This is a genomic window from Neisseria sp. P0014.S009 (assembly GCF_051958155.1).
Classification (GTDB): domain Bacteria; phylum Pseudomonadota; class Gammaproteobacteria; order Burkholderiales; family Neisseriaceae; genus Neisseria; species Neisseria flavescens_C.
Map to the genome: position 1 here is coordinate 6353 of NZ_JBQCVS010000011.1, position 57671 is coordinate 64023.

The 57671-nt window shown below is 47.8% G+C and carries 63 protein-coding genes (1 of these 63 cut by a window edge); 16 read left to right on the forward strand and 47 right to left on the reverse strand.

The genetic code is table 11. The annotated features are described in order from the left end of the window. The first annotated feature begins 113 nt into the window (after positions 1-113). From ACTHS4_RS08575 to ACTHS4_RS08630, 12 genes are all read left to right on the forward strand, one after another. Entirely contained in the window at positions 114-1250 is a 1137-nt protein-coding gene (locus tag ACTHS4_RS08575) for an AcaB family transcriptional regulator (RefSeq protein ID WP_159068513.1), read from the forward strand. A 244-nt stretch (positions 1251-1494) separates the two neighbouring features. Then, complete coding sequence (locus ACTHS4_RS08580; protein WP_107697250.1) at positions 1495-2049, forward strand: hypothetical protein; 555 nt, start codon at positions 1495-1497, stop codon at positions 2047-2049. Positions 2050-2240: 191 nt separating this feature from the next. Further along, entirely contained in the window at positions 2241-2669 is a 429-nt protein-coding gene (locus ACTHS4_RS08585; RefSeq protein WP_159068514.1) for a single-stranded DNA-binding protein, read from the forward strand. Positions 2670-2726: 57 nt separating this feature from the next. Beyond that, positions 2727-5234, forward strand: a complete 2508-nt coding sequence (locus ACTHS4_RS08590; protein WP_440365726.1) for a TraC family protein — start codon at positions 2727-2729, stop codon at positions 5232-5234. A gap of 17 nt (positions 5235-5251) precedes the next feature. After that, positions 5252-5761: a hypothetical protein gene (locus tag ACTHS4_RS08595; RefSeq protein ID WP_440365727.1), complete on the forward strand. Its 510-nt coding sequence runs from the start codon at positions 5252-5254 to the stop codon at positions 5759-5761. After that, complete coding sequence (gene lepB, locus ACTHS4_RS08600; RefSeq protein ID WP_107697254.1) at positions 5761-6282, forward strand: signal peptidase I; 522 nt, start codon at positions 5761-5763, stop codon at positions 6280-6282. Before ACTHS4_RS08595 ends, lepB begins: the two co-directional genes overlap by 1 nt. After that, entirely contained in the window at positions 6269-7306 is a 1038-nt protein-coding gene (locus ACTHS4_RS08605) for a TrbC family F-type conjugative pilus assembly protein (RefSeq protein ID WP_159068516.1), read from the forward strand. The genes lepB and ACTHS4_RS08605 overlap by 14 nt, the downstream gene beginning before the upstream one ends. 9 nt (positions 7307-7315) lie before the next feature. Continuing rightward, positions 7316-8461, forward strand: coding sequence for a TraU family protein (locus ACTHS4_RS08610; protein WP_107697256.1), 1146 nt, complete (start codon positions 7316-7318; stop codon positions 8459-8461). 9 nt (positions 8462-8470) lie between these two features. Next, positions 8471-9505: a tetratricopeptide repeat protein gene (locus ACTHS4_RS08615; RefSeq protein ID WP_440365728.1), complete on the forward strand. Its 1035-nt coding sequence runs from the start codon at positions 8471-8473 to the stop codon at positions 9503-9505. A gap of 8 nt (positions 9506-9513) precedes the next feature. Then, the gene (locus ACTHS4_RS08620) at positions 9514-10509 is read left to right on the forward strand and encodes a conjugal transfer protein TraF (RefSeq protein ID WP_107697258.1); all 996 of its coding nucleotides are present in this window, start codon (positions 9514-9516) and stop codon (positions 10507-10509) included. A gap of 13 nt (positions 10510-10522) precedes the next feature. Next, the gene (locus tag ACTHS4_RS08625) at positions 10523-12073 is read left to right on the forward strand and encodes a conjugal transfer protein TraH (RefSeq protein WP_107697259.1); all 1551 of its coding nucleotides are present in this window, start codon (positions 10523-10525) and stop codon (positions 12071-12073) included. Between the two features lie 10 nt (positions 12074-12083). Beyond that, the gene (locus ACTHS4_RS08630; protein ID WP_440365729.1) at positions 12084-16487 is read left to right on the forward strand and encodes a conjugal transfer protein TraG N-terminal domain-containing protein; all 4404 of its coding nucleotides are present in this window, start codon (positions 12084-12086) and stop codon (positions 16485-16487) included. A gap of 84 nt (positions 16488-16571) precedes the next feature. Here ACTHS4_RS08630 and ACTHS4_RS08635 read toward each other — a convergent pair whose 3' ends face one another. Together ACTHS4_RS08635 and ACTHS4_RS08640 are read right to left on the reverse strand one after the other, a co-directional pair. Further along, positions 16572-16763 carry a hypothetical protein gene (locus tag ACTHS4_RS08635; RefSeq protein WP_440365730.1) on the reverse strand — a complete coding sequence of 64 codons (192 nt, stop codon included), beginning with the start codon at positions 16761-16763 and terminating at the stop codon, positions 16572-16574. A 49-nt stretch (positions 16764-16812) separates the two neighbouring features. After that, the gene (locus ACTHS4_RS08640; RefSeq protein ID WP_440365731.1) at positions 16813-17025 is read right to left on the reverse strand and encodes a hypothetical protein; all 213 of its coding nucleotides are present in this window, start codon (positions 17023-17025) and stop codon (positions 16813-16815) included. 38 nt (positions 17026-17063) lie between these two features. Between ACTHS4_RS08640 and ACTHS4_RS08645 the strand changes: the two genes are divergently transcribed. After that, the gene (locus ACTHS4_RS08645; RefSeq protein WP_440365732.1) at positions 17064-17888 is read left to right on the forward strand and encodes a lytic transglycosylase domain-containing protein; all 825 of its coding nucleotides are present in this window, start codon (positions 17064-17066) and stop codon (positions 17886-17888) included. Between the two features lie 23 nt (positions 17889-17911). On the opposite strand, the gene ACTHS4_RS08650 is transcribed toward ACTHS4_RS08645, so the two are convergent. The 45 genes from ACTHS4_RS08650 to ACTHS4_RS08870 form a co-directional block, all read right to left on the reverse strand. Next, positions 17912-18190 carry a type II toxin-antitoxin system RelE family toxin gene (locus ACTHS4_RS08650; protein WP_107697263.1) on the reverse strand — a complete coding sequence of 93 codons (279 nt, stop codon included), beginning with the start codon at positions 18188-18190 and terminating at the stop codon, positions 17912-17914. Then, entirely contained in the window at positions 18174-18398 is a 225-nt protein-coding gene (gene relB / locus ACTHS4_RS08655) for a type II toxin-antitoxin system RelB family antitoxin (protein WP_440365733.1), read from the reverse strand. The genes ACTHS4_RS08650 and relB overlap by 17 nt, the downstream gene beginning before the upstream one ends. A gap of 107 nt (positions 18399-18505) precedes the next feature. Next, a complete protein-coding gene (locus ACTHS4_RS08660) occupies positions 18506-19162 on the reverse strand; it encodes a recombinase family protein (protein ID WP_440365734.1) in 657 nt (218 codons plus the stop codon). Beyond that, on the reverse strand, positions 19135-19848 hold the full coding sequence (locus ACTHS4_RS08665; protein ID WP_107697266.1) for a hypothetical protein: 714 nt from the start codon (positions 19846-19848) through the stop codon (positions 19135-19137). Before ACTHS4_RS08665 ends, ACTHS4_RS08660 begins: the two co-directional genes overlap by 28 nt. Positions 19849-19884: 36 nt before the next feature. Continuing rightward, positions 19885-20874, reverse strand: a complete 990-nt coding sequence (locus tag ACTHS4_RS08670; protein WP_107697267.1) for a Fic family protein — start codon at positions 20872-20874, stop codon at positions 19885-19887. A 445-nt stretch (positions 20875-21319) separates the two neighbouring features. Next, positions 21320-21769 (reverse strand): type II toxin-antitoxin system YhaV family toxin, encoded by a 450-nt coding sequence (locus ACTHS4_RS08675; RefSeq protein WP_440365735.1) that lies wholly within the window; start codon positions 21767-21769, stop codon positions 21320-21322. Position 21770: 1 nt separating this feature from the next. After that, entirely contained in the window at positions 21771-22082 is a 312-nt protein-coding gene (locus ACTHS4_RS08680; protein ID WP_440361509.1) for a type II toxin-antitoxin system PrlF family antitoxin, read from the reverse strand. A 374-nt stretch (positions 22083-22456) separates the two neighbouring features. Next, positions 22457-23344 carry a SprT-like domain-containing protein gene (locus tag ACTHS4_RS08685; protein WP_440365737.1) on the reverse strand — a complete coding sequence of 296 codons (888 nt, stop codon included), beginning with the start codon at positions 23342-23344 and terminating at the stop codon, positions 22457-22459. Between the two features lie 309 nt (positions 23345-23653). Next, positions 23654-24133, reverse strand: coding sequence for a hypothetical protein (locus ACTHS4_RS08690; RefSeq protein ID WP_440365738.1), 480 nt, complete (start codon positions 24131-24133; stop codon positions 23654-23656). 88 nt (positions 24134-24221) lie between these two features. Further along, entirely contained in the window at positions 24222-25001 is a 780-nt protein-coding gene (locus ACTHS4_RS08695) for a hypothetical protein (RefSeq protein ID WP_440365739.1), read from the reverse strand. Between the two features lie 294 nt (positions 25002-25295). Then, positions 25296-25883, reverse strand: a complete 588-nt coding sequence (locus tag ACTHS4_RS08700; protein WP_440365740.1) for a hypothetical protein — start codon at positions 25881-25883, stop codon at positions 25296-25298. Positions 25884-26109: 226 nt separating this feature from the next. Beyond that, the gene (locus ACTHS4_RS08705; protein ID WP_440365742.1) at positions 26110-26727 is read right to left on the reverse strand and encodes a hypothetical protein; all 618 of its coding nucleotides are present in this window, start codon (positions 26725-26727) and stop codon (positions 26110-26112) included. A gap of 201 nt (positions 26728-26928) precedes the next feature. Continuing rightward, complete coding sequence (locus ACTHS4_RS08710) at positions 26929-27516, reverse strand: hypothetical protein (protein WP_440365744.1); 588 nt, start codon at positions 27514-27516, stop codon at positions 26929-26931. A 110-nt stretch (positions 27517-27626) separates the two neighbouring features. Continuing rightward, complete coding sequence (locus ACTHS4_RS08715) at positions 27627-28397, reverse strand: hypothetical protein (RefSeq protein WP_440365746.1); 771 nt, start codon at positions 28395-28397, stop codon at positions 27627-27629. 293 nt (positions 28398-28690) lie between these two features. After that, positions 28691-29029, reverse strand: a complete 339-nt coding sequence (locus tag ACTHS4_RS08720) for a hypothetical protein (RefSeq protein ID WP_107697275.1) — start codon at positions 29027-29029, stop codon at positions 28691-28693. Positions 29030-29109: 80 nt separating this feature from the next. After that, complete coding sequence (locus tag ACTHS4_RS08725; RefSeq protein WP_440365747.1) at positions 29110-30228, reverse strand: DUF6094 domain-containing protein; 1119 nt, start codon at positions 30226-30228, stop codon at positions 29110-29112. Positions 30229-30298: 70 nt separating this feature from the next. After that, positions 30299-30457, reverse strand: coding sequence for a hypothetical protein (locus ACTHS4_RS08730; protein WP_440365749.1), 159 nt, complete (start codon positions 30455-30457; stop codon positions 30299-30301). A gap of 418 nt (positions 30458-30875) precedes the next feature. Continuing rightward, on the reverse strand, positions 30876-31139 hold the full coding sequence (locus ACTHS4_RS08735; RefSeq protein WP_440365751.1) for a hypothetical protein: 264 nt from the start codon (positions 31137-31139) through the stop codon (positions 30876-30878). Positions 31140-31383: 244 nt separating this feature from the next. Next, positions 31384-31590, reverse strand: a complete 207-nt coding sequence (locus ACTHS4_RS08740) for a hypothetical protein (RefSeq protein WP_107697279.1) — start codon at positions 31588-31590, stop codon at positions 31384-31386. Positions 31591-31697: 107 nt separating this feature from the next. Beyond that, complete coding sequence (locus ACTHS4_RS08745; protein ID WP_440365761.1) at positions 31698-34178, reverse strand: DEAD/DEAH box helicase family protein; 2481 nt, start codon at positions 34176-34178, stop codon at positions 31698-31700. A 76-nt stretch (positions 34179-34254) separates the two neighbouring features. Next, positions 34255-34590: a hypothetical protein gene (locus tag ACTHS4_RS08750; RefSeq protein ID WP_440365752.1), complete on the reverse strand. Its 336-nt coding sequence runs from the start codon at positions 34588-34590 to the stop codon at positions 34255-34257. Positions 34591-34619: 29 nt separating this feature from the next. Further along, positions 34620-34946 (reverse strand): hypothetical protein, encoded by a 327-nt coding sequence (locus ACTHS4_RS08755; protein WP_107697282.1) that lies wholly within the window; start codon positions 34944-34946, stop codon positions 34620-34622. Between the two features lie 541 nt (positions 34947-35487). Next, a complete protein-coding gene (locus ACTHS4_RS08760; RefSeq protein WP_107697284.1) occupies positions 35488-35808 on the reverse strand; it encodes a hypothetical protein in 321 nt (106 codons plus the stop codon). A 15-nt stretch (positions 35809-35823) separates the two neighbouring features. Continuing rightward, on the reverse strand, positions 35824-36459 hold the full coding sequence (locus ACTHS4_RS08765) for a hypothetical protein (RefSeq protein ID WP_234394535.1): 636 nt from the start codon (positions 36457-36459) through the stop codon (positions 35824-35826). A gap of 156 nt (positions 36460-36615) precedes the next feature. Then, positions 36616-36957 carry a hypothetical protein gene (locus ACTHS4_RS08770; RefSeq protein WP_440365754.1) on the reverse strand — a complete coding sequence of 114 codons (342 nt, stop codon included), beginning with the start codon at positions 36955-36957 and terminating at the stop codon, positions 36616-36618. 244 nt (positions 36958-37201) lie between these two features. Next, entirely contained in the window at positions 37202-37795 is a 594-nt protein-coding gene (locus ACTHS4_RS08775) for a hypothetical protein (protein WP_440365755.1), read from the reverse strand. A 9-nt stretch (positions 37796-37804) separates the two neighbouring features. Then, a complete protein-coding gene (locus ACTHS4_RS08780; RefSeq protein WP_107697287.1) occupies positions 37805-38311 on the reverse strand; it encodes a DUF3275 family protein in 507 nt (168 codons plus the stop codon). An 80-nt stretch (positions 38312-38391) separates the two neighbouring features. After that, positions 38392-38739 (reverse strand): hypothetical protein, encoded by a 348-nt coding sequence (locus ACTHS4_RS08785; protein WP_107810878.1) that lies wholly within the window; start codon positions 38737-38739, stop codon positions 38392-38394. Positions 38740-39792: 1053 nt separating this feature from the next. Further along, positions 39793-39924 carry a hypothetical protein gene (locus ACTHS4_RS08790; RefSeq protein WP_283120754.1) on the reverse strand — a complete coding sequence of 44 codons (132 nt, stop codon included), beginning with the start codon at positions 39922-39924 and terminating at the stop codon, positions 39793-39795. Next, positions 39921-40199 (reverse strand): hypothetical protein, encoded by a 279-nt coding sequence (locus tag ACTHS4_RS08795; RefSeq protein WP_107697289.1) that lies wholly within the window; start codon positions 40197-40199, stop codon positions 39921-39923. The genes ACTHS4_RS08790 and ACTHS4_RS08795 overlap by 4 nt, the downstream gene beginning before the upstream one ends. 132 nt (positions 40200-40331) lie before the next feature. Further along, positions 40332-40832, reverse strand: a complete 501-nt coding sequence (locus ACTHS4_RS08800; RefSeq protein WP_107697290.1) for a DUF3577 domain-containing protein — start codon at positions 40830-40832, stop codon at positions 40332-40334. A gap of 220 nt (positions 40833-41052) precedes the next feature. Beyond that, on the reverse strand, positions 41053-42009 hold the full coding sequence (locus tag ACTHS4_RS08805) for a hypothetical protein (protein WP_440365756.1): 957 nt from the start codon (positions 42007-42009) through the stop codon (positions 41053-41055). A gap of 6 nt (positions 42010-42015) precedes the next feature. Beyond that, on the reverse strand, positions 42016-42624 hold the full coding sequence (locus ACTHS4_RS08810) for a YcbK family protein (RefSeq protein WP_234395606.1): 609 nt from the start codon (positions 42622-42624) through the stop codon (positions 42016-42018). Continuing rightward, entirely contained in the window at positions 42608-43000 is a 393-nt protein-coding gene (locus ACTHS4_RS08815; protein ID WP_107697293.1) for a hypothetical protein, read from the reverse strand. Before ACTHS4_RS08815 ends, ACTHS4_RS08810 begins: the two co-directional genes overlap by 17 nt. Before the next feature lie 78 nt (positions 43001-43078). Next, positions 43079-45112 carry a DNA topoisomerase 3 gene (locus tag ACTHS4_RS08820; RefSeq protein ID WP_107697294.1) on the reverse strand — a complete coding sequence of 678 codons (2034 nt, stop codon included), beginning with the start codon at positions 45110-45112 and terminating at the stop codon, positions 43079-43081. 27 nt (positions 45113-45139) lie between these two features. Further along, positions 45140-45466 (reverse strand): TrbC/VirB2 family protein, encoded by a 327-nt coding sequence (locus ACTHS4_RS08825; protein WP_107697295.1) that lies wholly within the window; start codon positions 45464-45466, stop codon positions 45140-45142. Positions 45467-45503: 37 nt separating this feature from the next. After that, positions 45504-46124: a TraV family lipoprotein gene (locus ACTHS4_RS08830; RefSeq protein WP_107697296.1), complete on the reverse strand. Its 621-nt coding sequence runs from the start codon at positions 46122-46124 to the stop codon at positions 45504-45506. Further along, positions 46121-47368, reverse strand: coding sequence for a TraB/VirB10 family protein (locus tag ACTHS4_RS08835; protein WP_107697297.1), 1248 nt, complete (start codon positions 47366-47368; stop codon positions 46121-46123). Before ACTHS4_RS08835 ends, ACTHS4_RS08830 begins: the two co-directional genes overlap by 4 nt. Beyond that, positions 47365-48330 (reverse strand): hypothetical protein, encoded by a 966-nt coding sequence (locus ACTHS4_RS08840; RefSeq protein ID WP_440365757.1) that lies wholly within the window; start codon positions 48328-48330, stop codon positions 47365-47367. Before ACTHS4_RS08840 ends, ACTHS4_RS08835 begins: the two co-directional genes overlap by 4 nt. Beyond that, positions 48327-49178 (reverse strand): TraE/TraK family type IV conjugative transfer system protein, encoded by an 852-nt coding sequence (locus ACTHS4_RS08845; RefSeq protein ID WP_440365758.1) that lies wholly within the window; start codon positions 49176-49178, stop codon positions 48327-48329. The genes ACTHS4_RS08840 and ACTHS4_RS08845 overlap by 4 nt, the downstream gene beginning before the upstream one ends. A gap of 5 nt (positions 49179-49183) precedes the next feature. Continuing rightward, positions 49184-49486 (reverse strand): type IV conjugative transfer system protein TraL, encoded by a 303-nt coding sequence (locus ACTHS4_RS08850; protein ID WP_107697300.1) that lies wholly within the window; start codon positions 49484-49486, stop codon positions 49184-49186. A 15-nt stretch (positions 49487-49501) separates the two neighbouring features. Further along, complete coding sequence (locus ACTHS4_RS08855) at positions 49502-50047, reverse strand: OmpA family protein (protein ID WP_107697301.1); 546 nt, start codon at positions 50045-50047, stop codon at positions 49502-49504. Beyond that, positions 50040-50426: a hypothetical protein gene (locus ACTHS4_RS08860; RefSeq protein ID WP_107697302.1), complete on the reverse strand. Its 387-nt coding sequence runs from the start codon at positions 50424-50426 to the stop codon at positions 50040-50042. The genes ACTHS4_RS08855 and ACTHS4_RS08860 overlap by 8 nt, the downstream gene beginning before the upstream one ends. After that, positions 50407-51060, reverse strand: a complete 654-nt coding sequence (locus tag ACTHS4_RS08865; RefSeq protein ID WP_107697303.1) for a DsbA family protein — start codon at positions 51058-51060, stop codon at positions 50407-50409. Before ACTHS4_RS08865 ends, ACTHS4_RS08860 begins: the two co-directional genes overlap by 20 nt. A 3-nt stretch (positions 51061-51063) precedes the next feature. Further along, positions 51064-52362, reverse strand: a complete 1299-nt coding sequence (locus ACTHS4_RS08870; protein ID WP_107697304.1) for a GspE/PulE family protein — start codon at positions 52360-52362, stop codon at positions 51064-51066. Between the two features lie 595 nt (positions 52363-52957). Between ACTHS4_RS08870 and ACTHS4_RS08875 the strand changes: the two genes are divergently transcribed. The 3 genes in view from ACTHS4_RS08875 to traD are tightly spaced (each overlapping or abutting the next) and all read left to right on the forward strand, a layout consistent with a single transcriptional unit that may run on beyond the window. Then, a complete protein-coding gene (locus ACTHS4_RS08875) occupies positions 52958-53383 on the forward strand; it encodes a hypothetical protein (protein ID WP_159068519.1) in 426 nt (141 codons plus the stop codon). After that, a complete protein-coding gene (mobH, locus tag ACTHS4_RS08880) occupies positions 53384-55816 on the forward strand; it encodes a MobH family relaxase (protein ID WP_440365759.1) in 2433 nt (810 codons plus the stop codon). Continuing rightward, on the forward strand, positions 55813-57671 hold the 5' portion of the coding sequence (traD, locus tag ACTHS4_RS08885; RefSeq protein WP_107697308.1) for a type IV conjugative transfer system coupling protein TraD. Its footprint extends 196 nt past the window's final position; 1859 of the gene's 2055 nt are visible here — the first part of the coding sequence; the start codon lies at positions 55813-55815; the stop codon falls past the right edge of the window. The genes mobH and traD overlap by 4 nt, the downstream gene beginning before the upstream one ends.

A 57671-nucleotide genomic window follows, 5' to 3' on the forward strand; every position in this document is an offset into this window, starting at 1 on the left:
GAAAACACAATGGGGACTGTATCCCCCGGATACACCCTGAAAACACAATGGGGACTGTATCCCCCGGATACACCCGAAAACATACTGACAAACTAACCCGAGGAGCTTTTCGAATGGCCGCAAAACACCGTATTGTTATTCCACCTTTCTCTATTCAGACTCCGCCGGAATGGTCTCAAAAAATACCGACTGCCAAACAGTCCTATTTTTCCAACGGCTATGATTATGATGGAGAAGAGCAACGTTTAGGTGCAATTCTTGGTGGGTCGCACATGATTAATATCTTCAACCTCCCAAAAGAAAACCCTGAATATGAGGCAGTTTTCAATTTTGCCAACCACAGAATTCTGCTGCAAAATTACATTCATCGAAAACGGCTTTATCGTGCGCCGAGTGTGATGTCGTCCGGCAGACCGGTACGTACTCAGACTGTCCCATTGGATGAGATTGATATCTTCTTAAGTGCCGATGCCAAATTTGACAGTATCGGTAAATTACGCGATACCGAGCAGGATTATGTTTTGCTTCATACGAAACAGGCTGTACGGGCTTGGGAGGGTAAAAACGATAAACAGCAACCGCATACCCGTTGGCCGGGGATTCGTTATGTTATGGCATTGACTGCCGAGTTGGCTCGACTGACTCAAAACGGCAACCCTTTTGCCCATGCTGCACTGCTTGATTTTGAAAAAGAACTGATGGAAACATCGTCTTTCCTAAAGCAGGAAACCGATAAGATGCAGTTGTTGATTGATCGTATCAATTCTTCGGGAATACATATCGGGGTGGTAGAAAATGAGAAGCCGGTCAGTGTGCCGATTGGGCATATCCGTGGTTACGGTTTCAATCTAATTCAGCTTCTGACGGCCTATGATCTGTATATCCGTATGGCTAAAACGCTTATGCTTAAAGGACTGCTGAAAAATTCGATGTGTAACGAAATCATCCGTGACGGCGGAACCAGAATACGGCGTCTCAATCAAAACCTGTATTTGGTTACTATGCGGATGCGTAAAATCAAAAATATTTCCAGAAAAGACTTTTTGCTGGATGAAAACGGTAGCCTGGGAAAACGGTTACAGATGGCAGTCCATGAAAACGCCCTTGCCCCAATTCCGCTTGAAGTGTTGAACTATCAGGTTATGCCGGAATTTGTTTTCATGAGGCCATCGTTTAGTCGGGAAGAAATGGATAAAATAACCGTGTATACACAGCAATATGGGTTATTGGTAAAAGAAGAATCCGAGTAATTGGACTTAATATACTAAAAGGCTTTTAAGGGTAAGGGGGTAACTGTATGCCCCCATACACCTGAAAACAAAACAGGACTGTATCCCCCGGATACACCTTGCAAACACAGTGGGGACTGTGCCCAGTGGACACACCCGGAACCGAACTAAAAATTGTATACCCCGTATACACCATGGAAACGAACAAATGACTGTATGCACTGCATACACCTTTTTGCAGGCAGATTTTGAGTAAGTGGATATTATGCAGAAACAGCAACCAAACTCTATTGAAGCAGTATACGACCTTTATCCGAGCTTACAGCGTCTCAAGGGTATTGAAGCCATTGACGGACAAATCAAACGTTTTGAAGAAGAATGGCGTATGCTGGTAGAGGACATGACGCTTTTTTTGGAAGATATCAGGGAAATGAAGCAGAAGAAGATTCTGCTTTTGGGAACCCGGGCCCATAAAAATTACGGTATCGGTAAAAACCTTCCTGATTATCCGAAAGATCAATACTACATCCCATCGTTCTGCTTTACCTACCGGAAAAAAAATCTGTATGATTGGGATAAGATTTATGCACTACTGCAACAGATGAATGCCTCGGCCGATGAAATCATGATTCATCTGCAGATATTTTTGGGGATGCGTGACTTTTTCCATCGTGCAGGCTTATTGGTCTTCAGACTGAGGCAATTGTACGATCTCAAGGTTGAGGCAGGGAATGCACTTTCTGTATCAGGGTTGGATACAAAAATGCTGCCGGATCGAATGAAATATAATCTCGACGAAGAGGATTTTCCGGGTTATTGATTGGGTAAACTGTAAGGCTGTCTGATTTCAGACGGCCTTGTTTTTATATGGTATTTTTTTGAAGTTTTTATTCGAAAAGTGTTGACAGCAGAAATTTCATAAGGTAAATTAACCCTACCCCCATCTTTATTAAGGGCATTTTAAATGCCCTATCCAAAATACAGGCAATCCTTATGAGAGGAATGCCTGCTATGTCTATTGATTTAACTATCCGTGGTAATCTCGGTCAAAACATTACCCTCAAAAAAATCAAACGTCCAAACGGCGAAGATGCCACCGTTCTGAATTTCTCTATTGCTTCTACCGAATACCGCCAAGATAATTCTTCCGGCGAACGTCGTTATGTTGCCGGTGCAACCGAATGGGTCGAATGCGAATACTGGGATCGTAAAGCAGAGCATTTGGCCAACCTGCTTGTCAAAGGTATGCCGGTCACCCTGACCGGTCGCGAAAGCATCGGTTCTTATGAAAAAGAAGGTGTGCTGCAGCGTACGCGTAAAATCCGTGTCGACAATGTTTACCTCAATTTGGACTCATCTCGTATCGAGTCCGTCTCATTACGCCCTCCGCGTACCAATGAAAATAATGCTTCTGAAACTGATGAAGACTCTCCGTTCTAATCATGTGCCATGACCGGGCGGCTGTAGCCGCCCCTGTATATTTCTTTTGGGGTAATTATGTCTAAACCCGATATTTTCGAAATCAACCGTAACCGCGATCAGGGTATTCGATACATCAGCCTGGTCGCCGGTGACGATCAGGACGGGATTTTCTATTACGAAAAAGAAAATGCCATTGCTGTCATGGCATTGTTCGAGCCTGCTCCGGGCTGGAATGAGGCCATGGGTAATGCTGTTGAAGAGTTGATGGAAGCCGGTTATCCGGCGGGAACCCTGATGTCGTTCTTCCAGTTTGGGATACCCGATATCGGTGAGACGATCCGTCACTATAAAGTCGGCCGTATCGGTACGGTCGGTGATGAATCGGTTACTTTAGCCAAATTGGCCGTCGAAAACCGTGCCGATTATCTGGAAACCGGTACCAAACGTCGTCTCCTTCGTTCCAGTACGGCAAAAATCCTTCATCCGCTTTGTGTATGGACGCTCAAAATCCCCGTCAAAACCAAAAAACCGCTGGACGGTTCCGAAGAAGATCACCGCAAGTTTCTCAAAGAATGCGAGGAATTTAAAAGACTGTACGGGCATTGTCTGACACAGCTTAAAACGGCGGGATTCAACCTTTCGGTTGCCGGCCGCAGTCAGGCCATGGCGGTATTGCGCCGTATTTTCGATATGGACGGCAAATGGGATGACAGTATCGATGAAGAATTGCCGCTCAATATGCAGCTGTTCCCGCCCGGAAGTACGGTCGACTGGAATGTGTTCCGCAACGGAATGTTGATGTTTAAGGGTTTCTCCCATGAGGGAAAAAATCAAAATGTCGGTATTCTGACCGTGGACCGTTATCCAAATGAAGAGAACCGCTGGCATATGTCGCGGATGATTGACCTTCTCGGACATCCGGGCGGCAGCGGCCCACAGCCGGGTATGCCCTATATCCTGCAAACCAGCATTCATTTCCCTAATCAGGATAAAAAAAGAACCAAAGCCGGTGCGGATCAGGTTGCAACCGAACGTGCCGCCCAAGTTCCGGGTGCATTGAAGTTTTCTCCGCGTCTGCGCCGCCGTCTGGCAGGTTTCCGCATGATACAGGAAGAGCTGACAAAAGGCGGTCAGCTTGTCGAAGCATGTACCACTTTTTCTTTATTCAACCATTCGCGGCGCGAATTACGCGAAGGACTGGCCAGAATGGCCTCTTATTTCCGCAGCAATGGATTCGTGATGCGGCAGGAGCGGCTGTTGCCTGCGGTCAGCTTTTTCAATTCACTGCCGATGAATGCTTCGCCCGAAAGTATTAAACGGACATTCCGCTTTAAAACCATGCCCACACGGCTGGCGGCACACCTGATTCCGGTTATGGACGAATGGAGCGGATTCGGGAGCCGCAACCTGTTTACCACCCGGCGCGGCAAACCTTTCCGGTTCGGTATATTCGAATCATCCAACTCCAATTATAACGGCTTGGTACTGGGGCAGCCCGGACAGGGTAAATCGGTACTGTCACAGCGAATGATCCAAGACGAGCTGTCTTTGGGTACCAAAGTCTGGACCATAGACCGGGGTATGAGTTATGTCGCTGCTGCACAGACGGCGGGTGCACAGATTATCGACTTTCATCCGGATGCCGACCTGTGCCTGAATCCGTTTACCAAAATCAGCGACATCGAACGTGAGATGGAAATCCTGTTGCCTATATTCGGCAAGATGGCCAAACCGACTGCCGGCTTGGATGACTTGGAGAATGCCCTGATACAGGAAGCCATTCAGTCGGTCTTTACTGCTAAAGCCAATGATGCGGAAATTACCGATGTCATCCAGTATCTGCAGGCTCAGAGCGGCCATATGAGCGGCAAACAGTACGAGCTGGCGATGCTGCTGATGCCGTTCGGTTCGACCGGCAGCATGGGGCGTTGGTTTCGCGGCCGCAACAATCTGCGCACCGAGGCGGATTGGACGGTATTGGAGATGTCGGGATTGGCCACCAACCGTCACCTGCATGATGTTGTGTTGATGATGACGGCCACAACCATCAGTCAGGAAATGTTCATGGTGCATGACGGCCGCAAACGTCTGCTGTGGTTGGAAGAATGCGGTGATTTGCTGAAAGATGCACCGTTTTCCCAATGGGTCGGTCAGTTATGCTCGAAAGTGCGTAAGGAAGACGGTGGCGTATGGGCGGTCGCACAGACCTTCAACCAATTGTTTGCCACCAAATTCGGTGCAGACATTATGGGGTCGACTTATTCGAAAATGATGTTCCGCCAAACCGGCGATACGCTGGAACAGGCAAAACGCGAGGGATGGTTCAATCCCTCCCCCTACATTGAATCCCTGTTGCACAAGATCCAAACCGTTAAAGGCGAATATGGCGAATTTGTTCTGGTTTCCGGAGACCATACTGCCGGTATCGTCCGTTTGATTGAAACCCCGTTCAACCGGGTTCTGTTCAGCACCGAGGGCGAGTTCTTTACCCAAATCAAAAACCGTATCCGTGCCGGAGAAAAAGTGGAAGACTTGGTTCGACAGGAAGCATGGAACCGCTATGGCGACGGCACGGTTGACTGACAACAGGAGGAAGCAAAATGAGCAATGAAAAACAACCGCAAACAACAGAAAACAAACAGCCGGCAGCCGATAACGGCTCCGGCATCCTGCTGGCATTGGGTTTGGCTGCCGGAGCAGTAATGCTGTCCGGATACAATTTTTACCAGTCGTCCCTCGGCCATGCAGCCAAACCTGCTGCCGGCTTCTATGTTGTGGACAGCGACCGTCTGGCGGCATCGTATCTGACACAGGCAATGAGTCAGACGCAAAACCAGGATCCGGATGCAGTTCGACAAATGCTGGAACAGAATCTCGCCCGCGTACAGTCGAAACTCAATCAGATGTCCGACGAGGGCATGATCATTATTCAGCGCTCCGCCGTGGTGACCTACCCTAAAGGAACCGACATTACCGAGCGTGTGGCACAGGAATTGGGTATTACTCTGGTACCTGCCGGACAAGCGCAGGCTTCAACGGTTGTTCCCCCTGCAACATTGCCTCATGACGGCAGTCCGGTATCGGTCGGCGGCGGCGCGGAGCTCGATTGATGAAGCTGTTTGGGCGGGATATACGCAAACAGGACTGGCTTCGCGCTTCTCTGGCTGTTCCCTTGGTTTTGGCAGCCAAATTGGGGGCGGGATATTTTGCGGAACGCTATGCCTTGATGCTGGAATCGACCGTTTCCGGCTGTCTGCCCTGGTCGGTTTATTTTTGGAACAAACAGGAACAGATCGGTACGCTCAAACGCTACGATTTGGTGCTGTTTCCGGCTAAAAAAATGATGCCCGTCCTCGCGGACGGAGCACCGGTCGGCAAACTGGTAGCGGGGTTGCCGGGTGATCAGATTACCGTTAAAAACGGCAGGCTCTACATTAATGGCCGATTTTTAGGTGATGTGTCCTATGTCGCCCGGAAATGGCACAAACCGATGGACAGCTGGGACACTTCTTACCGTTTGGGTAAAGACGAGATTTTTGTATATGGAACCGAAAAACACTCTTACGACTCGCGTTATTGGGGGCCGTATTCTATCGGCAGCGTGGTTGGCCGTATGCATGTACTGTTCTAACGCTTATGCTGATGATGCGGCATTTTTGCGTAATCTGATTCAGCAGCAGAAGCAGAACAGTATCCGGTTTACTGCCGAGGCAGAAAAACTGACGGCCGGTACGCGCAAGATGGCTGCCGGTCAGAATCCGACCATGGAAGAGCTGCAAAACACCAAAACCGTGGTTTTTTTAAGCCGGGCTATGCCGGAACAGATTGTATTGGGTCTGCTCGAGCAGGGAGCCGGTCGGCAAGATGTTGTTTTTGCTTATCGCGGCTGGGGCAGCGGTTCGGTAGAAGAAATGTTCTCTTATACCGACAAACTTTATAAAAAACTGTCGCAGCGTGCACAAAAGAACCCCCCGAATATTATTGTGCAACCGGCGGCATTTGCCGAATACCGGATTGCCTATGTGCCTGCACTGGTGCATATGGATACCGATAAAAAATGGTATCTGGTACAGGGCGTTCAGAGTATCAATGCTTCGGTCAATGCGGTCAAAGCCCGCCGTTTCAACCAACGGCTGAGCCAGCAATGGCGTGTCAGCGAACCGGATCAGGCCGAGGTGATGCGCCGTCAGGCGGCAGGCCGCAATTTGAAGCAGGAAGCGGAGCAGGCGCGGCGTGAAGTGCAAACCGCCGTTGCAGGCCGTCTGAACCTACCCTACGCGAAAGCCCGCAGCGTGACCCGGCTGATCCCTTATCAGGCTGCTGCTGCCGACATCCTCGATCCCAAAACCGGAAAAGTGCTGTATCCGCGCGGAACACGATTTAATGTTTTGGCTTTGGACGATACCCGCAGTCGCGGTTTGGTGGTTATTGACGGCCGCAGTCGTTTTCAGACGGCCTTTGCACGGGCAATCAAAAAATACCATCCCGATCTGGTGGTGCTGTATACCCGTTTGGGCAATCTGGAACAGGCCGGTCTGAATGCCGCTCCGCTGGATGAAAGAATGCGCGGCCTGCTCAAGGTCAAAGCTGTTCCAACCTACTACCGGCAGAACGGCCGCCATTTCGATGTGGTGGAAGTCGCCAATCCGCAATAGGGACACTCCATGCTGAAAAAACTGTTTACTGCCCTGCTCCTGTCTGCTGCTGTCTCTGCAACGGCCAACACCTGTTCGAATGCCGGTCTCTCTACCGTGATGAATTTCTGCTTCGATTCGGCTTTTCCGCTGAGGATTATGGGCAATACCGTCATCTCCGGTAACGATGTACCGAATCCGTCGCACGCGACAGGACAAAGTATCTGCAAATGCGGTAAAGAACCGTATGTGCGTTACGGCTACACGCGGGGGATGTGGCTGCCGACGCGTATGGTGGAGGTTGTACGCAATCCAAGCTGTTCGCCGGTTTACGGCAATGCCGTCGGTCAGGCGTTGAAACAGGCATCGCGTATTGGCGGTTTGTTCGGCACAACGACTTCCGCCGGTGGCGGCAGCGTCGGCCACAGCAACTACGATACCGGCTTTTATCATTACCACAGTTGGGTTTTTCCGCTGTACAACATCTATGGCTGGACACCGCGCTGCTTCCATCGCGGTTCGTTTGAAAGTTCTGTGATACAGCCGACCTGGTCGAGTCGTGATCCGGTTTGGGGCAATCTGCTGTACCCGGAGTGGATGGTCATCGGTAATGTGGTCAACAACCCATTGTTCGACATGGCCGCACACACGGCTTCCTGCGTGGCCAATACCACCGGACTGGGAGCGGGATACGCCGATGATACCGCCTACTGGTTAGGCGGCTGCATGGGGAATACGATGCCTGCAACAGGATCGATGTCTGCAGAGCGAGGCAGTGTCACAGCAAGTTCCACCATATTGAACCGTTCGATTATGGTATCCAACCGTACCGGCGGATTTGCCTCGGTTTCGACTGTCGGCGACAACGCGCTATGTTCCCCGATTGCGGCGCCGTTTCCACGCAAATCCGAATTTAAAGCCACCATGATGTTTCCCTACAGCGAAGCCTCTACTGCTTCTTCTTCATCAACTTCGGATTTGGATTTGAAATCGGCCGTCCAACAGGGAGCCGGAGAGGTAGCAAGCTTTTTGGGTATAACCAGCCGTTGCGCCCACCGTCTCGGTGCCAGCAGCCTGCGTTGGGGTCTGAACCGCAGCGAACGCGCCACCCGCACCGAAGACGAAGATGCCGTCTACCTGCTGTGGCGCTGGGTAGACTGCTGTGAATTTGATTGAGGAACAAAGATGAAAACGATTCGAACCACACTATCCTGTCTGTTGCTGATCGCCCTGCCCACTGTGGCGCAAACCGGGCAGCCCAATGTAGAAAAACAGGTGTTCGGCAGCAGCCAGCGCAATATCGGCACTCCGGCAAAAAATACTGCAGCACCGGCGGCTGACAAAAAGGCAGGTAAAGCACCTTGGACCTATCAGCGCAAACTGAGCGAACGCGAGTCTGCCAAACAGATGTTCGACCGCTTTACCTATGGAGACAGCCTGTACTCCGTCAAGCTGCGTGATGCAGCCAACAGCGGCAACCGCTGGGCGGCGTTTTATTACGGCTATTTGGCGGAAACCGGCAAATTGTCCGGAGCCAAGGATTACGAGCTGGCACGGCGTTCATACCAAAAAGCCGTCAAAAATACCGACGGCAGTCTTACCGCCAACCATCTGGCCGCCTACAACATCGGTCTGATGTATTACTACGGCAAAGGTAGCTCCCAAAATCCTGCTGAAGCACTGAAGTGGTTTTTGATTGCCATACAGGCTTACCGTGAAAGCAAAGGAAACAATGCGGTATTTTGGCCTGCCGAATACCATGTCGGCAGGATTAAAGAGGCAGCCGCCAAAAACGTACCGGCTCAATTGGCCGAAGCGCGGTCGCATTACGGCAATGCGGCCAGAATGCGCGATCCGGATTCGCTTTACCGCTACGGCCTGCTGATTGCGCTGGAGAATCCTCCGGCAGCCCTATCCTACTACACTCGTGCGGCAGACCGCTGGCACAGTGGAGCCATGGTCGCATTGGCACGCTATTACGCCAAAGGTGACAGCCTGCATAAGGCCGACCGGAGCGAAAATGCCCGCTGGCTGCAGCTTGCGGCCGTTGCCGACAAACGTTATGCCCCGTATGCCAAACGTGCCCAGGCGGGCCTCAATGCCGACGAACAGAAACGTGTTCAGGCTTCGGCCTCCGCCTGGTTGAAACGCCGGGGAATCCGCCCTGCTTCTTTTGATTACGCTGCTGCCTTGCAGGATGATCCTGCAGCTATCCGTTAAGAGGACGAATGATGAAATACAGACATACTGTGCCGTATGCGGCCGTTCTGCTGATGGCGGCTGTAACCGGCAGTTTTTGGAGCCTGAATGCCATTGCCGACGATTCGGCATTTGGCAGTGCAACCGCCGATGGCTACTTCTGGTACAAGGATAAACCCAAGGTTAAGCCGAAACCGAAGCCCAAAGTCGAGGAAAAACCGAAATCTGAGGCAAAGCCCGAAGAAAAAAAAGCGGAGCCCAAGGAAGAAAAAAAGCAGGATTTCGGTTCGGCCGCATGGATACGCGAAAAACAGAAAGAACTGCTCGAGCTGGCCATTTCCAATCCGACCGAAGAAAACGTCCGTGCCTATCTGTACGTCAACCGGTTGATGCTGGACCGGGCTGACGAATTTGCCCGCATCAGCAAAAAAGTTACCGATGCAGACCCAATGTTGTCCGAATCGGTACGGGTACCGATTTCCGCCCTGGCGCGTCAACAGGCATTGTGGCAAATCGACCAAGCCAAGGAAGGCATCATCAAAGATCTCAGTAAAAAAGCGGGGATATGGATGTTTTTTGACAGCAGCTGCAGTTTCTGCCAAAGCCAGTTTCAAGTCACACAGATGCTGGCGGAAAAATACGGTATGCAGGTCCGCTACGTCAGTACGGACGGCGGGACGATTCCCGGGATGAAACCTTCCCAAATCCGTTATGACCGTGGGGCGCAGCGTGCCCGCAGCATAGGCATTCAGCTGACCCCGGCAACGGTGCTGGTGGCTCCGCCCGACCGCATGGCGGTCGTGGCGCATGGGGCGATGAGTATGAGCGATTTGGAACAGAAAATCGTGACGGCTGCCATCGATATGAATCTGGCGGATCCCAACCTGACCAATATTGCCAAACTCAACGAGCGCGGGATGATTAACAGAAAAGACCTCGAGCGTGCCAAGCAAAAACTCAACAATCCGGAAAACATGGATGAAGTCGTCAAAATGTTGAACGGCATCATTAAAAACAATATGTAGGAGGTAACCGAAAATGCTGCATCTGAAAACCAAACGCCGCTACACCACCGTCAAAATCGGGGTCGTAGCCGCATCCCTTTTCTTTGCCATGCTGCCCGCCCCCGTGCAGGCTGATATTTCCTCAGGGATGGATGCCATGTGGACGGCTACCACTCCGGAGTTCGGTGCGGTCAACGGTAACTACGGAGGTTCGCTGGGCGGCATGAGTATGCGTGCACCAGTACGCTCATTCAACGTGCTGGCCTATGACCCTCCCCGTTTTTCGGCAGGTTGCGGCGGCATCGATGCCTACTTCGGCTCCTTTTCGATGATGTCGGTCGATAACATGCGTAATATCATCCGCGCGATTATGGCCAACGGTACCGGTTACGCACTCAAAATCGCCCTGGACAATATGTGCCCTGCCTGTCAAAACATCATGAGCGGTTTGCACGATATGACCAGCAAAATCAACGGTGCGGCCAAAAACACCTGCCAAATCAGCAGTGCGATGGTTGAAGCGGTTCGTGGCGATACCTCTCAAATGAGCAGTATGGTCGGTGAAACCAAAAGCAGTTTTGAAGGTGCATGGGCGGCGGCCAAGGGGGCGATGTCGGACTTTTCGGAAGCAATGCAGAAGCGCAGCTATGCCGGTAAAAACGCCAACCGCCCTGACGATGCTGCCGACCAGTCAACGGTGTACGGCAACAATATGATGAACACGCTGTCCAGCGCAGGCGTATTCGGCAAAGGCGGCCAAGACGGCGGCGGCATCGATACCGAACCTTACGGCGGCGATCAGAGTTATCTGCAGCTGGCGATGAACCTGTACGGCACCACTGTTGCCATGACCGGCAGCAATGCGTCATCAAGTACCTCCGGCGGCTCATTCGTCAAAGAATCGAAGGAAAAAGCAGACAAAGTGTACGAAGGTATCTGGAATTTCCGCGATTTGGCCTATGGCAAAGAAACCGGTTCCGTGCTGCAAGGCTACAAATGCAGTGAATTCAATATCAATAAAGCGGACAGCTGCCAGACAGTTACCTTGTCCGAAACCGAATTTCCGGGAGTCAAACGCTACATCATCAACATGATGGCCGGAAAACAGACGGCTTTCGGTGACAGCAACAGTATGGGGGATTCCGTGGTAACGACAATTGCAGCAGACTCCGTGATGGCGCATCTTGCCGACAACAGTATTGCCCAAAACAGCCGCCAACTGGCCTTTATCAATGCCATACCCGATGAAATCCGTACCAAACTGGCAGCGGCGGCCAAAGGCGGCAGCCGGCTGCAAACTTCGGCAGTATCGGCTTTTGCCGACGCTTGGGCAGAACAGATGGCCGCCGAACTGGTAACGGCCATGAACAAGAATATCACTTCGGCCTATTCAGTCAATGTATCTGCTTCAGGCAAGAATATCGCCCCCTTAAGCGATGCCCAAAAAGCCAAAATGGCGCAGCTGGAACAGGAAGCTGCCGCCCGCCTGAACTTTAATGCCCGCGCGCAGACCATGCAGAACCTGTCCACCATGCTGGATACCGCATTGGCTGTGAAAAACGGCCTGAACACAGCCTCCAAATAAGGAGCCGGATATGAATTTCCTGAAAACCCTACTGTTCCGACTGATTCTTCTGTCAGCCTTTATTCCTGCCGCTCAGGCGGCGATTCCTGAAAGCGAAATTGCCGGAAATGCGGATATTGCGACCATCTGGGTAGTCGGCGATATCGAGCTGGTCGCCCGCACACTCAGTATGGTGGCCATGCTGTTCAACAGTGATTCCGGCTCTATGGTCATCAGTGCCATTCAGTTTGCCGTTTTGATCAGTATCACGCTGGCGGCGCTGGCCATGGCGACATCGCTTAAGTTCGAGCCGATGAAAACCATGCTGATGATTATTTTTTTGGCGGTTGCGGTGATACCGACTACCCCGGTATACGTCGCCTCCTATTATGATCAGGCGCTTACCGGCAATGCCGGAGCCGTCCGCTTCAGAAAAATCGACAATATTCCGGTCGGGGTGGCGTACACACTCGGTTTATTCAGCAAGCTGGGCAAAAGCTTTACCGAAGGTATCGATACGGCAAGCACTGTGGTACCGGATGCCAACTGGACAGGTACGGGGGCGGTTGCCGGTGCCGTGGCCGGCAATCTGTCCGTGCACGGCACTCAGGGTTTTTTCAGTCCGCTGCGGACACTGATGGCTTTGCGCCGACAGTACAATTCTCCCGAAAGCGCACTGATTATGACCAATATGATGACGGCCTCAAAAGCCTGCGGTTGGAATACGCGCTGGAATGATGTCGGTCAGGAAGGTTTTTTACGGGTCTTGACCAGCGGACATCAAAGCGGTTGGACGGAGATTATGGTGCCGGATCCGAATAGTAACGGCCGGCCGATCCAAACTTCGATGAACTGTGCCGATGCCGGTAAAATTATCGCGGCTCAAGTGCATGGATATACGGCGCAAAAAACAGGTGACAGTGTTTCTCCGGCTGCCGAACGAGTAGCTGCGGCTCAGAATATGAGTGCGGTTGCCGGTATTACGCTGGATATTTCGGAACGGCAAAAAAAGGTTCAAAATGAGTTGAACGAGCTGCCCGGCGCATTGGCCGGTTTGGTAGGCAGCGGCGGGAATGACAGCCCTACCGACGTGTTGGCCACCGCCTACGCGCAAGCCAAGGAATACGGCCGGCTGAGTCCCAACTCTTTGGCGCAATACTATGCGGCAGGGATGCAGGTGGATGCGGCTTCGATTCAGGCATCGATGATTTTTAACCAGATTGCACAGCAGTGTATCGGTGCGGGCGATGCCACTTGCGCCCAAGCAACCTACATCATGAATGATGCCATCGGTACTTCGGCCGTAGATGCCGCCGGTGAGGCTTCGGTTTTTCAAACCCTGGCCGAAGGCTTTTTGAATCTGATGTTGTGTCTGTATATCGGGCTGACGCCGATGATGATTTTTATGATTATTATCCGGGGCTGGGGCGGCTTCAAACTGCTGGGCATGTATATCATGTTGGCGGCCTGGATCAACGCCTGGTTGCCGATCGACACGCTGATTGCCCATTTTATGCAACAAAACCTGATGGATAACCTGTATAAGGCGACGATGGCCGTCATCCAGAGCGGCAATCCGAACATCGTCCTGACACCGGGCTTTACCAGCGGCCTATTCGACAGCGTTCAAAAATCGATACTGACAGGTTCGTCTCTGATGGCGTATATACCGACCATCTTGTTTTTCCTGTTGAGCGGTTCGGCCTACGGCTTTGCCCAGATTGCCAACCGTGCCAATCTGGTCGGCCAGAATGCCATCAAAGAGGAGTTGGAAGCCCCTGATTTGACAAAATCCAGCGTTATCGGCGCAGACAGAATGATTCAGAATGCGTCCGAATATGGGCCGGTAGAGAGTCCGAGCCAGTTGCAAGGCAACGAGTTTGCCAACAGTAAAACGGTGTTCAACATGTCGGTCAGCGACAGCGAGACCGAAACGGCCAAACGCGTCTTGTCTGCACAGGCCAGCGCCTTGGGAACCACGGCCGAACAGATGACTTTTGCCAAAGTCAATTCGGAAGGTGTGGCCACCTCCTCCGGCTGGGTCATCGATCAGGCAACCGGACAGCAGGCCTCGGCACGTTATGTCGAAGCAGGCAGTCATGTGATGGCGGATTCAACCACCAAAGGGATTGGCGGTAAAGTATATGCCGGAATGGAAGCTTCAGGTGGGTTAGAGCTTTTAGGTAATGGAGCCAAAATTAAAGGTGGAGGCATGGTAGAGCTCTCCGCCAACGGCCAGACTTCCGATACCGAAAGCTCGAGTACCTCCAGTGAAAAATCCGACGGCACAACCAGCAGCCGCACGGTAACCAACAGCAACGGCCTGACCATGACTTCGGCCAGTCTGAGTTCGCAGACGCTGCAGGAAGTACACAGCCAAACCCTGTCCGATTTGCGTTCGGAAATGAACAGCCTGGAGAATGCGGCTGCCCTGCAGAAATCCGGTAATGTGACCACCGCAATCGATCAGAAACTGTTTAACCATGTTATGAACGATGTCGGACGTGACAGTCAGGCTGCCGATATCCAGCGTAATGCTGCCATTACCGCTGCCGGGCAATACAGCAGTAAGGTCGCGCAGACGCTTATGGATGCCGGACGCTTCGGCGGCAATGCCAACGGTGCGTTGTTCGACAAGCTGCAGTCGTTCAACGCAAGCGGCAATGATGCCGAACGGCTGGCAGCCAGTGCTGCTATGCTCGAAATTTTCAAACACAGTGAAGCTAATGGTATCCCAACGACAGGGATAGAAACGCACAAAGCTATGTTGGAAGCCCGGGTAGACACATTGGAACACCAACGTATGATGGGCAGTCACGCGGCCGAACGGATCGGACAAAGTATCGATCCTAAGCATGCCGCTTCGGTCGGAAATTTTGCCCAGGATCTGAAGGTCGGCGAGCGGTTAGGAGCCTCCCGCAACCTTGGCCCCGAAGTCGGTGAGAAGGTAAACAGTATGGGGATGACCATTGCCGAGCAGCGTAAGGTCATTGAAGCCAACAACGAGATGAAGATGCGGGCCATTCAGGAAAAACATGCTATTGAGCAAGAATTGCGCAGCCGGTCTGGTAAAGAGAAACTTCTTGAAGGAGCGGCAGATTTGGCTTTCTTGACCGACAAGCAGGGAGGAAGCAGCATTTTGGGTAAAACTGCAATGTTTTCAGACACAGATGCGCTGCAAAAGAAACACGCCGAATTAAGCCGGATGCTGGAAAATTACAATCCGAACGATTCCACCAAGACTTTCGACGGCTCATCGGTTGAAAGCATTATCGGCCGTAAGCTGACCGCCCCGACCGCCGGGCAGATGATGGATTACAGCGACCGCCATCCTTCAGACGGCCTGCAAAATCAGGTCGGCCATACGGCAGTCGCCGGCAGCCATTTGCCGACCGGACGCGAGGGATTGACCACGTTGGCCAGAAATCAGGCTTTCGGCGGTGAAGCCAAAAACGGAGTCAAAACCCAAGCCGGCATACTGGCGATGGGTCACGCCATGAACAGACTGTTCGATACCGACAGCCAAGATGTCCGTTTCAGTGCGTTTAACGACAGCTATCATGTTGCCAACCGGCCGAACAGTAACCATACGCGCGGCCTGGCACTCGATATGGTGCTGGATAAGGAAGGCAAAAGTACCGATGCGCTGCCGGGAAACCACAGCAGCTGGAACGAAGCCGAACGTAAAATCGGTGAGTTTATGCGGCAGAACGGCTTCAGTCCCAAAGACTATTATGTGGATTATGAACGATCAGGCAAAGGAGGCGCGACCGGCAGCCATATCCATTTCGAGTTCCGTAATGAAGCTGCTGCACAACGCTTTGAACGGCTTGCCGAATCGGGACAGGTAAAAGGCTTAGGCGGAGCTGCCGAGCATGTCGTACCGACAGGCAGCGCGTCTGCTTCGGGAGTCTTTGCCGGGGAACTGCGGAAACTGATCAGCCGGGGTGAAGGCGGATACAATTCGGTCAATCTGGGGGAACGTCACGGCCAAAAATCGGCTACGCGGAATCTGACCGGAATGACGGTCAATCAGATTATGGCAGCACAGCGGGCCAAAGAGTTCAATGCCGTTGGCCGTTATCAGATGATCCCTTCCACGTTTGCCTCAGGGGTGAAAGCTCTGGGGCTGTCGGGCAACGAGAAGTTTACGCCGGAACTGCAGGAACGCTTCTTCAGTGAATACCTGATTAAAAAAGCCGGTGATGGTGATGCGCTGGCCTATATCCAAGGCAAGCATAATGACCTGAACCGTGCCCTGACGGCCATGGCCAAGGAATGGGCTTCCTTCCCTGTACCTCATGCCATGAAAGGGCACAAACAGCATGTAGCGGCCGGCCAGAGCTATTATCAGGGTGTCGGCAACAATAAGGCTCATCTCAGTCTGAGCGATGTTCGTGCCGCATTGATTCATGCAAGAAAAACGTTTGCATAGTGTGAAAAAAGAGTTGGCGGATAAGCCGCCAACTCTTTGATAAATATTTACTGAGTAAAACTCTTTGATATTTCAATAAATAAATTATGAAATACCGACCATTATGACAAACAATGCCATAAAGAAAAATAAAATGATGGAACCAATTTTGACTCGTTTTTGACTTTTCTTATAGTGTTCAGTCCCTTTAAAAGCAGTAATCAGACGATCCATTGATTCGCTGTCCAACTGGGTCAGATCCACTTTATTCAGGTCGATATGCTGTTTTTGCTTCATAGCCCTACTTTTTGTTGACTTACGGAACAATCGATATATGGAATATTTTTCACGAAAAACTTGCTTTTAATAACCAAAGAATAAAATCAGCAATTAATACCCCCCATACACCAAATAAAATAAATTTTGCAAATTTTGCAATTTTGTTGTGACGTTTATAATATTCAGTCCCTTTAAAAGCAGTAATCAAACGATCCATTGATTCGCTGTCCAACTGGGTCAGATCCACTTTATTCAGGTCGATATGCTGTTTTTGCTTCATAGCCCTACTCCTTATTAACTTATGGAGAAACCGATAAAATGAAAAAATATATTCTTATTGCGGCCGTATCGGCATTTCTTTCCGTCTCGGCCGCGTCCGCTGCAACTGCCCGCGAACAGGTGGAAGGTTGCCTGCAGGGTAAAATTGCCAATAAATCCTGCATGGAGATGATTGCCAATTACTGGAAACACAGCCCTGCTATCGAAAAAATAGCACGTGATGAAGGTGTTGATCCAAATTTGTTCAAGGCTTTGGTTGCTTATGAAAGCCGTTATAACCGCAAGGCAGTTTCACGAGTGAAAGCAGCCGGTTTAACCCAAGTCATGCCGGGCACCGCTGCCGATTTAGGCGTACACCATTTGCAGTTGTTTGATGCCGAAGTTTCAATCCGTACCGGCAGCCGCTATTTACGCAAGATGTTGGACGAATTTAAAACCGTCGAATTGGCATTGGCTGCCTATAATGCAGGTCCGGGCAACGTCCGAAAATATGGTCGCACTATCCCACCGTTTAAGGAAACCCGTGACTATGTCCGCAATATTACTTCCCTATACCGCCTTTTCCAAGAAAAGTCTAAAGCAGATGATTATAGACAGGGAAATCTGCAAAGAGTTTCCGGTTCGGTAACGGCTGAAACACCCCGTGTCAGTCTGCCTTCCAAACCCACACCTATGCGTGGGACAGACCGTCCGAGCAATACAGTCCGATCCGCTAAAAAATCCGTTAAGAAGCCAGAAGGCTACTTCCATACAACGGAGCGTACCGCCAAGGGTTCGGGCAGTAGCGGCAACTTCCAGTCAACCGGCAAAGCGGTATCCCATGCAGCCGATACGGGGGGATACTTCCAATCTACCGGCAGTTAAGGCAAAAATAGGAGTAGCGGCAATCAATTGCGGGGTCGGTATATTTCCCGGCAGTTGCCGACCTTTAATACCAAAACCGTCAGAACATTATCCTTGATTTCTGCAATGATACGGTAATCCCCTACCCTGTATTTCCAATATTCTCCCAGTGCCGAACCTTTGAGTGCCTCCCCTATTTGTCTCGGGTTTTCAGATGCGACTACCCGTTCGTGGAGGAACTTCAAAATTCTGACAGCGACTGGTTTATCCAGTTTGGCCAATTCTTTTTCGGCCGACCTGTGCAATTCAACCTTCCAAGCCATAGCTTTTCATCACTTCTTCCAATGGAACGGGTCGGCTGTGACCGGCCTGGATTTCAATGGAACGCTGTTCGGCCAAATATAAATCTTCCAAATCTTCCAAATGGTTCAATATCGCCTCACGCACATAAAAGGTCTTTGTGCGTCCGGTTTTAGCTGCCAGTTCTGTTAGGCGGGCTTCAATATCCTCAGGCAATCTGACGGCAATCATGGTTTTCCTTTTTAAGTTCGGAATTTGATATACATGTATATCATTGTGCCAGTTTTGATACCGAAGCATATATATGAAAATAAATTTCAATGTAAATTCATGCAAAGTTACAGCGGAATGTCATTAATACTGCGATATATGTTCATAATCTTTTTGACTGTCGTCGGACTGCAGTTGGCCAGTTTGGCCGTCTCCGCTATGCTGACTCCGGTACTGCGCAGATGGTAGACATTACGGTGTAAATTGGTATCCGGTCTGCGGCCTTTATATTTCCCCTGCTGTTTGGCCAATCCAATCCCCTGCTGCTGCCGGTCACGCCGGGTTTCGTAATCCTGCCGTGCAATCAGCAGAGAAACCTTCAACAGCATATCCGAGAGGCCGTTGAGATAAATCTTGGCCATATCCGACTGTCCTTCCATATTGAGCTGAGATAAATCGAGCAGCCCCGGTATGGCCAGTACGGCCCCTTTATCTTTGATACGGTTGATCAATCGCTCTGCATCCTGAAGAGGAAGGCGGCTGATACGGTCGATGTTCTCGGCAATGATGACATCACCGGGTTGGAGGTCTTCAATCAGCTCGTTCAGCTTCGGCCGGTCGGCCGTTGTGCCGGAAGCTTTCTCCATATAAACCTTGGCAACATAATACCCCTGTTTTCTGGCCTCTTCCTCCAAACGGTATTGGCGGCCGAAGTCCTGTTCTTCGGTGCTGACACGTCCGTAAATTCGTGCGGTTTTCATTGCAATCCCGATTTGCTCGAGCATTTCTGCACGGCCATATTGATTTGTTCGGCATGATGCTCGCCGGTTACCCTCAATTTGCGTCCCTCCGGACGAATCATCAGGAATGAACGGTTGCCGGCTCCCCCACTGATTTCAGCGGCGGCGGCCACAAACATACCGTCTACATTGTTGGTACTGACAATCTTGGCTGCACCGAAATCTTGGAATTGGGTAAAGGTGGTTTTGCCGATACGCAGCCATTCACCCGGCTCGGTTTTACGGCAGTCTGCAGCCCACGCGCCACGATACTTCTCCGGAAACACGATATTCGGCGTATAGTTGAAACGGCCGGTGTAAACGGTTTTTTCATTCTTACTGCAACTGTTTCCTGCGGCAAGCGTCAGTACGCCCTTTTTATTCCAAGAGGCGGAAATCAGGCAGCGGCTTTTATCCTTTCCTTCATAATACGAACTGTTTTGTGCGAATGTATAGGCATTGCCTGCAACAGGTTTTTGCGGATTCGATGACTGATACAGAATACCGTTTTTTGTCGCAGGTCTGCCGGTATGGTCCGAAATATTAAAGTTATAAACAACCGTACCGTCTTTGGAATCATACCAAAATACGATCTTACGGCTGCCTTCGTCAGAGGTATAAACACCCTGAGCGGTAGCGGATGCCGTCCCGGCTACGGCCAGTAATGCAACGGTTAGAGTCAGTTTTTTCATTGACCACTCCTCAAATATCAAAGTATCCATCTTTTTTCAGACGGCTTTACGGTAACACCGTGATTTGTTTTCGCCCTCTGCAAGCAGATAGCCCTCAGCCACCAATTCGGCCAAATAACGTTTTACCGTTGATGCAGATTTGCCGCTTACCTGTTGGAGTTCTATGGAAGTCACCGTTTCCTGACGGGATAGGATGTCTTCAACCATATTGCGGAACAGGCTTAATTTATCGCCCGGTTTACCGCCCACTTTATCGCCCGTTTGGGCGATATCCGTAACAGGGTAACTTTTTAAGGTCTGCAAAATCATCCCGAGCATAAATTCGATAAATACGGTTGAGTCGTTGGCTGCATCTGCCGCTCTAAGATGATTGTAATAATCTTGTTGGTGCTCGTGAACCATGGTTTCCACCGGCAACCATGCAAACAGAGGGTTCCATTTACTCAGAAGTACGCTTTGCCATAACCGCCCCATTCTGCCATTACCGTCTTCAAACGGATGAATCATTTCGATTTCATAATGGACAACGGCACTTTTGATAATCAGCGGGGTTTGATCGGTTTTCGCCCAGCGGAACAAATCTTCAACCAGGCTAGAGACAAACTGGGGTCTTGCGCCTAAATGGATGACTTTGCCCTCCCTGTTAAAAATACCCACATCGCCGGTGCGGAAACGACCCGCCTGTTTGACCAGTCCTTGCGTCAACAGCCGGTGTGCTTTTAGAAAGTCCCCGATACTGAAAGCATCATAAGTCAGAATCTGTTCGTAAGCGTCATAGGCATTTTTAACTTCCTGAATGTCTTCCAACGGTCCCAACACTCTTTGGCCGTTAAGGATGGCCGTTACCTGCTCGACTGTCAGGGAATTGTTTTCGATGGCCAGCGACGACTGAATCGATTTAATACGGTTTTCCCTTCGCAAGGCAAGATTGCGTTCATGCTGAAATTGCAGTTGTCCGATCAGCCGGGAGATTTCGAGCATATCGTTCAGCATGGCATTGGTGAGAGAAAACGGTGGTTTAGACATTTACTATATCCTATATTACTAAAGATAGGTGGCAATTTTGGGTATACCCTAAGTGACTAGGATATTTTAGTATAATTTTTAATAAGTGCCTAATTTAAAGTGTCTATTAAAAAGTGGCCCACTTAAAGTTTCTATAAATTAATAAATTAAATTAAAAAAAATTTTTGATTGTATTTGTAAATCTAATTTATATCGTACTTTATAAATTAAAACTGATATGAAAAAAGAAAGAGTATTGAAATTATTTTCCTATAATTAAGTAATTTGACGGGCATCGGAGCCCCATATCATAAGACCAATTCACAACCGATTGCTCTCCGGTTTGGTATTCGATGGGCGCGCCGCAGTGCCTATGAAACGAAAGCTGATTTGCAGCCTGAACACCAACTAGGCAAGGGATAGTATAAAAAGAGAAACAGCCCATAAGGGCTGTTTCTCTTTTGTTCTATTCCTTTGATACTGCGTCAAGCAGTGTAGTCCAATCTGAAGGAGGATTTCCGTTCCCCAGCATTTTTTTGAACACGGTATATGCATCATTTTTGCCGCCATAAGTTCTTTTCGTACCCGAGTCGTTTACCCATGCGAGAATGATGATTTTACTGTTTGAGTCGTAACGGAAAAACAATCGATATCTACCCATAAACTTGGCACGTCGCCAAAATTTGTATTCCGAGCCGAGTGTCTTGCCAAGCCGATATTCCGGGCTATCCGGATTAAGAGCAATATTTTCTATTTCGTCTAAGATCCGTTTCAGCAGTTTGGTCTCTTCGGATCTACTGGATTTTTCGGATCGTTTCTGGCTTTCTATTGTAGTGGCCAGTCTGTCTAATTGCTGCGTAAAGCATTCGTGTTCGTAAATGGTATATCCGTTTATCTGCATGGGGGAGTCAGGCATATTAGTCTTTCATATCTGTCTCCCAAGTCAGTTGGCGAAGGCGGTTAAAGCGTGATTGAGATGTGGGTTTGATGGAATTCGGATTTTTTGTCATAGAATTTTCCAAAAAATGCAGGAATTTTCCAACAACTGGATCATGCTCAAATTCTTCTTCCTCAGTATTGTTTTTTTCTAGCAATACCTGTCCGCCGTCTAAGACGGAAAAACGGATTTTGTCCTGTTTTTCCAGCCCCAATGCTTTGCGTACTGACTCGGGAATGGTTGTTTGGTTTTTGCTGGTCATGGTTGACACTGCATCAAAAATAATCTTCATGGTCTCTTTGCCCTGCCTTCATTCAAATTTACTGTTGCTACTTGCGACTTCAATGTCCTAGTTACACACATCTACTTAACGGCTTGGGAACTTATTGATATTGTTAAAAACTGCTTAGATTAAAGCATTCTGTTTATTGTAAGGAAATTTCCTTACGAAGTCAATACCCAATCCCTTCGACCTTTAAATGAGCAGGGCAATCGCATTGCTGCACTCCTCATCATCCTGTTTGCTTTGAGAGGGTAAGATTTCCCCAAGACATCCACAAAATCTGTGGATAACATTAACCGAATATAAAAGGTCGCCTGGTTAGACGACCTTTTATATTTCCGTGGATTCCCTTTCTATCTATTGTATAGTGGTAAAAGGTAAATCTAATTTTCAAAATCCTCCAATTTGACAAATGGAATTTGGCATTTCCCGCACCATAAATCCAGTGTCGGTTTGCCCCAGGCACGATCACCGCATGACTGGCAACGGTAAACGGTTTTACGTTTTGCGTTTGCCTCTTTTTCATGTTGTTGGCACAGTTCGGCGGCGTCGATGTCAAACTGCTCCGACAGAGGACGTAATAAAGACGCTACCGCAACCGAATCATCAGCTTCATCGCTGTCTGTTACTGCGATCGGAATATCAGATGATGCAAAAGGCGGTTCATCGTCAATCATCGCAGTTTCGACGGCGGGCAACTCTCCCACTTGTAACATAGTCCCCGAATTTATGAAGGATGTTGGTTCGGAGATATTGCGGATTTGAGTGGACTCCCTTTTGGCATAGCGGTCGTAGAATGGCAGCTTGTAGCCCATTTTTGCAAAGACGATACATTGCAGATAGAATGCCCCTCCCTCTATAGGGTAATCACTCATCCGTTGCCCGGTCCTCTTTCCTCCGGGTTCCCCTGTGTCACTTGGCATCAGTCCGATAGATTCCATTTTATTCGCCCACTCTGTGTTATGGTAAGCACGGTGACTTGGCTTGCCAAACTCGTGCTGCCACAGATGTACCATTTCGTGAACAAGGGTCTGCATCAGTTCCAGTGGTTTATGTGTAATGAAAAACGCAGGATTAAGTGCGATTTCATGTACGACTTGCTTCCCTCCACCCTGCCAGCGATTCGAGGAGAAGTATCCCATCGTGTTTTTTTCCCGTTGCAATGTCAATAAACATGGCGGTAATTCGCCGGCAAACAGTTTATCGTTAAAAAAATCATAAACATCTTGTACAAAACTGTACATTTGCATTGTGGGTTTAGGTGTATCCATGACTGAGCAAATTTATATCGTACGATATAATTATAAAAGAAAATTCATAAAATTAACAGGTTAATCATATGATTAACAAAAATTAAACAGCGATAAATTGAAGGTCGTCTAAAAACCAGACGGCCTTCACCGTATGCAACCCCTCCCCTAAATGATCATTAAGTGAGGGAGCAGGTGTAGGCTGGAGGCCGTTCCCTGTTCCCGAGCCGTCGGCGGCGAGACCGGGGGCTTGGGGGCAGAGTCCCCAAAAAAGAAGAGTATGAAGATAAAAAAAACGGCCACATCAGTGGCCGTTGGTTTTGAAAAAGATTATTTGAGACACAAATGCTGCCTCAAACAGGCTTCAAGCTTGGATTCAGGATCACACTCTCCGAAAAAGTCTTCCAGAAACGGTGATAAGTCCAGTTCATACAGCGTCCCTGTCCAGTCGTTGTAGAACTCCAGATAATAAGAGAAAGAATTCATAGGGAAAGGCTTTACATCCAATCTTTCGTATCTCAACTTTCCTTCGAAACCGAACGAATCCGCACTGCATTTTGCGCTGATGCTGTGCAAAATGCCCTGGTTTTCGTTCAAAAGTCTAACAGCAGTGTAAAGGGATTCAACATCGATGCTGACTTCTAAGTCGGGTACGGTGAAGTCATACTCGTCCGTCTGCCAAATGGTATTCAATTCGTTACTACCATCGGGCAGGTTAAGGTAAAGGATACGTTTACCGTTTTCCTGTTTTAGGATGAATCGGGCTCCACATGAAGCCTGAGTGCCCCCTTTGTCCTGATTATCAATCATTTTTAATCTCCATAAAAAAGCGGGAGACAACCCTGCGGGTTGTCCCCGCAGGATGAGTTGCCAATACGTTTAACGAAATCAAATTTCTTTAATCATCGTCATCGTATTCGCATCCAAAGTGCTCGATAGCGAAGTCACGGACTTCATCATCTGTGCACGGATAATCGAACAATGCTCCTTCATGACCTTCATAAGATCCTGCAAACCACATTCCCTCCTCCAAGTATTTGGCTTCAAAGACAAGGTCAGGAAAACGTTTGGCGATTTCTTCGTAAAGCCTATCCGGAGGACCCCAGGCAGTGTCACAGCTGATCCAGATGTCGCTTTTCCCAACCGTCACAAAAGTGCAGTCGGGATCTACGTCCCATTTGCAGCCCCAGTTAGCCATTCGCCAGTCATACCAATCCTGATGACCGTATTGGCGGATGTTTTCCGCAATACGCTTGGCAAATTGTTGATTGTAACGAAAACGAGATGCGACTTCAGCGTTATCTTCAAAATGGATAAATACTTCACCAACAGTCAGATTGTCCCAATCAAATTTTTCCGAAAAATATTGCTTTAATTCAGAGAAAAGTTCATCCGGCAATCTATATTGAACGGACCAAAAGGATTTATCGCGCTGTTCCAGCATTTCCTGTTCCAAATTGATCAACTTCTTTTCAGGTTGTTGAGCAATTTGAAACCAGGTCCTCTGCATGTAACTATCAGGCACATCAGGAAGAATCAGCTCCTCCGGCATGGGTACAATATGCTGAAAGCTAAATTGATACCCATCGTCGGTTTTGATCAGAATTTGTTCCGCCACTTCAGCGATACGTTCGGGGTTGCCCTCAAAATGAAGGCTGTTACTACACCAATTAGGCATATAAAGCTCCTAAGCAGGAATCCCTATCCCTGCGGATAAGGAAACCCGCAGGTTAATGGGCATGCGCCCGGGTTGATAAAAGAGTCGCCACCGGGAATCCGGAGCACATTTCAGACGACAGGTGCTTTAAAAAAAGCAAAGAAACCTGAACGATAACTTTGCCTTTGAATACAAAAAGGTTAAAGGATGTTGTCAACTTTGATAGACATAACTATCTCCAGTAGAGTTTCCGCCCCTGCGGGCAGAAACCCGCAGGTTAAGGGCTTACGCCTGGTTGGAAAAGAAGCACGGAAGTTATGCCGACTCTGCGTACAGTTCGGGCAGGATTTCACGGTGCAGCCAGCCGGTGACGACTTCGCGTAGCACATGGCGGTAGCCATCAGGCAGGACATCGGATAGACTGAAACCGAACTCGTACAGTCCTAGCCCTTCATTCGACTGCCACTCGATGATGGCATTGCTGTGGCGGCGGAAAATCCAGGCGATGTCTTCATCTGATAAATACTGCAATGCCACCTGAAAAATAACCATTTTGTCAGGACGGTTAAAATACTGCCGATAGGCAGACATCAGATAGCGCATGTCGGCAACGGCGGATATGCCTTCACCGGCGTATCCGTCCTCAAGGTAAGTGACGGCTGCAACAGCATCACCATTGCTACTGCTGATACAAACCATGTCGGCATTAGCCTGTTTGGCAAACTCTTCACAGGTTTGGGCAAAGATGGCCAAATCAGCCCCTAATCCCAATATTTTCAGTTCACGTCTAATAGCGGCCATGGCACCATCCGTGTGGGCAGTCAAAACAGCACCGTTTAATTTAGCTGCCGCAGCTGCCGATTCTTCCCTATCGGGATTCATCCATACAATAAAGTTTTGCATTATGTTGCTCCTTAAAAAGAAAACGGAGAACACAGTCCGTAGGGATTGTGTTCCCCACGGGGTTGATAAAAGAAAATGCCGTACATCCCGAAGGATGTGTGTTATGTTTAACGGCAGGACACAAGACAGATAAGGTCTGTCAGCCTGTAAAGACAGGTATTTTTAGAAGGCCTTACTTGAAGGCCGTCTGAAAATACCTGCCCGAAGGCAGGTAGAAGTTGCGATTTCAATCAGAATCCACCGTATTCGGGGCACTTCCGGAAATCAGAATGTCAATCAGTGTCTGTGCAGCTGAAATGGGCATCTCGTTGCCAATCATGATACTCTGCAACGGAAAATACCTGCTCGAGCCGAACACAGACAGGCCAAACTGATCGGGTTTGAGGAAAAAAGAAAAGCCGGACTCTGCGTCACGGTACAAATGAGCCTGAAGGATGTTTTCGGAAACATCCAAAACCGATTCGCCGTTTTCGCCGAAGACCAAACCGTATTTCAGGGCAATATAGTTTGCCACTTCAATCAACAGACGTTCGGTATCAGACGGTTTGGGATCAGACGACAGTCTGCCTGCATACCACTGCCTGCGCTTCTCCGCAGGTGTGTTGAAGACTTTTTCAGCCCAAAGGCGCACCGCTTCGCTGACCTGAATACAGCCTTCTCCTTCGAGAACGGCGACGGCATACAGCCAATCGTCGAAATAATCGGCTGCCTGGCCAAACGTCAGACCGCTGCCGATAAAGTCGGCAAAGCCGTTTTCGACACGATAGGCAAGGTCTTCGGCATATTCTTCAAATGCCTTATAACTTTCCTCAGTAATAAGCGTATCGCAGGGTACATTTCCCATATCCCCAAGACAGTAACTCATATCGTCTGACTTGAGGATAGCATCACTGTGATAGTAATCGGGATAATGCCTTTCCATAAAATTCCAGTCTAGAATAGCTGGCCGACGCATTAAATATTTTGAAACAGACACGATATTTCCTTTAGAAAAAGGGGATATGCGCCTGTCGGGGAACATATCACCGTGGGGTTGAAAATTAGGTTATGCTGATACGGCTTCGTCAGCTTCCAGTTGTGAACTGCTTGGGATATTACGGCCATATTTGTCGAAATACTTTCCCAATAGGGCTTTGGCCCACAAAACGGTTACAACTTCAGCCAGATTCTCCTGTGTTTCGAGTAGGTCGAAGAGGTCAGTCCTGCTTTCAGCCAGCCAAAGGTTGACTGCATCGCGATTGCGCCCATAAACCCACTGCAGGTCTTTACCGGTCAGGTCTTCAACATAATCTTCGAAAGACGCTTCCACATCGTCCTTGTTTCTCAACAGGTGAAGCAGATCGGCGCAGCCTTGATCCTCAACGGAATGCTCTACCGATACAGCAGCCGCGAACAAGTTAAGGTCTTTGGACGGCCAATTTTCCGAATGGAAGTTTTGCGCGAAATACTCGACCGCTTCAAAGACATCTTGGGCAATACCGTGTGGAAAGCCTTTATCGGACAGATAATCCGATACCCGATCCCAAATTGCCTGATAATTTTGTGGACAGGTAAAAAAACGTCCGTTCAAAGCACTCGCAGCTGCTTCAGACAGTTCGTTTTCCATATCCATGGTAATGATGTAGGTTTGCATAAGAAATATTCCCAAAAAAAAAAAACGGGACTGCCGTCCAGAAGGGCGGTCAGCCCCTCGGGGTTGAAAAAAGGAACGGATATTCCGTTCTGCATTTTAGGTTACATGGTTTAAGAATTTTGCAGAGGATGGCTGTTTAAATACCGTCTAACGGTATCGATAGCCCAGCTTTTGATGGCTTTATGGATGACTTTGCCTTTTGATTCCGGTCGGGAGGTGTTCAAATCGGTGAAATTCCCCCAATTTAACCCATTCTCCTCCATCCATTGAAGCACGGTCTCTTCGTTGCGTTCGAACAGCCAGGCAGCCGTTTTTTCCGAAACAACTTGTTCCAAGAATTCGATATGATCGGACGGACCGTATTCCGCATTTTTAAGCAGGTAGGCGATGTCGTCGTAACCGCCAATCTGCGGAACGGGGACCAGCACGAAGCAGTCGTTGTCTGGCATGCCGCTGTCGAACAATGCCTCCATCAGCATGCTGTAACCGACATCACGGCCTCGCATAATACTTTGGAAAACCTCCTGAGCCTGGTCATCTGTCAACATGTCGGCGAAACCGGGTTGACGCAGCAATGCCGTCCACGCGTCATGGTCGTTCATGACGGAGAAGGATACGGCGGCGGTATGGCGGTTTTCGGTCATATTGGGTACAGATCCCATTTCGTTTTCCATTCTGACGTATTCGGCCACCGGTACGATGGCACTGATCAGATTGGCGGAATAGCCCAGCTCGGCCAATTTGCAACCGATCTTATCGGTGAGGCTTTCGTCGTTGGACGGATAACAGATGACCTGTCCGTTAAGGGCTTCAGCAGCCTTGCCAGCCACTTCAAACTCCTTTTTGAACCATACGATATAGGTTTCAATATGTTTATTCACGGTATTGCTCCTGTAAAAAAGGGAATACCACACCCAATGGGATCGGCATCCCCAAAGGGTTAAAAAAATCCCGCCGACAAACGTATTTGCAGGCTGGGTCGGGTGATACCTTCAGGGTATCTGGTTGGTAAAAATAGCCGTCCGTCCCGAAGGACGCGCGCAATGGGTAACGGCAATACGCGGGGGGCAGATAAGGTCTGCCGGCCTGTAAACAGGTATTTTCAGACGACCTTATTTACCAAAGTCGTCTGAAAATACCTGCCCGAAGACAGGTGTTACGGTAAAACACCGCATCAATAGTCGCTGGGCAACATAAACGTGGTAACGCTGCGGTCCCACTCGGTAATTACCCAGATTTTATGATCGGCAACCGTATAGGAAGAAAATATCCGTCCTTCTTCGCCCGGCTTTAGGGCAAGACGGTTCGTTTTGGCATCATCCGGCGGCAGGTCATCCCACACGCCGCATTGATGTGCGTCTAATAAAATTTTGATGTAGAGGTTGTTTTCGTAGAGGTCGCGCGGAAGGTTTTCCTGCGCCCAGTTGTCGAGCGAGCGGGTGTAAACCACCCTGCCGACAGGGAAAAGCACGGGAAGATTTTCCGGCAAGTCTGCTAAATTGATGGAGTTCATAGGGTATATCCTTCAAAAAATTCCGGATACACCCCCTGCGGGACGTACCCGGCAGGGTTAGAAAAAAATTTGACGGTTGTTTACTTGATCGTCAGGACACGCCCGTAATCGGGCGAACCGACGGTCAGATCGACCGCGCGGATACTGGGGGAGAACCGGTCGGTCGAAGTCAGCGTCACGACCAGGCGGTCTTTGCTGTCGTACTCCTCCGACTTGGTTTCGACCTTGGTTTTGTGTGTCGAACCTTTGACCAATAACCTGCGACCGCCGGCCGAGGTAACGATTCCGTTAACCTGGCCTGCTGCCAGTGCCAACGCGGCATGCCACTGACCCAGTGCACACAAGGGCCGTCTTTTCTCTGCAGATACGGCTGAAGTGCCGAAATGCTGCCCGAAAGAAGGCCACAAGGTACGGTTTTTAGACTGTTTCAGCTCTTCGTCCAGTACATCATGCTCCAGCTTGAAGCTCATTGGACGGAACCCTTTGGCCGATGCCTCCGGCACACAGTATGCAGGGGTGCCGGCCGGAAGCGTTTCCGGAGCTGAGACAAAGTCCATCAGTAACCGCTGTTGCGCATCCGCCTGTTTCTTGCCTATGGACGCTTTGTTTTTCGGGCGGATGCCGAAAATAACCAGTTGGTTATAGGTGTCCACAGCTGCACGAATCATACGGACATCCGTACAGTGGGTAGCAATCTCAGCGGTCAGATGTTCCGTCAGCGCGGCTTCAGGAACAATCATCACCAATACGCCCCCGGCCTGCAAAGTACCGAAGGTACGCGCAAAGAAGATTTCTTCCAGGCGTTTGGTGCGTTGGTTGGAGAGGTTGTCTTTGGCGGTAAAACCGTAAGGCGGATTGAGGAACAGTAATCCGACGGCCGAAGCCTGCATGGTGCAGTTTTCAATGTCGGATTGGACGACAAAGTTCAGACGGCCTGCGGCATCCTGTGCCCGACCTTTGTCCAGTTCGACACCGAATGTTTGGCAGCGGATTTCTTCCGTCTGCAGAGTGGACGCGATAGTGGCCAAAGCCTCGCCCGTACCGCAGCAGGGATCAAAAAAACGTAGCGTACCGCCGGAAGCTGAGGTGTCCAGGCAGGCCGCTATGCGCGCCAATGTGGCGTTATCGGTTGGGAAATAGCCGTGGTCGCGGTGGTTGTTTGCGACACGGGGGTGCATGAGATGATTTTTGGTTTCCATATTGGTCTCCATTCAAAAAAAACGGAGACCACCCCGTGCGGGACAGTCCCCGCAGGGGTTAAAGTAAAGTTCAGTCGATGGTGCTACCGCGTTCTATATGGCGTACCATGGTTTTAAAATTCAGCAATCCGCGCGGATCCTGATCCGGCGAGCCGGGTATCGGAATTTTTCGACCGGTCAGCCGGTGCTGCAATGCACTGTGCTTACGGCTGTTTTTGGGTAGGAACATCCACTCTCCTCCCGATACCAGTTTATGTACAAAATTCTGGTAGTCCTTGTTTCTGCTATATCTCATTTTTTTCTCCGATAAAAAATAGGTCTTCCTCCTATATTTGGTTCAAAATACACGCATACGATTAAAATAACGTAATCGCGTAGCATCCAACAAAAATCCCACTGCCGTACAGAGGTACGGAACAGCGGGATTGTCGGCTACAAGCCGGATTGATCCAAAAAGGAACGTATCAGCGTTCTGTTTAAATTGCTTTGGTAATAAATTGCAACAAAGCATTTAAAAGATGGGAAAACCAATTAACATGATCGGTCATTTCGTTTATTAGTGTCTTGCTGTGATTCACCAAACTTCACTAGCTTAAAGATACCAAACAACATGACGGCAATCAGAATTAGTAAGCTGTAGGTCATGATCATGGTTTTTCCCTTTCCTTGGGTTCCTGTTTGACAATCTTTGATTCATATTTATCCAAGTAAAAGATAAATACTTGGGCCACATAGGCGGCCAGTAGTAATACCAAAGTGTTTACAAACCGCTGGGTAAAACTACCGGTGCCAATCCAAAAATACGGTCCGGCAGCTAAGAAAGCTGCTTTAGACGTATCATCTAGGATTTTAACCCAAGAATCAAAGATCTTCTTTGATACTGGCAAATCATATGGGAATATGATCTTCAAAAACTTCCTAATCATATATTACCACCATATGTGTTTGTATCAAATAGATTTCATCCGGAACGGATGAGGTTGTGTACAACATAAATGTATCTCCTTTACAAAATAGGCGGAGATACATCCCCCAGCGGAGAACATATCACCGCCAGAGGGGTTGAAAAATAGCCGTGCCACATGAATGTGGATGATGATGTTTAACGGCAGCATCGAGACAGTAAAACGACTGTCGGCGTTTGAAATAGTTATATCAGAGACCTTCCAAGGACATTTCCAGTTTCATGATTTGTAGACAGTTATGCGCCTGTTCGTAAGTGGCGAAATAATCTGATTCGCGTGAAAAAGGCATTTTCATTCCGGGAAATGAATTTTCAGTGTAATCCCTGCCGACATAATATCCGGCATTGGATTGCATTACTTTCAGATCCGAGATGTAACTACCGGCAGAGTGTTTCATGGTTTTCCTTTTCAGTAAATGAGATTCCAAGTTACAGGTTTTTTCAGACGACCTCGCGTTGAGGTCGTCTGAAAAAACCCACTTGACGTGGGTTGGATGCAAAAGCATCAATTATGTTTTGCGATCAGACGTTTGGCCAGCTCGACCTCGATCGAATCTTCGACCTGGTTGAGAATGTCCAAACCCGAATCCGGCATATCGCCGGAAGTTGATTGGGTCACGGCAATTTTCCTACCCATCAGCTCAAGGCAGATTTGCTGGGCGGTATCGCTGTACCCGGCAAAATAAACCTCTACATCCTCCTTCTGACCGATACGCCACGAACGACGTGCAGCCTGCATCAGGGTATAAACGTTATAACCTGTCTGCATGAAGTAGATGGTCGGAAATGCCAACAAATCCAAGCCGGTTTTGACCAGCTCCGGATTACAGATAACCACCTGCACTCCTTCTGCCAACCGGTCCTCTACCCAGTCTTCCCGCTGATCAGCTTTGACCGTCGCCTTCATCACCGCCGCCTTGATACCGTGCCGCTTGAAAATCTCTTTCAGACGGCCTGTCGTATCCCGGGTATCGGTATAGACAGTGTAAACCAGGCATTTACGGCCTTTGGCTAGGGCTTCTTTAACTACTTCCAGCACATCGGCTTCCTTGGGAGAAATCTCCTCCTCTCCAAACATCGGTTCGGTGCGATGGAGTACCTTACCCTCTTTCTTCCAATAAACCTCCTGTGCTTTGTAACAGCAATCCGGCCAAGCCAGTAAAGCACTCATGACCACACCTGTGAGGGTATTGTCTCTGCTTCTGAGTGCCGCTTTCAAATGCGTTTGCAACGTGGTTTCCATGATTTTGTAGGCTGACTCCTGGTCTGGAGTCATCAGTACCGGCCGGAAAACTTCCGTATAGCCGGGCAAAACGCCTTCGCCCAAATCGCGCAACTTCAAAAACACGGTAATCGGCAGGACATAGCGCATAATGCCCAACGGGGAGAATCCCGGTGCCTTGGAGGTTCGCACACTGCTGCGTTCCGCCTTGGAGCTGGTAAACGATCCGTTGCTGTATTCGCTGCCAAGGTGCCGGACGACTTCTTTCAGTACGCCATGCTTACGCATAAACGCCATACTTGCAGAACCCAAGGTATTACCCTTGTTGTAACCGAACCCGTCCTCAATCATCATCTGCGGCCAGAGCCGCCATAACAGGAAGAACAGGTCCTCCGCATAGCCGCCCATTAATGTACCGGTCAGACACAGGATTTTTTTGCAGCAACGCGCCAAAACTCCCATCGCCTGACCCTGAGCCGTACCGTAGTTCTTGTACTCGTGACCTTCATCCACCACCAACAACCCGAAAAAATCTTTGGGTAGATAGCGTTTGATGAATTCGGTGGGTTGGTATCCACCGCGCCCGAGGCTGAACTCCGCTTTGCCCAGGTCCCGGTCAATGCGCGCCGCCTGACGGTCGTCGAACAAAAAATCACCATTCTCATCCATCAAATTGGAAAACGCCTGAATGTTGTTTTCCAAGAGTCCGGCCAGATACTGCTCGCCGTACATCCGGATGATTTTGGCAGCGGTTTTGGGGCCGATGCCGGGCAAGGTGGTCATGGTTTTGAGTACGCGCTCGTACACCGTTGGAGCAACGCCCTCTTCAGTCTGCTCCTTCCGACATAACGTCCACAGCGGTTCACCGCAGGGTTTGTCGTTGAGCATGTTTTTGCAAAAAAGACGGTTTTTGGACAGCTCGTCTTTCAGACGGCCTTCGTTGAGATACGGTTTATTCTCCCCATCCCGGATTTCGCCGCCGCATTTCGGGCAGTAGTATTCCGTTACCGGATAGCCTTCAGATGCACCTTCTGACGGAATCCACCGGCGGCGTACTGCAAAGGCAGGCCGCCAATGGTAGCCCATGCGCATCCGCACACGGCCCATCACAAAAAACTCCGGTACCTCGGGTTTTCGTTCAAGGGCGCGGATTTGCAGCAGCTTGGCCAATGTATCGGCTCCGTTGAGGATCCACACACGGGCATCAGGGACAGTATTGAGGATTTCGCGCCGCCATTTGTATACCAAATGTGGCGGGCTGAGTACCAGGGTGCGGTGCAGTCTTGCACGATGGGCCGCCGCAGCTGCAGCGATGGACATCATGGTTTTACCGGTGCCCATTTCAGCATTGATAATGGCGGCGGGTTTGTCTTCCTCGACCAACTGCTGCAATACGGCACGGACGACTTCCCGTTGTGCCGTGAACAGTGGTCGAGCAAGACCATCCAACACTTCCTCCAGCTCCGGATAGGTTTGTCCGTGATAGACGGGCCGGTTCTGCTCCGTTACTGCTTGAAAAAGGCTTTCGCCGAATTCGGCCAAAAACTGCGTAAGCGGCATGTCGGTATCCGACTGCACCGTTTCTGCGGCTTCCTCGGTTGTTTCAGATACATGCGACTTCTCGGCCTCTTCGCACACTCTGCGGAAAATTCGGTTGAAGTCTTCAATGATTTGCTTTTGATGCTCCTCCATCAGTTTCACAGTCTGGTCGAGTTCTGCGAAATCGGGAAAGAGTCCTTCAGCGTTTGATGCGGGGTATGTCATCATATGCTCCTATAAAAAAACGGAGCAAAACCCCGCCGACGGAGAATTGCCCCGTCAGGGTTTAAAAAAGGTAAAACTATTCGTATTGGATGGGAAGCTGCACCAAGCCTAAACCGATACCATAAACTGAGCTTGCTGCCGCATAAACGGCCTCGTTATAGAAACGGTTGTCAAGGCTGGGCAGTGGCATAATTTCACCATCCTCCTTCACCAGTTCCGAACTGGCGAGGTCGGTAATGCGTAAACTCTCGCAGATAATATCTGCGTTTGCGTCGGTTTCCACTTCGGCAGTGATGCGGATCCGACCGCTAGGGGCAAGCAGGTTTATATCCGCCTGTTTCAACGGTGTTTCCGACGAATATACATAAACTGTTACCGAAGAAACAGCCACCATTCTGCTCATTGTGTGCATATTGCTCTCCTAGTGTTCGAAAATAGGAATCAACAGGTAAAGCCGGCGTTTTCCAGTGCGGATTTCAGACGGTCAGAATCCACCAAACTTTTCAGAATACTAAATGCCTGTTCTTCCGCTTTAGCTGATTTTCGGGAAACGGTGTTCAGTTGCAGTTCCAGGTATGGGGATTTGAAAAGAATATATCTGACGAATAGTCCCTCTCTGATAAGTTCTCGTACATGCAAATAATAGCCACGTTCGGCAGCATTATTGGCTTTCTTATACATCAACCCGATGTCCAAGGTTTTACCTTCGTTGAGTTTCGGTTTGATTCGGGTTTCGCTGAATTGGCGAATTAAGGGTAATGCGTGCATGGCATAAGCTCCAAGTAATAGGGAATATGCCATGCCCTAGGGAATGACGTATCCCCACAGGGTTGATAAAAATAGCCGTCCGCCCGGAAGGACGTGCGCAATGGATAACGGCAGTACGCGGGTGGCAGATAAGGACTGCCGGCCTGTAAACAGGTATTTTCAGACGACCTTACTAAAGTCGTCTGAAAATACCTGCCCGAAGGCAGGTAGAATAAGGGTTACATCATATCTGGCTTAACTGGACTCACCACATAACCCAACCTCCGGTTGAGATAGGGAAAATGTCAGTGCCTCCTTAACGGTATCAAATTCCGGGTCTGATCCGAATATTAATTCGCCGCTGGTATTGACCACATCACAGCCATAAACACTGCCCTCCTTCGTAATCCGAATTTCGACAGTCATTTCCTTGATATATTGCATTGTGTATCTCCTAAAACATCTTAGAGATACCTTACCCCCAATAGGGATATCGGTATCCCTATTGGGGGTAAATGGATCCGTTTACACATGAATGTAAACGCTCGGGTTAAAAAAAGAATCAGCCTTCGGATTTTTCAGCATTACCATCCGCCGGTATCTGCCGGGGATGGATGACCAAGATATCTGACTCTTGATCAATAACGCCCGCATTAGGTGAAAGTAGAACACCCAAAACGCAAAATAGCCAATCCAAATCACAGTTGTTGAATTTTTCGCACAAAGCATCCAAAACTTTATCTTTGTCCTCATCTTCCAACATTATGAATTCATCGGACTCATCTTTTTTTAAAGGATTGTATCCTTGTGCGACCAGATTCATCATACCGATGAATTCGCCGGCAATCCGCAGATCTTCATTTTCGGGTTTGGAAATATTCATAACCACGTTACTCCATCAAAAAGGTAAGTCTTCTTCAGTCTCTTCGGCATTTTGGGCTCGCACCTTTTTAGCCTTCATACGGTTCATTTCGCCTACTATCTCGCGAAGTTGTTCACTTTCACGGTGTTTGCGGTAATGGGCAAGTATGGCTTGGAAAATCGCATAATGCTTCCGATCCAGTTGTGTCACCGTACCCAGCTCGACGGGTTCGCCCCTATAGAACGAGAGAACCACATTTCGCATTATCTGAGCACCGCCGTAATTGTACGTTCCAAGCAGGATGTCTCGTACATCTTGCTGTTGAAACACCGTATCAGGATCGTAAATGACTTCTGTAAAATCATTTTCCAATTCACAAATACGTTGTTCCAGCCAGTCAGTTGCCATTTGACTTACAGCTTGCCTAAATTCGTAATAACCGAGGTCCTTCCAGGCAATTGGCAGTCTGAGTTCCATGGTCAATTTGGTTGACACACTGGCATCCTCTAACAACCATTTACCTGAAAGATACGCATAGCGTCCAAAACGGGCTTCGGGTAAAAGAACACGAGTTTCTCGACGAGTTTTCTCGTCCTCAAAAAGAAATTCTGCACGAAAATCGCATGTACGCAAATAGGCGGTTTTTTCGTAAACGTTGTAACAAATTATCATAACAGTCTCCAAAAACAGGGGAAAACATCCCCTGTCGGAGACGTATCCCCACAGGGTTAAAAAATGTCCGTCTCGGACGGATATAAAAATCCCACCGGCAGTTCATACTGTGGTGGGATTATGGGTTGCTTAAAAGGCCGATGCCAGAACAATCATCTAGACATAGTTGTAAGCATCAATCGTAAGCAGGCGATAAAGTGCCTTAGCGACACGATCGTATCCGTAAAAACCAAATGCTAGACTATGTCTATCATTAATGACCAAAGGTCCTTCCATCTCATTTTTCCGACTGTCAAAAACTATAAACTTATTTTTGTCAGTCATATAGATGGTAATGTATTCGCCTTCCGGCAAACCTTGGATAGGATTTTCAGATGAACTGGTGAGCTTCACCAACTCAGTTCCTTTAAAGATCAGATCTTTGCCCTTTGGGTTAAATATTTCAATATTACTAAAGTGTTTCGAAGCATTTTCAATGATTTCGATCAGTTGAGACATTTTGTTTCCTTTCAGGAAGTGACAGGAAACGGTTTCCCCAACAGGAAAAGCGTTCCCGTCAGGGTTAAAAAATAAAATAGTGGGTTAAAAAAGAGCTACAATCGCAGTGCGATTGGATAATTTCAGCAGCAGTATCCAAGACGGAAGAAACAGTCCGTCAGCTGTTGAAATAACTCAGTCCAACTGACTTTTTCAGACGACCTGAATTTCAAATCGTCTGAAAAAGCCCGCTAGGGGCTTTAGATCATGGTTGTAGTTGACCACTTTGAAGCATTGCGGTCAATCGCACATCAAAATCTTCAGGAACGGTCACTTTAACAGCCTGTACACCGACAGCGGCATACTCTTCGCCAATTTCAGATGGGAAGCGTATTACAGAATTATCTGAGGAAAGCTCAGATAACACCGGGTACTGCCAATGATCCAACAACGGGATGTCGGAAAGCTGCTGTACCAACTTCCAAGCTGCTTTGTCTAAATCAGCTGTAACATCATCCAGCATTACCCAACCGGTTTTCACATCACGATCGGGATGTATCAAACACTCCGTATGCAAAAACATATGCGTCACCGAACCGTAATTATGGGTCGGGTACTTTGTTATGTGTTTACTCAGATTGATAAAACACTCTGCAGTTGTCAGACGCGGACAGGACAGGGAATCGTCAGGCCGTCTGAAACCCAGTCTGTCGTATCCGTAACCCTGCGAAGATTGCAGCTGCGCCTGAAAGGACAACATGTCCGCATCTCGGCCGTGTAGTGAAGCGAACATCAACTGTCGGTCCCAAATGAAGAAGGCATCAGCCATAAGGTTGTTTCTGGAAGTGAGATAAAGCATTCTGACCTCCTAGATATACCAAGTTTTTTCACGAGGATCATAGGAATAGCCAGCCTCACGTACAATCGAGACGACATTTCTTAAATCCTCACGATCAGCAAGAATGTACTCACCGAACCTGATATGTGACCATCTGTCTTCAATCATCTGCTCGACCTGTTCGACAGATTCGGCAAATTCTGGCAATTCAATGCCGTTTTCAGAAACAGGATCAAAAGTAGAAGCATGATTAGATTGTTCATCTGAAAAGCCGCATTCTTGGGCAAAATCTGCAAGATGTTGCCAGTCAAGAGCTGCATCTAAGTAAGAGGTGGCACCACCACCCCACTCATAAGCCTTAACTTTGAGCTGTTCAATAATGAAGTTTCCCTGGTATTCACCAGGCTCGAACTGTTTTAAAACCGGATTTTTGACATCGAAAGTGCCGATAGAGGTGGCCAATTTGGCCGTTTTGAAAGGGCCTCGACGACCCTGTATGATTTGCACCGTTAAGGTGCCTGGGATATTAATAGACATGGTATATCTCCAAAAAAGGGATATACCGCCCTGATGGGGTATATCCCCATAGGGTTGAATAGAAAAATTTGAAAGTTTGATCAGGCTGCCAGAGAACGACGGATGGTTTCAGGGTTCAGCCGAAAGCCCAAACGTGTCAGCAGGCGTTTGTCGGCCTGATGCAGTTGACTGGCTTTCTTCCACAGGGCTTCGATTTCGAAGCCGCAGCGGAGTTTGTAGCCGCGCAGGCAGTATTGCTGTGCTAGCTCTTTTTCAGACGGCCTGAACAGGTGTCCGTAGTCGTCTATCAAAAGCAGTCTGCTTGATGCAACATATACCGCTGTGCGGCGCGTGCCGGTGGGCAGATGAGTCAGAACCATACCTTTGCGGATTTCCGCAGATTTGATGGGGAGATCGCCGGTATTTCGGCGGGAAAAGAAATGAAACATGGTGCACTCCAAAAAAAGGGACACCAAACCCGCCGGGGAAGGTGCCCCGATGGGTTGAAAGAAAAGGCCGTACCTGATGAACCAGGTTTGCACTGTTTAACGGCAATGCAGAGAAAGAAGGCAGTCTTTCAGCTGTGAAATAGGTTTACCAAAAGCTCCGACCTTTGGTAAACCCGCTCGCAGCGGGCAATAGCCGCATCTTTGAACACACGGCGCTTAACGGAATACCACCCTGCTCTGCAACAGGGGCAAGGGATGCGGTATACGGAACAGCATCCAGTGTTGCGCAAAAGCAAAGCTGTCATGTACTCCGTTTATAGATGCAGTAAACCGGTTTCCGTGGGAGAAACGAGATTACTGTTTTCCTCAGGATTGACATCTCCGTTGGAAAAATAGTTAGAAAAAAAACCGTGGCCATACGAATATGGCAGATGCTGTTTAACGGCGACATCAAGACTGATATAGCTAGTCAGGCTGTGGGAAACTTGCTTATCGGAACCTACTGTATCAGATGGCTCTGATAAGCCTGCTGATACAGGCTTACCTTTCCTTTGCTATGCAAAATAAAAAAAGACCTAAATAAGGTCGGGCAGCCGTAATAAAACGGCTGCAGCAATAAATAGAATCCAATTTGTTAAGGAACGATTTGCTTACTTGCGGATACCGTCTCGTGAGAGGCCGGTATCGACAAAAAAACAAGATAAAAAGCGCGTCCGATTAAAGGCCGGTCGTACCTGTATATTATTTTGTGCAGAGAATTCATAGATGGGTGCAGATTAGCAGTTGTCCGAATGGAACTTATTTAATTTAAATTTCATTTGGACAACTGCCAGAAAGATATAAAAATTTTATTTTTTATTTTAGAAGTGTTACACAACCCTCGCCTATAAAGGCGGTACGAATTAGGGTGTTCGTACATAATTACCGCTTATCTTGAATTGTAACCGATAGAATTATCTTTTATCAAGAGACAGTAGGCTTTCCGGAGAAATCTCTCATAAAATTTCTATGGAAAACCTACGCTGAAGCGCAGGTTTTTAAATTTCGGGTTACTTATTTCACAGAATGCTTTTCACGTTCTTCCTTTTCTTTCATCGCTCGTTTACCCTCAATGAAGATAAAGGCAACCATTGACACAGTCACAACGCCGACGAGAGCAGTAAAAACTACGGTAAATACATTCATTTTTTATATCCTTTCATGATGAAAGTTGTCAACCAAATTGTAGCACAGAATCCTAAACTGGCAATGCAGGCCAACATGCTTGGCCATTCAGCCTTTAAAGGAAATACAGCAAATTGTGCAACTGCCGCACCTCCCAGAAGCTCCAGCCTAGAAGTGATGAAATCAATCTGTTTTTCTGTCAGTTCATATTTATCCAGAATAGAATAGATATAAACTCGATACAATTTGTAAAAACCAGCAACCCGATCTGTTGCGCGTTTGAATAATCTTCTCATGTTTATCCTTTGTAAAATGAATTAAAAAGCCGGGATAAACACAAGTCCCTACGGGATAGTGTTTATCCCGGCGGGAAAATAGCAAAGCGAAAGTCCTAGGACTTTCGCTTCAAAGACAGCAATTACTGTCGGTTATTCGCGGTGTGAACCATAATTTCCCTGATTAGACTGTTCTGGAACAGTATTATCAGCAGCGGAATCTGCCTCTTGATTGGCATTAGGTTCGTCACGATAAAACATTTCGCCCCGTACTTTCAGATATTTGATTCTGATCAGACGGCCGTCAATGGTCGGTGTCAGGATTTTTTCTCCTGTTTCCCGATCCTCAGCTTCATACGTTTTTGCGTAAATATCGCCGATACGGAAACCGATAGTAACGGTTGGACGTTTTTTGTAGTCATTGGACAGCAAATCAGGGTAGGCTTTCAATAAATCTTCAAAAACCTTCTGTGCTTGTCCGCCAACAACGCGAACATCAAAGCGGGTTTTGTCTTCTTCGTCACCACGAAGTGCCTGAATGGTGCAGGCAATATATTTACTTTTCTTGCTTTCAACCCAGCGTGGGCGATTTAGATAGCCAACACCGTCGCATGTCAGGTTGAAGTAAGTTTTTTCAGTTTTGCTAGTTTGCATGATATATCTCCATAAATAAATTAAGGGGATACACCATGCCCTTTGGGGATGAGTATCCCCAAGAGGGTTAAATAAAAAGCCATGCCCAAGTAAATGGGTGTATGCGTGAATGGCAACATACCGTACTTTTGTTTAGTGTAAAGTACAAAACACATAAAACAGTTTTATATTGGATGATTTGAAATTCATTGTCAAGACAATCAGTTAATTTTTACTCTGATTAGTAACTTCTTAAAAATATATCTTTTAGTAACTCCCAGCGGGGCTTTTTCAATCGTTTTTCATGATGAGCACTAATTGTTTTGGCCTTTTCAAAGATTTTTGCCAATTCAACAATAGTTTGGGGAGTGCCGGTACTGTTTGTTTCTTCAAATGCCTGCTCCAACAACAGGAAAAACAACATATCACTCGATAATCCCGTCCAAAGAGATTTTGAGGATTCATAAAACCCGCCCACACCGATCATCCAAGGCATTTCATATACCTCGCTGTTTTCCTTGTCTATAACACCATAACCGTATGCCTGAAAAATATCCCGCCATCCGACCGTTTGGACACCGTAATCTCCCATAATACGTTTTGTCAAACTAGGAAACATAACCTTTTGTATGAGTTTGCCATCCAATACAGCCCAATATTGTGCTTCATGTGCGGTTTGCCGACAAACCAATTTAATCCGTTCCGGTTCCGGGTAACCGTATTCACTGATATTAGCCACGAGTTTTGACTGTTGGTGCTTGCGCATAAACGCAACCCTATTTTTCCCTTCATGAGCAGCAATAAATCCCAGCGGTTTAAAGTACATGTAGCAGCTTAAATTGTCACTACTGAAACATGATGAATACTTATGGATACGCTCTTTGACTTCATCTTCACGAATATCTTCCGGATAACCGTGAATGCTGGCACCTATAACCCGAAAAGGAGAGACATAAGCCGGATAATTTGTCGTTTCTTTAGAAGCAAGCAAAAGAAACGGGATAATACGGGATAAAAATTCAAATGGGAACATTGGACAGGTCAAATTGGTATTTAGAACATCTCCGACAAAATCCTTTCCCCAATCAGAACGATAGTATCGGTCCAAATCAACTTTCAGGCTACTTAACCACTCAACTGCCGAAACCATGTTGGCAGGAATATACTCCCGTTGTGTCAAATCGGTTATAAGTTCCATATCCGGTTATCCTCTCCATTCCCTTAGACGGCCTGTATCAACGTGGGTAAAGGTATTGTAATGCCCTACTCCGCCACCATTGAAATGTTTAGCCATCTCGGCAACCTGCCAATTCTCAATACCGCGTACGGTAATATCGACAGCTTTACCATGAATATGCATGGAATTTAAAGCTGCACCCTCTATATGTGCATTTCTGCGTGCTGTCCGATAGGCACTATTGATGGTAATCAGTGGATTGGTTTTCCCTGCCATTCTTGCCCATTCCTGTATCGCATACAGTAAATTAAGCAGTTGTACATCAATCTGTGTGACGGCATTGCCGTCCTTAACATCTCTCAGGTGCCAGCAGGCTTTTCGATATCCCTCTTTAAGATAACCGTTTTCTTTAGAAAAATGCTGTATTACGCCTTGTTCTCCAGTATCAGAACGTCTGAAATAAATTAAACGGTCACGCTGCCAAAAACCATTATCAGCCGACAAAGCAAAAGCTTCATCAGAGAAAAGAAGCCCTGCAACCCCGGTTGTATAAACTGCCGTGGCTGATTGCAGAGCTTTGGCAAGAAAATCCCTTCTCGTCATCTTAAGCTCCAAAATATTAAGGGCGAGGTGCAATCATTCTTGTATTACGGAAACACTGTTTGTCTTTACTGCAGTTCAACGACGTAAAGACGTAAGGCTCAGAAGCATTTTTAGGATAATCAGGGTTTTTACGGATATAGCCTAAATCCAACAGGGTTCGATATGTAATTTTCATATCAGCATAGACTTGTTCATCCAAAGGGTTGCCTGTTTTCTTCTTACCGGTTTTCGAACCGGATCCTGCCACAGTGTCCAGAGCCGCATTGGTTCCCTGAATACCTGCATTGATTTTTTGAGCAGCACGCTCAACCGGATTATCAGCCCAGTTGATACTGCCGTCAGGATTAGTAGAACAAGCAGTCAATACACCTGCAGTTACGGCTAAAATAAAGATTTTTTTCATATTCATGTATTAATCCTTTGAATTGTCTAATTTACTCTGAACAAAATTTATCCAATTACGCTGGATAAAATATACAAAAGATGCTCATTGAAGCCATTCAAAATGCTTACATTCCGGATACTTGGAACATCCCAAATATTTTTTCTCCGGAGCTTTCTTCAACGCTTTTTCCTGTAACGTTCCACCGCAATCAGGGCAAGTATCTCCGGCTTTGTGTTTTGCTGAATTTTTCGGCTGGTCGGAAGCTGCCGGTCTTGTTGGCCGCGGCCGTTTAGCCGCATCGGCTTTCGCCTGATCTACCAGCTGCTGAATCAGATCTTCCTGATAGGCCATAAAATCGGCCATAGTCAATTTGCCCGCCTCAATCCCTGCAAGCGCCAATTCCCACTTGGCCGTGGTAACGGGGTCGGCCACCATGGCCGGTATTTGGGCAATCAGTTTGCGGCCCTTTTCGGTAGAAACGATCTTGCCTTTCTGCTTCTCAATATAACTCATCTCAAACAGTCGGTCGATGATATTGGCGCGGGTCGCTTCCGTTCCCAGCCCTTCGGTGCTGCGGAGGATTTTTTTAATCTGCTCGTCATCCACGGTTTTAAGGAAGTCGGACAGGGTTTGCATTTCGTCCAATAGCGTCGCCTCGGTAAAGCGCGGCGGCGGCGCGGTTTTCTTGGTTTCCGGGTTACTGCCGGTTACAGTCAGTTGTTGGCCGTCTGAAACGGCCGGTAATACGGTGTTGTCGTTATCATCGCCGCCGTCTTCATCTGTTTTGCCCAACCATGTTTTCCAGCCCTGAACTTTAGGGGTTTGACCGGTGGCTTTAAATTGCTGGCCGCAGCTTTCCACCAAGATAACGGTCGCGTCGTATTCGTAGTCGGGATAAAACTGGGCAATGTAACGGTTGCGTATCATCAGATAGATTTCGCGCTCGTTTTTGTCCAGTTGGGCTAAATTGAAATTGCTGACTTTAGTCGGAATAATGGCATGGTGCGAATGTTTGTTGACCTGGCTGTCGTTCCATACCCGCGACGGACGCTTGGGATCGGCTTTGGCCAATACCTGGGCAAGATTGCCGTCAATGGCAGCCATAGCAGCAAACACATCGGCCACTTCGCTTTGTTGCGACTGGGGCAGGTAACGGCAAGGGGTACGCGGATAAGAGGTAATTTTGTGTTTTTCGTACAATTCCTGAGCGATTTTCAGTACCTTCGAAGCTGAAATACCCAGTCTCTTGCCGGCTTCTTTTTGTAAGGCAGACAGACTGTACGGCAACGGTGCCGGTGTTTTTTTGCGTTCGGTTTTGGCGGAAACGACACAACCTGTCGCATCGGCCAATTGTTTGGCCAAGTTGGCAACAAACGCTTTGTCGGTACACAGGCCGTCTGAATTTCTAAGTGTTTCAGGAATCTGCCATTGCGCCGTAAACCGTTCTTTTGAGGCCGTCTGAAAAACGGCACTCAAAATGTAATACGGATAAGGTTGGAAGTTTTCGATGATGTGGTCGCGGCGCACCACTAAATTCAGCGTCGGGGTTTGAATGCGGCCGATGGACAGCGTATGTTCTTTGCCGAATCCCTCCGAATAGGCCACGGTATAGGCACGGCTCAGATTCATCCCGACCAACCAGTCGGCGCGGGAGCGCGCCAAACCTGCCTGATACAGGGTTTCTTTCTGTTTGCCGGACATAATGGAAGCCAAGGCCTTTTTAACTGACGCAGTATCCAAACCGCTGGTCCAGAAGCGGGAAACTTTTTTGCGGTAGCCGCACAGATCCAAAATCTCCCGCGCAATCACCTCTCCCTCACGATCGGCATCGGTGGCGATGACGACTTCGTCGGCTCTGGCCAACAGCCCTTTGATGACTTTGAACTGCTTGGCCGCTTTGGGTTGGACTTCCATTTTCCAGTTATCAGGTAAGACAGGCAGAGCGGAAATGTTGCCGAAGTCGGCAAACTCTTCACCGTAAGCAGCAGGCATGGCCTGTGTCAGAATATGTCCGAATGCCCAAGTGACGGTGGTATCGCCTTTTTGGAAATAGCCGTCGAAGCGGCCGTCCAAAACGCCTAGCACTTTACCGATGTCCTTTGCCTGACTGGGTTTCTCACAGAGATAGAGTTTCATCACGCCCTCCTGCCTACCGTTTCCGTATTAAAGCGGAATGGTTGCTGAAAAGAACGGCATAATTGCGGGGGGAAGGATAATAAGACCAAAAAGAATCCCCACGACAGTCAAAAGGCCTTTCCAACCGCCCAAAAGCATACCTAAAACAGCAGAAATAATTGCTATCAGCATGATAATGCCACCCATACTGCCCTGCATAAGACCTAAAATCCAGTCAACACCGTCGGAGAAGGATTGGTCGCCAGAGGCATGAGCCGGTGCTGCCAGGGCAGTCAAAGCAATCATTGCCACGACAGCTTGATTGCTATTTACCCATTTCTGCTGCAATTTATTACCGATTTTTGTTTTTGCCATTTTATATTTCCTTATTTGTTAAGAAAGTTAAGTCACATTACTGCAACGGAGGGATGACTCCTGCGGGCAGGGAGTCGGGAATAGTCTGATTTTCTTGCGGTTTGCTTTCTTGATGGCTTGTTGCCGCCGATTTTTTCCCGGCTTCTTCCGCTGCAACCTCTGCCGATTCTTCCACCTCTGTTTCAGCCGGCTGGACAACCAAAGGGGTAATGCGACGAGAGCTTTGAAGCCCCTGCTCCGTTGAATAGCCCACATCCCATTTTCTCGGTGTGACTTCCGAAAAAACACGGCTCGGATAAACCAAGTTGCCGCTTTCGTCCTCATAGGCATTGACCCATACCCTCATTACACGGGCAGGCTCCAATAAAGGCTTAGGCTCGCCGATAACGGCAACATTTGGTATGGTTTCAGGCAAAAAAGGAACAATCTTATTCGATGCTGATTTGCCTTTTTTACGATCATTCGTACCGATTTGGATGACTTCGTCCGGATCATATTCCTGCGCCGCATAATGTGCTGCGCGAACTGTCACACAAGGCATGCCTTTTACAGATTGAGGACAGGACAATTTGCCGCTGTCACCGACATTGAAAGTCGAAGAGCATGCGGAAAGCAGTAACATCTGCAATACTGTTGCACTTAAAATAAACGGTTTCATTTTCGGCCTTTCTTATCATGCACGATGTGTAAGAACACACCCTTAGTCAAAATAACCTCTCCCGTACGCAACGGTTCAACTTCCACTACAGGAATGGCCTGTGTTCCATAACTGCTATAAATATCGGCAATACGGTCAAAAGTTTTACTGGCCGCTTTCCCTGCTGCCTGCCCGCTGATACCGCCCAGGTTGATTTGAGTGCTGGTAGAAGTGCCGCTTGAACTGCCGGTATTAATGCTTACGCCGTTGGCAATACCTGTAGCGGTATTGGCGAGAGTTTCCATTGCTCCGACCTTGAGCAGTTGTGAAATAACCTTACCGGTTTTGGAAACCAAACGGCCTTGAAAACCGGGTTTGCCGTCTTCTCCATATACAGTACCGCTGATTTCCGCTTCAACCGCTTTACCGTCACTGCGGATACACGATAAGGTTTTGGTACGCATCATGGCTCGGGAATCCATGTACTGTCCGAATGTAGAAGCCAAGACAAAGCAATCGGAAAGATCAGAACGGAATCCGTTTGGCAAAATGGCCGTTCCTTTAACCTGCATCAACACAGGTAGAGGATCTTTGCTATCAGAATTGGTATTCGTAGGCGCATTCACACCGGTAAGCAGAGCAATAGATAATGTGGAGCCGGGAGGAAGGTATGTTTTACTTTCATCTTCGGCATCCGAAACAGCCTTACTTTTAGTGGAAGATGTTTCTTTTGCCGTCTTCTTTTCAGGGGCAGTGCTTTGGAACAGGCTCTGTCGCTCTTCTCCTGTCTCCGAAACCGCTTCACCCGTAACATCACCCGGAAGCTGTGCCGGCGGTGTTCCCGAAGCCCCTTCCGCCAAAGGTGCTTCTTTATTCACGACCTTATCCGGAACAGCTTCTTTTGCTGCCCGCATCTCTGCCTCTGCACGTAATGCTTCGGCAATTTTACGGTTTACATCATCTTCACTTAAGCCGCTTTTTTGCGACTCCGGCTGTTGTCCGGCCCGCTCCCGCTTATCTGCTTCCATCTGTTGGCGCAATGCCTGAATCTCCGCTGCCATGCGTTCTTCGTTAAGATTGCGGGTAAGCGGTGTCAGAACTTGGGTTTCTGTTACTTTTTCGGGCTTTTTCAAAATGCCGTTATTGTAGTCACGGATGCCGGCAGTAATCAGAATGAGTAAACCCACACCGCCTACCCCACCCAGTACGGCTATCTGTTTTTGCTTACCGGTCATTGATGACCATTTGTTTTTCAGCCCCATCATTTCGCTCCCTGCTTAGAAACCATGATCAGCACATCGGTTGTCTCGCCAGGATAAACACTGACTTTAGGATAAAAAGCGACGGCCATTACTCTCTTATTGGCACCGAACATTTCTTCTGCCAATACTTGCGGTGTCTGTGTCGTATTTTTCAACCGGTAGCGATAGACATCAAATTGGCTACTGCTGTAACGCTGTATAGGGGTTGAGCTCATACCGTTGGCCATACGGATGGTTTCACGCAGCGGCCGAACGGTATATCCACTCGGCAATTTGCCTTTCACGATTTCCTGTAATACCTCAGACAGGTTTTGTGCCAAGCCACCCTGTTTCGCGATTTTTCCCCCGCTTTTCTCCGCCGGAGACAAACCGCCTGTCGCCACGCTGATCGTCTGTGAACTCAATTTGGCTTGAGGAACCAAGGTCAGCGAAATAGGCAAAGTAGGATTGCTTTCATCATAAATCATGACCATAAACCGACGGCTGGACATGGGTTTTATCATGAAATTCGGGCCAAATTGCTTGGATTCGTACACCGTTTTTTCACCTACCATCACAGGGTTGGCAAATGGTGTTAAAACCAGTGATGGATAATTCAATGCAACTGGGACGGTATGATTCTCACCGTAAAGCGAGGTAATATTGTGAACACCACTTACCAAACCCTCCTGAATATTGTCCTGATAGCCTCCGCTGACGGGAGCTTTGACCTGTACAACACGACGCTGTGCAAAGTTGCTTTTTCTAGGCAGCTTTACAGCCGGTTCGGAACTTGACTTAGCGTTTTGAGTTGTACGTTTCTTGGGCTGTTTGGCTACTACTTCCGGCCAGACTTCCTCAACAGGTCTGTAAACCTCCTTCTCTACAGGAGACGGCTCACTGGCTTGTTGAGATGATGCGCAGCCTGCTAAAGCGGCAATAATGGCCAAACTGATTAAATATTGATTTTTCATTCTGTTTTTCACGGTAACACATCCTCTTTGCCGGCCGGAGGTTCTACTCCATCAATCAACTGAGGGGCAGCCTGTAATCCTGCAGGTGATGCTGCAGGCTGTTCAGGCATAGGCGCATTCTGTTCTTCGATTACTTTGTTAGGCTGGTTCGGTTGCGAAGGAGCCGGCTGACTGATTGAATCACGTGTAATTTCACTTTCCCGCGCATCAGGTATAACCTGCTTCGTATTTTCCTGACGTTTTTCGGCAAGATCTTTGTGGGAACGTACCCATGCTTCAGTCATCGGTTCGCCGGTATAGGCCTTGAAATAACTTACTCTAGGCAAACCGTTTTTCATATACATCTTCAATTCGTAGGTAGCCTGAACCGAGCCGATATTTTGCACCGCTCCCTTGCTGTATGCCGATGAAGTCAGTTTGCCACTGACATAAAATTTCTTTGTCGAAGGCTCATAGATGATGTCATTAGTCGGCTGGAAATAACTCATCGCATTGATGCCGTTATATTTTGGATTGCTTTTGACAGCCAACAACTGGGGTTTGAGAGATACCCAGACTTCGGGATCAAAGAACTGCTCCATACTGTTGGAAACAAAATCTACAGATTCCGGCACAACAGATGAAATAGTAGAAACGATATACAAAGCCATCGGCTCAAAGTATTCGGTAGAGGCATGGTCAAAGGCGACTATTGCCTTTTTAGTGAGATGGGGCGGTTGGATAACCAAGCGTTCATGCATGGTTACGACTTTAAATGTCAGCAGAACGGCAATAGTTGTCGCACCAAGTGCAACAAATTTAAGGGTTCTGTTTTCTCCAACCAGGTTAGCCATCGATTTGCGTGCTGTTTTTAACTGCATGATATTTACTCCTCTACCCGTTGCAGCAAGCCGTTGATAAATACTTTGTTCAGAGGGAGTCCGGAAAGGTGGAACAGATGGATAAACGCCCCCGGCAAACTATTCCGTTTCAGACGGATATATAAAATGCTCATCAGGATGCCGCCAATCAAGCCAAATACATACATCATGGTATTGGTTGCTTGGATATTGATGATCGCCGCAATAGCTAATCCTAAAAAAATCGGCATTAAATCATCTGCTTCGAACATCAAAACCTGCTGCATGGTATCGAGATACTCTGGAAAATAAACTTCTTCTGTAGTCATGACTGATCTCCTTAATTAGTCGCATAAGCCTGCATCCGGAAGCCTGTATTTCCCGTATGCGCATTCTTTTTCAATACTGATACCCCGTCCTTCCAAATAAGCTGCAACGGCATTTACCCGCTTTTGTGAAAGCTTGAGATTATATGAACCCGAAGCTCGGGGATCCGCATACCCGGATAAAACCACCGTACCACTCGGCAATTTCGACAGTACGGCATGAAGACGTTGTCTTTCCTGTTTGCTGATAGTCGATGAATCAGTTGAAAAATAAACGGTATGAAGATGTTTAGTTCCAGATCCGCCCTCTTCAAACGATAATCGGATGCCGAAAGGGCTGATTTCCTGTCCCCGCCAGATATAGGTACCTTCTTCAATACCCATCAGGGCGACATCCGAATACCCCGCAGGCTGCCGTAAAACAACCAATTCCGTTCGCTCCATCGGAGCGGCGACCACACCTTGGTTTTGTAACTGCTCGGTTTCTTCCGGCGGCATCGACTGGCAGGCTCCCAGTAATATCGGAAAAATCATTAAAACTGTTTTGATTCTAAAATCAGGCATTTTTACCACCTTTCAAATTGGCCCATATTTCAAACAGCAATATCCAAACCGCGTTTGCTGTGATGATTCCCCCGAACAGTCTGATCCAAAAAACATAACTGTTATAAGCATGCAACTGTAATGCCCGGGCGGCATCAGACGGCCATCCTGCAACTGAAACGGCAGCAGGGGCAAAACAATCGGGGGTCGATAGAAAACTTGCTACCGTTATTAAAGCGGTTTTCAATATCTCCGAAATATGCCCCATCGAAAGAATGGCTGCCTGTGCAGGCATTGTGCAACGCAGCGGAGGCGTAGCCGTCAACGTATATCCTCCCCATATCAGAATTGCACTCCAGAAAATCAGCTTCCGATAAGGTTTAATTTTTTTCCATTGCATCAGATACCAATCCGTTTAACAGCTGGGTCAGAAGGTTATAGTCGCCATTAGTAAAGCCTGCATGAGTATTGTATTTCCCTGCCACCCCGAAGGTTGGGGTTACAGTTACATGGTAGCGACGCGCCAAATCCATTGCTCTGGCAATCCGGTTTTGGGTGTTTTTGCTGTTCAGTGACGCATTGATTTGCGCCTGATTGAATCCCATCCGTTTTAAAATGCCGACATAGGTTTCAGGAGTCACCTTCCTGTTGGTTGTTTCACCATAAGCAAGTCTCATATATTCGGCCGTTCTTTCAGGAGCTAAATCACGGACGATATAAAATGCAGTAGCTGCTGCACTTTGGCTCTTACTCCCGAAAAGCGGGACAAAAACCAAGCGGTAGGGATTCGGCAGCGTTCTACCCCACTGCTGAAACCCTGCCCACGAACTAGCGCAATATGGGCAGTCAAATGAAACAAACATATAAATTCTTTGTGCTTCATCTTTATAATTTCCCACTGTTTGATAGGGTTTAATGACTCCGGCCAAATCAGCCGTCGTCTTTGACGACTGTGCGGATAATTCCGGTTCTGCAAAAGCAGTTAGTGGAATCAATGAAAGAGCCAATAATACCGATGCCAGTTTTTTTTGCATTTTTCAATCGTCTTTCATGTCTGGTAAAGAGCTTTGCTGAGTAATCGACAAAGCATCGTAAAAATCCATTTTTGCAATCGCCGACATCTCTAAGGCAGCCTCAGTCAACGTACGATATGCAGGCTGCTTAAACAGGGCCTGACGAACATTCTCCATGTTTCTCTCTAAAATCGCTTTGCGCACATCTTCGTTATTGAAAGCCATTTCGAAGACAGGGATTCTGCCCTTATGCCCCTTACCCTCACACAAATCACAACCTTGCTCGTTCATAACATAATAAGTTTGTCCCTTAAACCGGGTAGGTAATGACTCCGACTGTTCGGCAGACAGCCGTAGTTCTTTTGCACAGTTGCTGCACAATTTACGTGCCAATCTTTGAGAAAAGAAGCACAGTAAGGCTTCTGCCAGCGCATAAGGCTCGGCGCTCAAATCCATAAGCCTCAGTAATGTCGCCGGCGCATCGTTAGCATGCACACTTGATAAGATTAAATGGCCGGTATTGGCAGCAGTAGTTGCAATTGAGGCTGTTTCTTCATCACGAATTTCTCCAACCATGATGACATCAGGATCCTGACGCAAAAAAGAACGCAATACTTGGGCAAATGTTCTATGAACACTGATACTGACCTGGTTAGCTCCCGGGATCCTGTTTTCAACCGGATCTTCAACCGTCATGATATTGACTTCTTCACGATTCAGATGGTTGATGCTTGCCGCCAACGTAGCACTCTTACCTGACCCGGTCGGGCCGCTGACGATAATCATTCCCTGCTTACTGTCCAAAGCGCGCATATAAGCATGCCGGACGTTATCGGACATTTCTATTTTTTCCAATGGAAGATCCGCTGCCTGATTACCCAGACGGCAAACAATGTTTTGCCCAAAAGTGGTGGGAACGAGGCTTACCCGGATATCAATCATTGACTCCCCATCTTTATCCAGCATCCAAAATGATGAATCAAAGCAGGAATCAATGTCGTGTATAGGCATTCGGCATTTGGCACGGATGTGATCGTTGATGACTAAGGCTGACTGGCGAGAAAAGAGCCATTCATTAGCGATTTCCATGTTTTCGTGACGGATACGTATTTGGCAGCCGTTTTCACGACTTGAAAAATGTACGTCCGAAGCCTTAAGAGATTTTGCGTAAGGGAATACCCAATTCAGAAAGCCGACAACTTCTTCGTCGCCGGAATTTTTTTTAAGAAATTTTCCGGAGTCGCCGATATCGAATTTTTTACCTTCTTCTTGAAGCAGCATTCGAAAAGCGACAGGAAATTCTGTGTGATTGACGTTTTGCATGGTCGGTCTCTACCTCATATTCTTAAAGAAGGACGCTGAAACAGACGCTATACGGTACGTCTGCATGGAACAGGTTTTCTCAACGTCCCTCTTTAAGAATACGGATTCTTTGAAAATTAAAGATGCCCCCATCTCTATTTCCAAAACACAGACCGGTTATAAATTGAATAGTCGTGCAGTTGCACTGACATGTGGATTTTGCTTCTGCGCAACCAATTTCGATACCAACAATAGAAAATCATTTTTTTTCGTATTGTTTCTTGACATATTTGATTTGTTATGATTAAGGGAAAGGGGCTTATCAAAAAGCCAAAAAGGGAATGCGCTTAAAAACCGCGCATTCCCTTTTTAAAAGGCTTAAAGGTAAAGGAAAAGACTTAATGGTAAAGGACTAAAAAGGCTTAAAGGCAAAGCAAAAGGTTAAAGGGAACGGCATACCTGACGGTATGCCTAAAAAGACTTGGGTTTCATATTTGAAAAAAAATGTCAAGAAACAATCAAAAAAAGTACCAGTACCGTTTTTTTCTTGCTGCAAATCGCGGCTTTAGATAAAACTTTACAGTATGACCAATTACAACCAAAGACGGATAAGCAGATGGACAAATCCCTGTTCAATCAACTCTGCCTCAGCTTAGAGCGTTTTGAGCGTATCAGTCCTCGCTGGACCGGCATACTGATGTTAATGCTGCACCGCTGCGAGGGCTTTATGGAATACTTTACCTTAGACGAGCAAACCACCGAAGCTTTTCTTATAAACAAAACAACCTCATTACTGGCACAGCTTCCGGCCACTGCCACCGACTGCGAAATTGCCGATTTATTGAGTCGGGAATTTGAAGGTTGTTATTTCATCGCACAAACGCCAAACGGGAACTGGAACAGCCTGACCGAATCTTTCCGTGATTTTTTTGCATATTATCCTGACGCAGATGTTTATATAGGCGATCAGCCCCATGCCCCCGCTGCACAATTCAAATTAAAAATGATGCGGCTGATTCAACCTGACTATACGGAGTATTGAATGGATTGGTTATCTTATACCGGATTAGCACTTTTAAGCGGATCCGGCATTGCCTACCTGTACTTCAACCGGCGGCCAGATACACAACCCGCTCTTGAGGAGGATAAGCACGTTTCCATGTCGGCAGCGAAAATCCATGGCGATAAATTTTTGATTTTATCTCCGGCAGAGCTGATTGAGGAGCTGGACTTACAGCCTTCAATCACCAATATTCGTAGCAACTTGGGTCTATCTAATGAAAATTGGCATTTAGACGGCCTGCCTTTGATTCATAATTTCATCAACTTTGTTCAAAGACTTCCTGCCTCAGAATCCCACCACCATGCAGGAGACGGTGGTTTGGTTAAACATACCTTAGATGTTGCCGCCCTATCTTTGCTTGCCTCATCATCCCGCAGTTGGCCGCCAAACGCAAAAACCGAAGACATCGCACGCCTGACGGCTGTGTGGCGGTACGGTATTTTGACAGCCGCCCTACTTCATGACATCGGTAAAACTCTAACCTCTTTTGAAGTCGAACTCTATGAGCAGCCGGATTCAAAAGCCTTTTCATTGTGGCTACCTGATACAGGAGATATGAATGAAAGTGGTAAGAATTTTTACCGCGTTACATTCCCTGACAATAAAACGCCCTATGAAGTCCATGCCTCATTAGGCTGGACATTCTTCCAAAGCATTGTACCGTCTAATGCTCGAAAATGGATGAACGAATCCGATCCGAATCTCATTAAAACCTTACGCAGCTATCTTTCAGGCAGTCAAAAAGACGGCCCGTTGGCAGATATTATTAAACAGGCGGATATGGCTTCTACAGCACGTGATTTACGACATGGTTCCAGACAGCGATTCTCTACAGCCAAGCGAACGCCACTTATCGAAACCATTATGACGGCTCTGCGCAATATGCTTGCCGAACGGGGGGCTCATTTCAGTATTGCAACTACGGCCGGCGGCAATATTTTTCGCAAAGACGATATGGTATTTATGATGGCGAAAAATGTTCCGGACTATATCCGTGAATACCTGAAAAAGAACAAGCATCCTGCAGCCCCCTCTTTCCCAACCGATAACCAACGGATTTTCGATACATTATTAGAGTATGGTGCAGTTATTGCGAACCCTTACGATGAACATAAGGCAGTGACTCATGTTTTAGTCAGTTTCGAACGTATGGACGGCATGCTCAAAAAACATATTTTTACTATGCTGCGTTTCAAACTGGAAACCCTATATCCAGACGGCCACTACCCTCACGAATTTAGTGGAACATTGGAAATAACTTCAGAGATAGGCCAAAACCAAATAGAGCCCTCGTCCGATAATGGGGGGCTGGAGAAAAACGTCCAAACAGAAAATCACTCAGTAGAAAATGAGCATACAGAATATTCCGAAAAGGCCATGGATTTCATGGCCGTAAATACGGTTGATACAGTGCTTCCCAAAGCTGAAGCAGTATCCATGCCTGAAAAAGATGTTGTTGCAATTGATGTGCCCCCTGCTCCCAAGAAGAAAGCTAAACAAAAAGGCATGTCGGGAATTGATGCTTTATTGAGTGTTCATAATCTGTATCTGTTGGATGATTCGGAAACTGAAGCAGAAAGACCCGATGAAGCGATTACTCAAGATGGATCGTCTATGGCCTCTCCTCAAGTAACTTCCAAAAAAATGGAAGAAAAAACGGAAATACAGCCTCCGCAGAAGAAATCCAATCCTGTTGCAGCACCCGTAAAAAATAAGCTGATGTCTGTGCTGGATGACCTTTTTGCAGATTTTGAAACGAGTGAATCCAAGTTGGTATCGGCCCAACCTGACAACCTGGCCAAGCCTGTTTATTTGGCGCAAGAAGATACTGCCGCAGCCGAATTTGAAGAAATCAAAACCGAAAGGCTCTCCCTTCCTGTTCAATCGCCCCGTCCGGTTACGCCCTATCAACAGGAAAATATATTGGATCAAGAACCGAAGCAAAAACAGGCTGCCTCGGAATTCTTTGCAGGCCAAAAGCAGGCATTAAAAGACGAAGGTAAACGCTTTTGGAACTGGTTGGCCAATGGCCTATCCGAAGGAACGATTACTGTTAATCAAAGCAGTTCCCCAATTCATTTTGTCGAACAAGGCATGTTGCTCGTTACACCTGTTATTTTCCGTGAATATGCGGGTGGTTTGTTTGACAAAAATAATCCTAGTTGTCCAGGCCTCTTGGCACAGAAAGGATTTACATCCTTGGGTTTGCACGAACGTACCAGGCGATCGGCAATCTACTCGGCTTTAGCAGTGAAAGCTCAACAAAAACTACTGTTCCATTGTTATTTGATTCCTGAAAGTAAAGTCCACTTGATTATTAAGGCAGATCGTAGGCCGCCTAACAACATTGATATCGTATTAGCGGACAGCCAAAATTTACTTCAACCCGGCGTAAATGGAGAACAAAAATGAGCCTGACCATTCGAGTACCGGAAAATGTGTATCGGTATCCTTATGAGTTTTTGAGTGCAGCAGCCTATTCTGCAGCCGCGTTTGCAGCCGCACAAATGCCCATGCCCGGATTCAGTCCCTATATAGCGATCCCTGCCATGACCCTTATGGCTTTGAAACGCAGCCAAGAAGGAAACCGTATACGCAGGTATCGGAAAAATGTAAAAAATCTGCCCTACTATGCCGCTACGCCGGATCAGATTCCGGTTTCAGACAAGGCATTGTTTCTAGGTAAGGGATTTCGATGGACGCAAAAACACACACAGCGTCTGATGATGATCCGACAACCTGAAAATGACCATCTGAGACTTCCCGGAAAAATCTACAAGGCAGCGCGTCTTCATGAGATCAGGACGGAAGGACAAACATGGTTCACCAAGCTGACTTCCTCTAATGCTTGGTGGAATCCTGTTGCGCCATTACCTCCTGTTGGCGGGGCCCCTGAAATTCATGGTGTGGAGCTGCATGAAGAAGATATTTTCATGTCACTGGGAGAACGTGTAGGCCATACAGGGGTTTGGGGGACAACCCGTGTAGGGAAAACACGTTTAGCGGAAGTCATGATTAATCAAGATATCTGTCGCGGCGACGTTACTATCATGTTCGACCCCAAAGGTGATGCAGATGTAATGTTGATGATGTATGCACGGGCAAAAAAAATGAATCGGCCGTTTTACCTGTTTCATCTGGGCTTTCCTGAGGTATCTTGCCGATATAATCCTGTAGGAGATTTTTCACGTATTACCGAAGTCGCAACCCGAATGTCGAACGGCCTACCGGGGGAAGGAAACTCTGCCGCCTTTAAAGCTTTTGTGTGGCGGTTTGTAAATGTCTTGGCCAAAATAATGGAGGCTTTGTCCATTAAACCAACCTATTTGAGCATTTACCAGTGTGCCGTTAATATGGACGATTTGGCAAAAGCATATTTTGAAAAGACTTTGGAACGGCAATATCCCGGATGGGAATCAGAATATGCAGCTTATGAGTTGGATAACGATCAGAAAAAAACTGTCGGCAAAACCGGGCGCGATATAGAAGCAGTTAAAACAGCCTTCTTCTTAAAATCAAAATCAGCCGGAGCCAATGACCCGCTGACCGATGCGGTTATCGGTATATTAGGTAATGAGCGAACCTATTTCGATAAACTCGTATCATCGCTTTATCCCCTTTTAGAGAAACTGACCAGTGGTAAAGTTGCTGAACTGATTAGCCCTGATTTTAGTGATTTGACCGATGAGCGGCCGCTAATGGATTGGCGAAAAGTTATGGCTTCTGAAGCGGTAGTATATGTTGGGCTAGACGCGCTGACAGACCCAGAAGTCGCTGCTGCAGTAGGAAATGCGATGTTCGCCGACCTCACTTCACTCTCTGGCCATATTTATAAGCACGGTCACGGTTACGGCCAATCAGGAAAAACCAATAAACGCAAAGTTGCAATTCATGCCGATGAGTTTAATGAATTAATTGGTGATGAATTCATCCCCCTACTCAACAAAGCCGGGGGCGCAGGCTATCAAGTGACGGTCTATACACAGACATGGTCCGATGTTGAAGCTAAAATCGGATCAGCAGCGAAAGCAGGGCAAATTGCGGGTAACCTGAACAATATGATTATGCTGCGAGTTCAGCACGAATCAACAGCCGAACTTTTAACCAGTAAATTACCTGATGTCAAAATCGTTTCTGGCACCTTAGTATCTTCTGCAGGAGATATAGGTGTACCCGGCGATATGGAAGATTTTACCAGTTCAAACGAAGACAGATTAGCAACAGAAACTGTGCCGATGCTACAGACATCTGATTTGATTAATTTACC

Bases quoted from the DNA above. Each gene is read 5' to 3' on its own strand.
- ACTHS4_RS08575 (WP_159068513.1), top strand. From the start codon at position 114: ATGGCCGCAAAACACCGTATTGTTATTCCACCTTTCTCTATTCAGACT.
- ACTHS4_RS08580 (WP_107697250.1), top strand. From the start codon at position 1,495: ATGCAGAAACAGCAACCAAACTCTATTGAAGCAGTATACGACCTTTAT.
- ACTHS4_RS08585 (WP_159068514.1), top strand. From the start codon at position 2,241: ATGTCTATTGATTTAACTATCCGTGGTAATCTCGGTCAAAACATTACC.
- ACTHS4_RS08590 (WP_440365726.1), top strand. From the start codon at position 2,727: ATGTCTAAACCCGATATTTTCGAAATCAACCGTAACCGCGATCAGGGT.
- ACTHS4_RS08595 (WP_440365727.1), top strand. From the start codon at position 5,252: ATGAGCAATGAAAAACAACCGCAAACAACAGAAAACAAACAGCCGGCA.
- lepB (WP_107697254.1), top strand. From the start codon at position 5,761: ATGAAGCTGTTTGGGCGGGATATACGCAAACAGGACTGGCTTCGCGCT.
- ACTHS4_RS08605 (WP_159068516.1), top strand. From the start codon at position 6,269: ATGTACTGTTCTAACGCTTATGCTGATGATGCGGCATTTTTGCGTAAT.
- ACTHS4_RS08610 (WP_107697256.1), top strand. From the start codon at position 7,316: ATGCTGAAAAAACTGTTTACTGCCCTGCTCCTGTCTGCTGCTGTCTCT.
- ACTHS4_RS08615 (WP_440365728.1), top strand. From the start codon at position 8,471: ATGAAAACGATTCGAACCACACTATCCTGTCTGTTGCTGATCGCCCTG.
- ACTHS4_RS08620 (WP_107697258.1), top strand. From the start codon at position 9,514: ATGATGAAATACAGACATACTGTGCCGTATGCGGCCGTTCTGCTGATG.
- ACTHS4_RS08625 (WP_107697259.1), top strand. From the start codon at position 10,523: ATGCTGCATCTGAAAACCAAACGCCGCTACACCACCGTCAAAATCGGG.
- ACTHS4_RS08630 (WP_440365729.1), top strand. From the start codon at position 12,084: ATGAATTTCCTGAAAACCCTACTGTTCCGACTGATTCTTCTGTCAGCC.
- ACTHS4_RS08635 (WP_440365730.1), bottom strand. From the start codon at position 16,763: ATGAAGCAAAAACAGCATATCGACCTGAATAAAGTGGATCTGACCCAG.
- ACTHS4_RS08640 (WP_440365731.1), bottom strand. From the start codon at position 17,025: ATGAAGCAAAAACAGCATATCGACCTGAATAAAGTGGATCTGACCCAG.
- ACTHS4_RS08645 (WP_440365732.1), top strand. From the start codon at position 17,064: ATGAAAAAATATATTCTTATTGCGGCCGTATCGGCATTTCTTTCCGTC.
- ACTHS4_RS08650 (WP_107697263.1), bottom strand. From the start codon at position 18,190: ATGGCTTGGAAGGTTGAATTGCACAGGTCGGCCGAAAAAGAATTGGCC.
- relB (WP_440365733.1), bottom strand. From the start codon at position 18,398: ATGATTGCCGTCAGATTGCCTGAGGATATTGAAGCCCGCCTAACAGAA.
- ACTHS4_RS08660 (WP_440365734.1), bottom strand. From the start codon at position 19,162: ATGCTCGAGCAAATCGGGATTGCAATGAAAACCGCACGAATTTACGGA.
- ACTHS4_RS08665 (WP_107697266.1), bottom strand. From the start codon at position 19,848: ATGAAAAAACTGACTCTAACCGTTGCATTACTGGCCGTAGCCGGGACG.
- ACTHS4_RS08670 (WP_107697267.1), bottom strand. From the start codon at position 20,874: ATGTCTAAACCACCGTTTTCTCTCACCAATGCCATGCTGAACGATATG.
- ACTHS4_RS08675 (WP_440365735.1), bottom strand. From the start codon at position 21,769: ATGCCTGACTCCCCCATGCAGATAAACGGATATACCATTTACGAACAC.
- ACTHS4_RS08680 (WP_440361509.1), bottom strand. From the start codon at position 22,082: ATGAAGATTATTTTTGATGCAGTGTCAACCATGACCAGCAAAAACCAA.
- ACTHS4_RS08685 (WP_440365737.1), bottom strand. From the start codon at position 23,344: ATGGATACACCTAAACCCACAATGCAAATGTACAGTTTTGTACAAGAT.
- ACTHS4_RS08690 (WP_440365738.1), bottom strand. From the start codon at position 24,133: ATGATTGATAATCAGGACAAAGGGGGCACTCAGGCTTCATGTGGAGCC.
- ACTHS4_RS08695 (WP_440365739.1), bottom strand. From the start codon at position 25,001: ATGCCTAATTGGTGTAGTAACAGCCTTCATTTTGAGGGCAACCCCGAA.
- ACTHS4_RS08700 (WP_440365740.1), bottom strand. From the start codon at position 25,883: ATGCAAAACTTTATTGTATGGATGAATCCCGATAGGGAAGAATCGGCA.
- ACTHS4_RS08705 (WP_440365742.1), bottom strand. From the start codon at position 26,727: ATGGGAAATGTACCCTGCGATACGCTTATTACTGAGGAAAGTTATAAG.
- ACTHS4_RS08710 (WP_440365744.1), bottom strand. From the start codon at position 27,516: ATGCAAACCTACATCATTACCATGGATATGGAAAACGAACTGTCTGAA.
- ACTHS4_RS08720 (WP_107697275.1), bottom strand. From the start codon at position 29,029: ATGAACTCCATCAATTTAGCAGACTTGCCGGAAAATCTTCCCGTGCTT.
- ACTHS4_RS08725 (WP_440365747.1), bottom strand. From the start codon at position 30,228: ATGGAAACCAAAAATCATCTCATGCACCCCCGTGTCGCAAACAACCAC.
- ACTHS4_RS08730 (WP_440365749.1), bottom strand. From the start codon at position 30,457: ATGTTCCTACCCAAAAACAGCCGTAAGCACAGTGCATTGCAGCACCGG.
- ACTHS4_RS08740 (WP_107697279.1), bottom strand. From the start codon at position 31,590: ATGAAACACTCTGCCGGTAGTTACATCTCGGATCTGAAAGTAATGCAA.
- ACTHS4_RS08745 (WP_440365761.1), bottom strand. From the start codon at position 34,178: ATGACATACCCCGCATCAAACGCTGAAGGACTCTTTCCCGATTTCGCA.
- ACTHS4_RS08750 (WP_440365752.1), bottom strand. From the start codon at position 34,590: ATGCACACAATGAGCAGAATGGTGGCTGTTTCTTCGGTAACAGTTTAT.
- ACTHS4_RS08755 (WP_107697282.1), bottom strand. From the start codon at position 34,946: ATGCACGCATTACCCTTAATTCGCCAATTCAGCGAAACCCGAATCAAA.
- ACTHS4_RS08760 (WP_107697284.1), bottom strand. From the start codon at position 35,808: ATGAATATTTCCAAACCCGAAAATGAAGATCTGCGGATTGCCGGCGAA.
- ACTHS4_RS08765 (WP_234394535.1), bottom strand. From the start codon at position 36,459: ATGATAATTTGTTACAACGTTTACGAAAAAACCGCCTATTTGCGTACA.
- ACTHS4_RS08770 (WP_440365754.1), bottom strand. From the start codon at position 36,957: ATGTCTCAACTGATCGAAATCATTGAAAATGCTTCGAAACACTTTAGT.
- ACTHS4_RS08775 (WP_440365755.1), bottom strand. From the start codon at position 37,795: ATGCTTTATCTCACTTCCAGAAACAACCTTATGGCTGATGCCTTCTTC.
- ACTHS4_RS08780 (WP_107697287.1), bottom strand. From the start codon at position 38,311: ATGTCTATTAATATCCCAGGCACCTTAACGGTGCAAATCATACAGGGT.
- ACTHS4_RS08785 (WP_107810878.1), bottom strand. From the start codon at position 38,739: ATGTTTCATTTCTTTTCCCGCCGAAATACCGGCGATCTCCCCATCAAA.
- ACTHS4_RS08790 (WP_283120754.1), bottom strand. From the start codon at position 39,924: ATGAATGTATTTACCGTAGTTTTTACTGCTCTCGTCGGCGTTGTGACT.
- ACTHS4_RS08795 (WP_107697289.1), bottom strand. From the start codon at position 40,199: ATGAGAAGATTATTCAAACGCGCAACAGATCGGGTTGCTGGTTTTTAC.
- ACTHS4_RS08800 (WP_107697290.1), bottom strand. From the start codon at position 40,832: ATGCAAACTAGCAAAACTGAAAAAACTTACTTCAACCTGACATGCGAC.
- ACTHS4_RS08805 (WP_440365756.1), bottom strand. From the start codon at position 42,009: ATGGAACTTATAACCGATTTGACACAACGGGAGTATATTCCTGCCAAC.
- ACTHS4_RS08815 (WP_107697293.1), bottom strand. From the start codon at position 43,000: ATGAATATGAAAAAAATCTTTATTTTAGCCGTAACTGCAGGTGTATTG.
- ACTHS4_RS08820 (WP_107697294.1), bottom strand. From the start codon at position 45,112: ATGAAACTCTATCTCTGTGAGAAACCCAGTCAGGCAAAGGACATCGGT.
- ACTHS4_RS08825 (WP_107697295.1), bottom strand. From the start codon at position 45,466: ATGGCAAAAACAAAAATCGGTAATAAATTGCAGCAGAAATGGGTAAAT.
- ACTHS4_RS08830 (WP_107697296.1), bottom strand. From the start codon at position 46,124: ATGAAACCGTTTATTTTAAGTGCAACAGTATTGCAGATGTTACTGCTT.
- ACTHS4_RS08835 (WP_107697297.1), bottom strand. From the start codon at position 47,368: ATGATGGGGCTGAAAAACAAATGGTCATCAATGACCGGTAAGCAAAAA.
- ACTHS4_RS08845 (WP_440365758.1), bottom strand. From the start codon at position 49,178: ATGCAGTTAAAAACAGCACGCAAATCGATGGCTAACCTGGTTGGAGAA.
- ACTHS4_RS08850 (WP_107697300.1), bottom strand. From the start codon at position 49,486: ATGACTACAGAAGAAGTTTATTTTCCAGAGTATCTCGATACCATGCAG.
- ACTHS4_RS08855 (WP_107697301.1), bottom strand. From the start codon at position 50,047: ATGCCTGATTTTAGAATCAAAACAGTTTTAATGATTTTTCCGATATTA.
- ACTHS4_RS08860 (WP_107697302.1), bottom strand. From the start codon at position 50,426: ATGCAATGGAAAAAAATTAAACCTTATCGGAAGCTGATTTTCTGGAGT.
- ACTHS4_RS08865 (WP_107697303.1), bottom strand. From the start codon at position 51,060: ATGCAAAAAAAACTGGCATCGGTATTATTGGCTCTTTCATTGATTCCA.
- ACTHS4_RS08870 (WP_107697304.1), bottom strand. From the start codon at position 52,362: ATGCAAAACGTCAATCACACAGAATTTCCTGTCGCTTTTCGAATGCTG.
- ACTHS4_RS08875 (WP_159068519.1), top strand. From the start codon at position 52,958: ATGGACAAATCCCTGTTCAATCAACTCTGCCTCAGCTTAGAGCGTTTT.
- mobH (WP_440365759.1), top strand. From the start codon at position 53,384: ATGGATTGGTTATCTTATACCGGATTAGCACTTTTAAGCGGATCCGGC.